The organism is Tumidithrix helvetica PCC 7403, from assembly GCF_965232925.1.
Classification (GTDB): Bacteria; Cyanobacteriota; Cyanobacteriia; order Pseudanabaenales; family Pseudanabaenaceae; genus Tumidithrix; species Tumidithrix helvetica.
The window spans coordinates 1-57,671 of sequence record NZ_CBDDRA010000020.1; the positions used below are offsets into that span (position 1 = coordinate 1).

The following is a 57,671-nucleotide window of genomic DNA, read 5'->3' on the forward strand; positions in this document are numbered from 1 at the left end:
TACAGGCTTCTAGTCTTTCTTTGTCTTCTGGACTCATTGTTTTATAGGGCTTAACTTTGATCTATTATCCCACTCTGCTTTGCTAAGTATTTCTACTTATTACCTAATTGAGATGCTCCCATCTTTCTCTTTGTCTTCTTTCTAAAATTCTACATTCACACTTTGAACTGATACCATTTTCAAAAAAAGATGCGTTGCATCTTTTTTTGAAAAAACCGCGCTCAGCGCGGAATCTAAAACCTGATCTGTCGCAAATATTTAGGAAATTGGTATGAGATGTTCAAGTAAGCATCTGGATCGTTGCTTTAATTATTAACGTTTATTAAGATTTTAATGAAAGCTATTCTCAATAAAGAAGTTGCTAGTAGGATTATTGAAGAAATTATTGCAACTAATTCCTATTAGTGAATCTAAATAGCTGCAAAATTAATAACCTACTTGCTTATCTCTACCCTCTATGCAAATCTCTAAAAATACTAATGTAAAGTCCGATTGGTGGGCTGGAAATGCTCGTTTTGCTGACCTGTCTGGTCTTTTTATCGTAGCTCACGTTGCCCAGGCAGCATTGATCGCTTTTTGGGCTGGTGCATTTACTTTATATGAAATCTCATGGTATAGGGCTGATTTACCCATGGGTAGTCAAGGCTTGATTTTACTGCCCCATCTTGCTTCTCTAGGTATTGGAGTTGGCGAAGGCGGCACTATTATTGATAGTTATTCCTATTTTGTTATTGGCTTACTCCATCTAATTTCTTCTGCGGTTTTGGCAGCTGGAGCCTTGTTTCATCTGACTAAAACCCCATCAAGTCTCAAAGATCTAAAGGGCTTTGCCAGAAATTTTCATTTTGAATGGAATGACTCGCATAAACTAGGAATTATTTTGGGACATCATTTGCTGTTTTTGGGCATGGGAGCATTATTACTTGTACTGAAGGCGATGTATTGGGGTGGTCTCTATGACTCGAATATTCACGCTGTCAGAGTTGTGACTGCACCAACTCTCGATCCTTTAACGATTTACGGCTATCAAACACATTTTGCGAATGTAAATAGCTTAGAAGATTTGGTTGGCGGTCATATATATGTTGGCTTTATGCTTTTGGCTGGTGGGGTTTGGCATATTGTGATGCCACCTTTAGAATGGGCTAAAAAAGTCTTGATCTTTTCTAGTGAGGCAATTCTCTCTTATTCCTTAGGAGGAATCGCATTAGCTGGTTTTGTTGCTTCTTATTTCTGTGCGGTAAATACTCTTGCATATCCAGTGGAGTTTTATGGTGAAGTACTACAGGTAAAACTTGGCATCATGCCTTTCTATGCAGACACTGTGACGTTACCCTTTGGTGTGCATTCTCCACGTTGCTGGCTAGCAAATGCTCATTTCATCTTAGCGTTCTTCTTTTTGCAAGGACATTTGTATCATGCCCTGAAAGCGATCGGGTTTGATTTCAGTCGTGTTAGTAGAGCTTTGAATATGTACGTGGCGGAAGTGGAATAAATGTCTAGATTCCCGAATTTTTGGGCAAAAATTCGGGAATCTTATATGGCAATTATCGGTTGTACTAAGATATCCATTTTGAATGAATTTCCTATGGGACAGGGCTTTTAAAAGCCAACTGCTAGCAGCGAATTGCAAATGACCATAGCAATTCTAAATGATAGATGAGAGATTCTTTTTTCTGCATAGAATCCTAGAATCGTAGGGGCAAGTCATGAATTGCTCCTACATATAAATCAAATAGGATTGCTATATATGTCCGTATCTTTAGAATCTTAGAGAATAAAATTATGGTGATGTTTCTTGGTAGTTTATTAACGATCGCTTCACTAACCTGTTTGGTTAATTTTTGGGTTCTATTGGCTCTGACACAAGCATAAATTCCATTGACTGTGAAGAAATACAGAGGTTCATGGAATGAATTCTATATTGCATACCAACTTTCATGAGAAATCCTTCTCATCAATTACAAATACAATCTTCAATTAGGAATAAATAGAACGATGGCTAAAATTGGTTTGTTTTTTGGAACTCAGACTGGAAATACTGAAGCTGCAGCGCAAGAAATTCAGAAAATATTTGGGTCTGGACTTGTGGATTTACACGATGTAGCAAAAGCTGACACTGGAGATTTTGAGGGCTATGATTGCTTGATTATTGGTTGTCCAACTTGGAACATTGGGGAGTTGCAATCAGATTGGGAAGGATTGTTTGACGAACTCGATGATATGGATTTCTCAGGCAAAAAAGTTGCTTATTTTGGGTGTGGCGATCAAATTGGCTATGCTGATAACTTCATAGATGCGATCGGCATCCTCGAAGCAAAAATTACAGAGCGAGGTGGAAAGACAGTTGGCTACTGGTCAATGGAAGGCTATGATTTTGATGCATCAAAGGCAGTACGCAATGGTAAATTTGTCGGTTTAGCGATTGATGACACCAATCAATCTGAACTAACCGAACAGCGTCTCAAAAAGTGGGTTACGCTATTGAGGTCTGAGTTTGGTGTATAACTTGAATGCTATAAACTTGAGAGCTTTTGTTCCTGCAAAAGATTTCAATCTCTCCAAATCATTTTATTTAGACCTTGGCTTTCAAATATTTTACGAAGATGCAGAATTAGCCGTTTTTAATGTCGGCAATACAGGGATCGGCTTTTACTTGCAAAAATTTTATGTAAAAGAACTTGCCGAAACCCTGATGATGCATTTGCTGGTTGAAGATCTGGATGGTTGGTGGGCTGAAGTGCAAGAGCGTAAAATTGCCGAAAAGTATCAGGTGAGAGTTATTCCACCGCAACAGCAAGCATGGAAAATGCGTGATTTTGTCATCATCGATCCTTCAGGCGTGTTATGGAGAATTGCCGAAAATACGACATAACAACAAATTCTTTTTTCTAAAGCATTTGAACTATCACAACCATCGATTTGTATTTGAACTTTATAGTTATGAAAAGTATTCTTATGAAGAATGAGCGGTTGGTTTACATTCTTGGAAGTTTTTTGCTGGTCAGTACTTTGGCTATGCTTGCGCCGACAAAACTATCCGCGCAGACTCTCCTTACTCAAGAGTATAAGGAACCAGAGAAACTCGAATTTAAGAATAAAGTCTCTGGAGCGGCGCTAGTTCGCGCTTTGCGTCAAGGTGGTCATATCATCTACTTCCGTCATGTCAGTACTGAGATTGACTATGCCGATCAAATTGTGGCAAAGATGGGCTATTGCCACAGTCAGAGGATGCTTAGCGAAAAGGGCTGGCAACAGGCGAGAAAAATTGGACTTAGCTTTCAATCTTTGCAAATTCCCGTTGATAAGGTGTACTCTAGCGAGTATTGTCGAGCTTGGCAGACAGCAGACTTAGCTTTCGGAAGGTATCAGAAGGATTCTAGGCTGAACTTCTTACCAAAGGCAGAGTATGATGAGATGGATACTTTACAGATGAAAAAAGCTGTGTTTCCTTTGCTCGCTACAATTCCTGCTCAGGGAAAGAACAATGTCATTGTGGGACATGATGATATTTTTGAAGCTGCAACAGGAATTTATCCAGAACCTCAGGGAGTTGCATTTGTCCTAACCCCTAATGGTCGTGATGGGTTTGAAATCATTGCTAAGGTGTTGCCTGATGAATGGAACCAATTATTACCCTAAGATATTGCTGCGAGATCGCTTCCTGCCCACGTTAGTTTTATTAACGATCGGACTGCTATTAACAATGGCAGTTTCTCTATGTCAGGGAGCCGTGCCGATGGGTTGGAACGAACTTTGGCAGGCGCTCTGGCATCAAGGTACATCGATTAATCAAACGATTATTTGGGAGTTGCGTCTGCCGCGAATCATTGCGGCGATGGTAGTCGGTGCCGCGCTAGGGATGTCAGGAGCTTTGCTGCAAGGGATGTTACGAAATGGACTTGCCGATCCCTTTGTGTTAGGCATTTCCGCAGGTGCAGGACTCGTGGCGATCGCCATGATTACTCTTGGAGTAGTACAGACTTTAGTTCCCTTAGGTGCTTGGATTGGCGCGATCGCTACCGCAATACTCGTTTACACCCTCGGCTACTTGGGCGGTGGACTATCGGTTGAGCGCTTAATTTTGGCGGGTGTGGCGATTAGCTCTATGTTTGGCGCTATCCAAACTACTTTGCTATTACTTGCTGATGATGGCAGGATTCAGTCGGCGTTAAATTGGCTGATTGGTAGTCTGAATGGTCGCGGCTGGGCTGAGGTGAATAATGTTGGACCTTACGTTGGTATGGCGCTAATTGCAGGTTGTCTATTAGCGCGTCCGCTAAATTTGCTCAATCTTGGTGATGACATGGCTTCGGGTTTGGGAACTTCGCTTGTGCGCTCGCGTTTAGCGATCGGCGCAGTGGCGAGTTTACTTGCCGCTAGTGCTGTCAGTATGGCGGGACTAATTGGCTTTGTCGGCTTGGTTGTGCCTCACGGTGTGCGCTTGTTAGTCGGTTTTGACTACCGATGGATTTTGCCATGTTCTGCGATCGGTGGTGCATGGGTGCTGACTCTTGCGGATTTGCTATCCCGACTTGGTACAGTGGAATTACCTGTGGGCGCAGTGACTGCATTGCTAGGTTCCCCACTATTTATCTGGTTACTCTATCGTCGGGGTCAGAGAGGTTAGAAATGGATAGTTACGACCTTACTGATGCATTGCTAGAAGCCCAAAATCTAGTCGGTGGCTATGGCAAACAGACGATTTTGCAGAATGTGTCCCTATCTCTACACAAAGGAGAATGGTTGAGTTTAGTAGGTGCAAATGGTTCGGGCAAATCAACTTTGTTGAAATTATGCAGTCGGATTCTTGCGCCTCAAACAGGCACAGTGCTACTAGATGGCAGAGCCATTCATCAACAGCCAGCGAAAGATGTGGCAAGGCAGTTAGCGATTTTGCCACAACAGCAGACAATTCCATCGGGCTTGACAGTTCGACAACTGGTTAGCCTCGGACGTACACCTCATCAACCTTGGTGGCAATGGGATCTGAGTTTAGAGGATCGCGCAATGGTGGAGACTGCGATCGCGCAAACCCAGTTAACTGAATTTAGCGATCGCCCTGTGGAACAACTTTCAGGTGGTGAGCGGCAAAGGGCTTTTTTAGCTTTAACCTTAGCGCAAGATCCCCAAGTTCTCTTACTGGATGAACCAACGACATTTTTAGATTTACATCATCAATTAGAACTATTGGAACTGCTCAAGACTCTCAACCAAGAGCGCCAATTGTCGATTATTACGGTGCTGCATGATATTAATCTAGCGGTGCGCTATAGCGATCGCCTAGCGATGTTAAAGCAGGGTGCGATCGAGGCGATCGGCACATCCGCCGATGTGATCACCCCTGACAATCTCCGTCAAGTTTTTGATGTAGAAGCAGTGACCGTCATTACCCCTGTGGGTTTACAGATCTGTTTGCTTTCGCCATCCCATACCTTAGTTAAGAGTCGCGATCCTACGAAGTAAGCCTTCAAAACTATCACAAAAGGGCAAGCGCCAACTTGCCCTCGAAATATCGACATCAAATCGACATCAACAATCATATGAAATTTCATCCCATTCTGCTCAAGAATGCAGCATTCTTAATGCTTAGCATTCCCATATCGCTGTTATTTGTAGAATTAGCGATCGCTGAAAATATTTCCAACAGTTCAGCAATTCCCACAGAAGATAGGAGGGCTAAGCCTCTTGCCCCACAAATCGCCCAAGCATCACCTGTTAAAGTTACCAAAGTTCAAATCAATCCTAGCGCCTCTAGATTAGAGATTGTTCTGGAAACCGCAGAGGGGCAATCGCTTCAGATTGACAGCAATAAATTTAGGATAGAAGGAAATAATCTGGCTGCGGATATTCCCAATGCGGTATTGGCGATCCCTGATATTCAGGAATTTAGCGCCGCCAATCCTACTGCTGAAATCAGCAAAATTAACATTACTCAACTTGATTCGAATACCCTGCGGGTCAATGTGTTCGGCAATGGCAAGCCTCCCATCCAAGAAGTTGCGTTGAAAATTCAAGGACAGCTTTTTAGTCTCAATCGCGATCGTGAAGATGAAGAAGAAATTACAATTACTGGCACTAGAACTCCTAGACCAACAAGGCTAACCCCTGGTTCCATCGCAGTAATTGATGCCGATAAAATCGATCAAAATCTATCACAGGATTTACGCGATCTCTTCCGTTATGAACCAAACGTTTCAGTTGGTAATAATCGCCGCTATGGATTGCAGGATATCAATATTCGTGGCTTAGGTGGCAACCGCGTTCTAATTCTCAATGACGGGATTCGACTTCCCACTCAGTTCTCCTTTGGGACATCCTCCCTTGGGCGTGATTACGTCGATATTGAAAGCTTGCAACGGGTAGAAGTAGTGCGTGGCCCTGCTTCCGCGCTCTATGGTAGTGATGCTCTCGGTGGTGTGGTTAGTTTTCGTACCATTGACCCAGAGGATTTACTTAAAAAGCGCCCCGATCGATCTGTCGTTACCAGCCTATCTACCAATTACGAAACAGGCGATCGTAGTTTTACAAATACCGCCGCGATCGCTTTTCGGGAAGGTAATTTTGAAGGTTTACTTGGCTATACGCGCCGTGATGGAGCCGAGGCAAAGGTTCCCACTGGTAATGAGTTTGTCGATAGCCGCAGTAATTCTCGTAACAACTGGCTCGGTAAATTGGTCTATCGCATTGATGCAACTAGCAAAATTGGTTTCGCAGCGGAAATCTTCCGCAATCGCGATAACTTTAAAGTTGCGCCAATTACTGCAGCTGGATTGCAGTCACCAACAGGATTTCGGGGGCAGGATGAGACTCTGGACAATAATGTCTCCCGCGATCGCTTTAGTATCTCCTATGATTTCAACGATCCTAATAGCACCAGTTTCTTGATTGCCGCCAAAGCCCAGTTGTACTATCAAAACGCCAATGTTGAAGAAATTCGGACTCAGGATTTTGTAAGAACTGGGGCAGGCGCCGATCGTCGTCGCCTCCGTAATCTTACCAACACCTTTGTCGATCGCATTTTGGGTGGCGAAGTCGAGTTCCAAAGCCGTTTTAAAATTGATGAAATTCTCAATACCCTAACCTATGGAATTGATATTTCTACTACGCACAACGAGCGCATTCGTAACGGTACTGAAAATCGCTTTAATGCCTCAGGCATAAATATTCTTACCACGAATGTAGTTGGCGCAGATAGTTTTCCTGTCAAGGACTTTCCCGATTCTGATACTTTTCGTTTAGGTATCTATGCCCAAAATGCAATAGATTTTAGCGACGCCTTCACATTGATTGCAGGGCTAAGATTCGATTCCTATCAACTCAAGACCAAAATCGATGAACTCTATTTGCGAAATTCATCTAGTGCGACAGCAGCAGACTTTAATGACTCGGCAATCTCACCCAGCCTCGGTTTTGTTTGGCAAACTTCACCCGAGTGGACATTGACAGGACGTTACGCCAAAGGATTTCGCACGCCATTATATAGTGAAATCAATTCTGGCTTCACCAATCTCACCAGTCCCACCTTCCGTTACCAAACCCTATCAAACCCCAATCTCAAACCTGAAACTAGCGACACCTTTGAGATTGGAGTTAGAGCCAATTATCTCCAATTCGACTTCAATCTCACAGGTTTTTACAACAGTTATAGTAACTTCATTGAGTCTTTTGCAAATGCAGGAGTTGCCACAGTTAACGGTATTCCCAATGTAAATCTATTCCAATCTCAGAATGTGGCAAGGGCAATCACCTATGGACTTGAGTTGGGCGGAGAATATCGCTTTAGTCCCACCAATGATGGCTTCAGCCTGATTGCAGCTTTAGGTCTAACAGTTGGTGAGAATCAAATTACCAATCAACCTTTAGAAACAGTCGATCCAATTAAGTTAGTGACGGGCTTGCGCTATCGCGCTCCAGAAAATATTTGGGGAGCCGATCTGATTGCCACTTTTGCAGGGCAACCCCGACTTGCGAGCAATCGACCCGTCAATGCCTATACACCGCAGGGATATACAGTTGTTGACTTGACTGGATTCTACAAAATCACGCCGCAGCTAACTCTAAATATGGGAATTTTCAATCTATTCAACAACCAATATTTCCTTTATTCCGATGTACGTCCTCTCGTTACTGCGCCTGCACCGACAGATCTGGCGCGATTTGCTCAACCAGGAATCAGTCTCAGAGCTGGATTGACCTTTGTTTTTTAACGATTCTCCAATCCTTAAAATGGCGTTGCCATTTTAAGGATTGGAATAAACGACGCAAGCGCCACTTTTTATATCAATTAGGAGAATCTCAAAATGGCAGTACAATTTCGACATATCATGCTGATGGTAAAAGACGTTCCTGCTACTACACAGTTCTACAGCTCAGGCTTAGGTTTAGAAATTACTAAATTGAGTCCCAACATGGCCGAACTTGATGCTAATGGAACAAAGATTATTATGCATGGCGTAGAAGAAGATCCTAAGACTGGAGGATCGCCGATTCTTAGTTTTCATGTGGATGATGTAGTTGAGACAATCGCTAAATTAGAAGCTCTTGGTGGCAAACTAGAAGGACGCATTCGCGAGCCTTCCTTTGGCAAAGTTGCCGCAGTTCGCAGTCCCGAAGGACATTTACTAAGCTTATTACAACCTGCAACAGATAAATAACATCAATCCCCAAAAGTGTGATTACACTTTTGGGGATTGAAAACCAAACCCCGAGATGACTTGTATAACCGATATCAAAGAATATTAGCCATTGATATCGTTCTCGCATGAGATGACAACAACATTAAGAACAATTCCATGACAAATATGACCTTTGAAGCTGCGATCGCCTACACCGAAACTTTACGAGTACGAAAAGATTTAGAAGCCTCACAACTAAAATCAGAAGTTGAAGCACTTATTAAAACTTCAAATGGAGCGAGGGGATTTTTTGTAAGTTTTTTGACCAGCACATGGGAATTGGCCGATAATCCCAGCCCTGCAATTATTCAAGCTTTGCAATCTGAACCCAAGGCGATCGCAGAATTGCTTGTGAAAAACCTTGCCATGTCAACAGCAATGGCAATTACCCATCGTCGTAATGGCGACACAGAACAGGCTCATGATTCCGAGCGCGTGGCTAAACGCACGACCCTTTTAATTGAGAAAGTAGATTTGCCAGAAATTCGCACAATTGCTGCCCAAATGCTGAATTCAGCAACCTCAAACAAAGGAGAGTATGCAGCATTTCTCGAAAAATGGGGCTATGACGCCGAACAAAAACAAGCGATCGCAAATGCCCTAAGTTAATAACCGCTATATTAAAGAAGATGATTTATCGAGTATTTCAATTGATGAGATCGCTAAGAAACTGGGTGATTATCCTCATAGTTGCCATATTTACCATTTCCTGTAATTCTGCCATTCCTTCGCAATCTTCTGTCCCACCTGCTAGCAAAAGTTCGCAAACCACAGCGCCTGAAGTTAAACCTGCTGGTGCTTCTAAGGTTGTTGCCTTGACTTCACTTTCCGCAGATATTATCTATCGCTTGGATAAAACCAAATTAGTCGGCATCCCCGGAAGTCGCTTGTTAAGAGAGAATGCCGAAATCTCCAAAATCACCCAAGTCAGCGAAGGGCAAACACCACCTAATCTAGAGAAAATCATCGCCCTCAAACCTGACTTGGTAATTGGTGCAACGGGATTCCACGCTCGAGTTCTAGAAAAGCTGAAAGGGCTAGGCATCAAAACAATGACTTCTAGTATTACTAGTTGGAAATCATTAGAGGAATTGACTAAAGCGCTCGCTACCGAAATTCAAGCCGATCCCACTGCCTTGATTCAGTCCTATCAAACTCTACTCACCCCAAAAGCTGGCAAATCAGAATCAACGCTCGTACTGGTCAGTTCTCAACCAATCCTTGCTCCTAATAAAAACAGTTGGGCGGGAGATTTGCTGACACAATTCCAAATTGACAATGTGGCGGCTGAACTACAGGGGCAAAGCCCCCAACGTGGCTATATTACACTTTCGGCAGAGAAGGTTTTAGAAGCTAACCCAAAGGTGTTGATTCTTGTGGATGTTGGTGATGGCACGATCGGCAAACTCAAAGAAGTTCCCTTCTGGAATAAACTCGGGGCTGTGACTAGCGATCGCGTCTACACGTTTGACTATTACGGATTGGTAAACCCAGGTAGCATTGATGCCATTTCTAAGGCTTGTAACAAGTTACAGGCGATCTTTAGTGCCAAGGCTTAAAATATCTCCATAACAATTCCATTGTCGTCCAACAGGTCATATATATGTTGGTGCCTTTTTATGCAGACACCGTGACGTTACCCTTTGGTGTGCATTCTCCACTTCATAACATGTGACAGGCGACGAAACGGCTTGAGTCATTTGCTTTTAACTCCTTTTCTTACCCATATATTATCAAACTCAACATTGCAACCAATTTCATTGGCAAAGGGTAAAAATTCTAATTATGAGTATTTCCTTAGTTTCACCCTATGTTTGATAAGTCTAGTGTATAAGACTATAAACATAGATCGGGTGAGTGTAGTTCTGAGAGTTAACGGATGAGTAACGAGTTTGAAAGCGCGAGCGATCGCTTCCCCCCCCAAAATATTGAGGCTGAAGAAGCAATTTTAGGGGGGATTTTAATGGATCCAGAAGCAATCTCGCGTGTGATGGACTTGCTGCGACCAGAGATGTTTTACGTCGCAGCCCATCAAGAGATCTATCGTGCCTGTTTAATGCTGCACAACCAGTCCAATCCCACGGACATGATGAGCGTTACGACTTGGCTGAGCGATCGCGATACCCTCGAAAAAGTGGGCGGACAGAGCAAGATCGTACAGCTATGCGATCGCACGGTTAGTGCCGTCAACGTTGATTACTATGCCCAGTTGGTTGTAGACAAGTTCACCCGCCGCAGACTCGGTGAAGCAGGACGCGCCACAGTGGACATTAGTTTTAACTCAGAGATGGAGTTGGCTCAGGCGCTCGATCTGGCGGAACAAAAGATTTTTGCTGTCACCCAAGCCCGCACGCAGCAGGGCTTAATTCCCGCAGGCGATATTCTCACCAAGACCTTTTACGAGCTAGAGAATCGATTTAATGCGCTTGGCTCGGCAAGCACTAGTTTACCTGGTTTAGCTACGGGCTTTTATGACTTTGATGCCATGACGAACGGGTTGCAGCGATCGGATTTGATCATCATTGCAGGCAGACCTTCCATGGGGAAAACTGCTTTTGGTGTAGAAGTCGCCAGAAAATTGGCAGAAAATCACAAATTACCGATCGCGATTTTCAGCCTAGAAATGTCAAAGGAGCAACTCGTTTATCGTCTGCTTTCTAGTCAATCAAAATCGAAAGCTACAGATATTGGAATTGATAGCAATCGTCTGCGATCGGGGCAAATCAGTGAGAATGAATGGGCAACTGTGGCAATGGCAATCAGTACCCTATCCGATCTGCCTATTTTCATTGATGATACCCCCAATCCTTCGGTAACCGAGTTGCGTTCCAAAGCTAGGCGTTTGCAAGCAGAAAAGGGAGGCGTTTTAGGCTTGATTCTGATTGATTATCTGCAATTAATGGAAGGTTCTGGTTCGGACAATCGCGTGCAAGAATTATCGAGAATTACGCGATCGCTCAAAGCCTTAGCCCGCGAACTACAAGTACCTGTGATTGCCCTCTCTCAATTGAGTCGCGGCGTAGAAGCCAGAACCAATAAGCGTCCCATGCTATCTGACTTGAGAGAATCAGGCTGTTTGAGTGGTGGCTCCCTAGTGACGATGGCAGATACAGGAGCAGAAATTCCCATACGAGATCTGGAGGGAAAATCTGGGTTTTCAATCTGGGCATTGAATACCGAAACGATGAATATGGAACAGGCGATCGTGAGTAATGCCTTTTGTACGGGTACAAAACCTGTGTGGGCTTTAACCACAAACTTGGGTCGATCGATCGTGGCAACGGCAAACCACAAGTTCCTGACGATCCAAGGTTGGAAACGTTTAGATGATTTGAAAGTTGGCGATCGCCTCGCCTTGCCTTGTCATATTTCTAGCCCAGAACTACCCGAAGCAACTGCAGAATTCGCTAACCGCGATATCTATTGGGACAAGATTAAAGGAATTGATTTTGTTGGACAAGAAGTAGTTTACGATTTAACCGTTCCAAGTTTAGAAAACTTCTCGGTGCAAGGATTTTATGCCCATAATTCCATCGAGCAAGACGCAGATTTAGTAATTAATTTATATCGCGATGAATACTATAATCCTGATACCCCAGATCGCGGCATTGCCGAAATTATTATTGCCAAACATCGAAATGGTCCCGTGGGTACGGTTAAATTACTGTTTGAACCCCGCTTAACCAAATTTGAAAATATGGCTTCGAGGTAGAATTCACTGACCTATGATTTGCACGAGAGTATAAAAAATTATGAGACGGCGAGAGTTTCTCATTAGTGGTTCTGTCATGCTTGGCGTGGGGGGATGTGGTTTATTTGCCGATCCTAACCGTTTGCGCATCTTGGGACTAGCAGGTGCAATTCCTAGTAAGGTTGTGGGACAGTTTGAAGGTACCTTTAGTAAAACGACTGAGTTAAAAACGGCTAAAACACCCCAAGAGCTTTGGCAAGAACTCCTCGCAAAACCAGATGCCGATAAAAAATTCGATCTGACCAGTATTGGTGATGCTTGGCTAGACAGTGCGATCGCGCAATCTCTGATTCAGCCAATCTCTCCTAACCTCTTGGCACAGATACCTCAATGGACAAAGTTGGATACGCGTTGGCAGCAACTGGTCACTCGCAAAACTGGGGAGAAATCGCAGGTTTGGGGTATTCCCTACCGTTGGGGTACAACCGCGATCGCCTATCGTCAGGACAAGATTAAATTTGAAATTACCAAATGGGCAGACCTATGGCGACCCGAACTCAAACAAAAAGTCACACTGCCCGATCACCCCAGAGAAGTTATTGGAATTGCCCTAAAGAAACTCGGTTTATCTTATCAGCAAGAAGATCTTAGAGCGATTAAAGAATTGAACGATGAACTCAAGCAACTGCAACAGCAAGTTTTTATCTACACCTCTGACACCTACCTACAGCCCTTACTGATTGATGATACTTGGGTCGCCGTGGGATGGTCGCAGGATATGCGTAAAGCGCCTCAACAAGACCCCAATATTAAAGCGATCGTACCAACCGAAGGAACAGCACTCTGGAGTGATATTTGGGTATTACCAAAGCAAGCGAATCCTGCAAATCTTCCCTCTGCCTGTCATTGGATGGACTATAGCCTCACCCCAGCGATCGCGGCTCAAATTACAGCACTCACAGATGCCACCACAACTTCCTCTGCTTTAGAGCAAGTACCAGCCAGTATAAAAGCAGATATTCTTAAGTTTCCTGCACCGCAAACGATCGCTCAAAGCGAAGTGTTCCTGCCTCTCTCAGAGACAACTGCGAAACAGTACAAAGAAATTTGGACGAAACTACGAACCAATAGCCTGTAGAGAATGAGAATTACTGTTTTGTCGGTACTTGCTTTACAGAAGCTCGATCGGAGAGTTGATCGGTGGCTTCGAGAATTGGGTTGAAAACTCTAAGTTTTCGGCGTTGTTGCAGCTTAAAATCTTGAACGGTTTGACTAAATGTAGCGACAGGATTGGGACTATCTTTTGGTGATTGCCAATTTAGCAGGTTAGTGATGCCATCAATCGCAGGAATGCTGACCTTATCCCCTCCAAGTTGGAAGAAATTCATACTCCCACTTAAAACTGAAGAATTATTTTGTTGCATCTCCCCCAATGTTTTTTGAGATAGAGGCGTATCATTGCCCGTTGGTTGACCAATTGTGGCAATCTGGGCGATCGCATCTAAAGCGAAATAAGAACCACAGACAGACATTGCGCCACTACCCGCGATCGCAACCAACCATAGTTTTTTGGAAAACATTTCTTGACCTCTCCTGATAATATTTGGGCTTTGGGTTAGCAACACAGAGTCCCAAAGAGAAGTTGCTTGCTTTTGTGCAGGCGAAACAATCAGTGCTCTACAAACTCAACACAAGAGAGGTAAAGCTAATGGAATATTGATAGAGCCCCAAAAACCAGAAATTTAGCAACTAAGAATCATCTGTAAATTGATTAAAGGACTTTGACTGCCCATGCTCAATCGAAGTTCCTGTAAAAATTTTTTATGAATCTATTTTGCTAACGAGCGCAGTGATTTACTGCCATGAAACTTAAGCTACCACGAACAAAATTCCCAAACTCACTTTTGGCTCATAAAGTTAATATTTCGCAAACTTTATCCTCCTTAAGGCGGAGCTTTAAATATTTAGGAAAGCTTTTAAGCAGGACATCAAAATCTAATGCCTGCTAGGATTGAATTGATATTTATCAAGAACTTAAGAACTAAGCTTTAGGTTTTCATGTCAATTCCTACTACTGACACCACGCTAGAAACCCTTAGCCAAGCGCCAACATCTGAGGATGAGGTGCTTGATGAGGCGACGGATGAGGTAATTGATGAGGCGATCGATGACGTAGAAATGTCGCTATTCGATCACCTTGAAGAACTGCGAACCCGAATTTTCTACGCGATCGCGGCGGTAATCGTTGGGGTTATTGGTTGCTTTGCGATCGTCAACAAAATTGTCTACCTGCTTGAGATTCCCGCCCATGGGGTCAAGTTTTTGCAATTGTCACCCGGAGAATACTTTTTTGTATCGATTAAGGTGGCTGGCTACAGTGGCATCTTGGTCGCGAGTCCCATGATTTTGTACCAAATCGTGCGATTTGTTCTACCAGGGCTCACGAAAAAAGAAAAGCGGCTCGTTGCCCCGATCGTGTTTGGTTCCAGCATTCTGTTTGTGGCTGGCATTGTGTTTGCCTATGTAGCGTTGATTCCCGCTGCCCTCAATTTCTTTATTAGTTACGGTGGGGATGTGGTCGAGCAACTCTGGTCGATCGATCGCTATTTTGAATTTGTGCTGCTGCTGCTATTTAGTACGGGCTTGGCATTTCAGATCCCGATCGTACAGGCATTGCTAGCAATCACAGGAATTGTTTCCTCTAAAAAAATGTTGGCAGGATGGCGGTTCGTCGTGCTAGGCGCAGTAATCCTCGGAGCAGTGTTAACGCCATCCACCGATCCCATGACCCAAAGTTTGCTGGCTGGGGCTGTGGGGATGCTCTACTTTGGTGGCATCGGCATCGTAAAGTTATTAGGTCGCTAAAGGTGGACAGACATGAAAGATTGCCAACCTAACCTCCAACCCTCCAAACTGCAAATCTACGATACAACCCTACGAGATGGGGCACAGCGAGAAGGGTTATCCCTATCGATTGAGGATAAAGTCAGAATTGCCCGCAAACTCGATCGCTTAGGGGTAGCCTTTATTGAAGGCGGTTGGCCTGGGGCAAATCCCAAAGATGGCGAGTTTTTTCGGCGGATTCAAGCAAAACCCTTGATGAATGCCGAACTGGTTGCCTTTTGCTCGACACGCAGACCGGGAGCTAAAGCCAACGAGGATGCGATGCTCGTGCCGATTATTGCCTCAGGTACGCGCTGGGTGACCGTATTCGGTAAGTCTTGGGATCTGCATGTTACTGAGGGCTTGCGCACCACCCTAGATGAAAATTTGGCAATGATTACCGATACGATCGCCTATCTTCGCAGCCGCGATCGCCATATCATCTACGATGCCGAACATTGGTTTGACGGCTATAAGCAAAATCCCGAATATGCACTTCGTACCTTAGAATCAGCGATCGAGGCTGGGGCTGAGTGGCTGGTTTTTTGCGACACCAACGGCGGCACATTGCCCAGCGAAATCGAAACCATTGTGAAACAGGTTGGGAACTGGTTATCAGAAAGGGGCGATCGAGATTCTAAAGGGATAATGCCAAAGCTGGGGATTCATACCCACAATGACTCAGGGCTAGCGGTGGCAAATGCTTTGACTGCGGTGCAACAGGGTGTAACCATGATCCAAGGGACGATCAATGGCTATGGCGAACGCTGCGGCAATGCCAATCTCTGCACGTTAATCCCCAATTTACAGCTAAAAATGGGCGTGCCATGCATCACGGACGAACAGCTAACCCAACTATCTGAGGTGTCTCGCCAAGTTAGTGAAATTGTTAACCTCGCCCCCGACGAACATGCGCCCTTTGTAGGTTTGTCAGCATTTGCCCATAAGGGTGGCATTCACGTTAGTGCAGTTCAGCGCAATCCGCTCACCTACGAACATATTGCCCCCGAGCAAGTCGGTAACAGCCGTCGAATTGTGATTTCCGAGCAAGCAGGGCTAAGTAACATCCTGTCTAAAGCCAAAGCCTGTGGTATACCCTTACAAAAAGACGATCCGACCTGTCGCCAAATCCTCCAAAAAATTAAAGACCTAGAACAACTGGGTTACCAATTTGAGGCAGCAGAGGCAAGTTTCGAGCTATTAATGCGAGATGCGATCGCCCAACGACCTCATTTCTTTAGCGTGCTTAGTTTTCAAATTCATAGCGATGCCGCCCGCCATAGCGATCGCCACGGTGAGGTCGATTCCCTCGCCACGGTAAAGGTTATGGTAAAGGGGCAAGAAAAATTAACAGCTTCGGAAGGCAATGGGCCCGTATCAGCGCTTGACGCAGCTTTACGCAAATCTTTGGTGAAGTTTTACCCAGCGATCGCCCAGTTTTATCTGACCGACTACAAGGTACGGATTCTCAATAGCAATGCGGGAACGGATGCCAAAACCCGCGTGCTGATTGAGTCTAGCAATGGCGATCGGCGATGGACGACCGTAGGCGTCTCCACCAATATCATTGCCGCATCCTGCAAGGCCTTGGTGGAAGGGCTAGAGTATGGGTTGATGCTTTATGAATCGCAAAACTCACCGAATCACCTAAGCGATCGAGGTTTGTCAGATTTTATCGAACAAAATTACGATCGAAGTAATCCAAATAACCAAATTGGTGCTATAAATCTCGCAAATTAACTATAAAAGCTGTAAACTTTTGCCTGCTTACTCAAGATGGCGTAGTTGCGAGGGGATTTCTCAAACATATGGATAACTTTAATATCCAAAATAGTAACTACGAGCAGACCCTAAACGGGATTACAAAAGACCTCGCAGATCTGCGGGCAAATCTGATCGGACGGCTCAGCCGCGAAATCTTGATCCTGCAAGCCCAAAAAAATGCTCTGACAGACGATATTCAACGTCTGCAAGCGCAGAGGAACGAGCTTGAGGTGCAGATCGTGTCACAGCAAGGACTAAATCAACAGGAAATTCAGCGCCAACAATGGATCGAGCAACTTGCCCGTGCGATCGCAGTTCACCTCAAAGCCGATACCTATACGTCTAACTCTGCACCTTTAAATCAATATTCGCAAAACGTCGATCGTTTAATTACCAATTTAGATAGTTCGCTCAGAGCAACGTTTCAAGCACTCCAGAGCGATGTTGACAGCTACCAAAAAGAGCTAGATCGACAAATGGGTCGGATGTATAGCCAAAGGCAGCAAGGAGAGTTAATGCTGGCAGCTTTGGTAGAGAGACTCAACGAGCAGCTACATAGCTCTCCCAGCCCCAATAGCTACACCAACGGCAATGGTGTGTCTGTTTCTGAAACTAGTTCCAGAAACGACATTCCTGAAATGAGATCGGATGTCAAAACAACGGTAAGAACCAATGGCAACGGTTCCTATGGATCGGCTAGTTCTGCCAAGCTTCCCCCAATCTATGGCAATCAAAACCTAGCCACAACTGTTGCACAGCCCAAAAAAATCCTAAGTGATGATTGGTGGCAGGGATTCATGTTGGTGTTGGCAGCCTCGGTGATTCTTTCTCTGCAAAATGTATTCGTCAAAATTGTCTTTTCACCCTTTGACATTTTGGGTGGTTTTCATTTTGGTGGCTTAATCAAGCCCAGCATCAACAGTTCTTTTATGTTGCTGTTTTTGAGAATGCTGTTTGCGACGCCTTTAATGTGGTTGGTAGCAACGCAAATCTTTAAAGTCAATGTCAAACGAGACATTCAGCAAACCTTAGCCCCCAATCGGCGACCTTTATTTTGGCGCGTTGTGATGAGTGCGGTGTTGCAATTCACATCATTTGCTTTCATCTATCTAGCGATCGGCTTGATGAAACCTGGTATTGCTGTCACGCTATTTTTCATTTTCCCAACCGTCACTGTTTTATTGGCTTGGTTTTTGTTTGGCGATCGCCCCACAAGGGCAAGATGGGTTGTGATTGGAATTGTGTACTTTGGTGCGATTTTAACCGCTAAAGATGTGATTGCTGGGATGCAGCCCAACTTAAATCCGATTGGGATTGTCTATGCAGTACTATCTGGCATTACATTTGCTGGCTATATCGTTGCCTCCCAAGCTTGTTTTAAACAGCTCAACCCTGTCTCGTTTACGACAATTAACTTCAGTGTGGTTTTATTACTCTGTTTATGCACTTTGCCCTTTATCTCATCTTCAATTGCTTTAAACCAGTCCCTTTTAGGCATGTGTTTCTTGATCTCTCTGACAACCTTGAGTGGTTACTTACTAACAAGCTTTGGCACAAAGCTCATGGGGGCATCCCAAGCTTCGATAGTTAGCGCCAGTGGACCTGCATTTACAACGTTTCTGGCATTTGCAATCTTGTCAGATAAGATCGAGCCCTTACAGGTAGTTGGGGTATTGATTGTTACCTTTGGAGTTGCATTGCTAAGTTTGCAAAACCTCTATAAACGACCTGCTCGGTGAGTGCATTGACTGAGAAAATTGGATTAAAAAATAGGCTGCGATTTTGCCTGTCAAGCCGTTAGAATATTATCCACAGGTAATCATCACCTCATTCTGTCTATCTTTAAGTTATTCGCTTGGGATATTAGCTAGGTAAGCAAGTGGTAAGAGATTTTCGAGATCGTTTTCAAGAAACAACCTCAACATCGCAGCAATTTATGCGATCGCTCAGTCATAGTCTGAAGCGTAAGCAAGATTTCCCCGTTTGGGCATTAGTGGCTGTAATGTTGCTGCTCATGCTGTTTTGGAATTGGCAACTGGTGACGGCAACCATGGCTGGTATCGTGGTGATGAGCCTGATCTATATCTTGCAAGACTGGGAATGGCAGGGGCTCCTACCCCGCCTTCAGAAGCTTTGGCTGAGTCCCTATCGTCGTTTGTCCCTTGCTGTAGCAACAGGGGCTTCCACCGTATTTTTTACTTACACGTTATTGGGAATTTGGAGTAGTATTCCCGACCACTGGTTAGCCTCAGCCGAGATCCTACAGTTAACCGCCACTTTTGCGGTATTACTCTTACTGGCGCAGCAGATCATCGATCGCTGGGTACAGAAACAACAAACCAGCATCGACCAGCTCATTTCTCGTATCACTTCAGCTGACGACCTAGAGCGCCTCATCGCCGTACGCCAACTCGCTCAATGCGTCCAACAAAAACGTTTTCCGCTCAGTCAAGAACGCGCGATCGCTGACTATTGCCATCTACTTCTCAGCCGCGAGTCAGTCCCTGCAATTCGAGATGCCGCCTTGGAAACCATAGAAAGCCTTCACTATCTCAACCTACCTTCTTCCTCAGTCCGCAACCTATCTAGCTAGTATTTACAAACAAGAAATATTAGGGATTTACGCTAGCAAAAACAGATCTTACGCGCCCGAATATCTTCTCCATAAATGCAACAGCTCATGCTTATCTCGAACTTTTTCGCGTATATCAACAGCATCCTTCCGACTGATGAAATACGATCTGTTGAATATTCGAGGTTAGTGCTTAATGCTGAATCTTTGTCCCTGTATCGACTAACACAAAGATAAATACCCAAGTTTGGTCTGATCTTTTAAGGGGGCAGTTTATCGTGCTGATAAATTTTGTTGCGGCGATCGCTTAAGCTTGCACCATCACCTTCTAACATCTCAATTCCTACTCATTCTTCACTAGTAATGAAACCAGCCATCACAAAGAAAAAACGGCATTTACCAAAACTGCTGGCACTGAGCATTGGCTCCATGATTTTTGCAGTATTTGCTCCAACGGTAGTTCATGCAGCAGATCCAGCGACGATTGACTCTTTGACCAAGACCACCACAGATATGAAGGTGTCCATTGACACCACATGGGTGTTGATATCTGGTTTTTTAGTATTTTTTATGCAGTGTGGCTTTGCCATGCTAGAAGCGGGCTTAGTGCGTCAAACGGGTGTTGTAAATACCCTGATCGAAAACTTTATTGACGCAGCAACAACAATTCTAGGTTGGTGGGCAACTGGATTTGCGATCGCTTTCGGTACCAGTGCCAATGGATTTTATGGCACAGATAACTTCTTTCTCAGCCAAGCGATCTCAACAGCTTCCGATGGTACATTAACTTACGCCATGGGTGCAGGTGGTTCCAGCGCCCAGATCAGCACTTTCACGCTGTTTTTCTTCCAATTTGCCTTTGCTGCCACAGCAAGTACGATTACCACAGGCTCGATGGCAGAGCGAACAGACTTTATTGGTGACTTGATCTACAGTACTGTGATGGGCGCATTTAGCTACCCCCTTATCGTGCACTGGGTCTGGAATAGCGGTGGTTGGCTAGATAAGCTCAGCTACCACGACTTTGCGGGTAGTTCGGTTGTCCATGCTGTGGGGGGCTTTACCGCACTTGTCGGTGCAATTATGCTCGGGCCACGTCCAAATCGCGTGTGGGGACAGATGCCGCCCGCTCACAATTTGGGCTATGCAACGATTGGCACGATGATTCTTTGGTTTGGTTGGTACGGCTTTAATCCAGGCTCTGCTTTAACTATGAGCAACCCTGGTTTGGTCAGCCTCGTAACCATTAACACATCCTTGGCAGCAGCGGCAGGAGCCATGACGGCTCTGATTTATGTCTACATCCGCTTCAAACAGTGGCACTTGTTTTGTGCGCTGAATGGTTCTCTTGCAGGCTTAGTTGCCATTACAGGTGGCTGTGCGTTTTTAATGCCTTGGGCAGCAGTACTGATTGGCGCGATCGCAGGCGTCATCGTAATTGTGGCAGTGGATGTGGTCGAATGGTTTGAAATTGACGATCCAGTCGGTGCTTTCGCCGTTCATGGTTGCTGCGGATCGTTTGGAATCATTGCGATCGGCTTTCTTGGCGATCCGAGATTGACCTTAAATCAAAAAGCTGGACTTTTTCTGGGGGGAGGATTTGATATTCTAGCCGTACAGTTGGGCGGTTTAGCCGCGATCGTGGCATTTACTTCTGCTTTTGCTTTTCTCATGTTCGGTGCGCTCAAAACAATGGGTCTCTTGCGCGTGCATCCCGAAGCCGATCGCGTGGGTATTGATGTTTACGAACACGGTGCCTCTGTATGGCCAGATGTCTATCCCATCGATGGTTTTCAAGATGATTTGGATGATGAATATGAAGATGAAGCAGACGAACCAACCAATTTGCGATCGCTTAAAAGTTGAGATTTAGAAAGCGATCGGCGATCGGAACAAAAGGGGCTTTTCGTATCAAGTCACGTATTTTATTTCAACTTTTAAAATCATTTAATATTTTCAAAATACTGCTGAATTTTGCCCGAATCAAAGTTCAGTTTCAATAAATACTTCACCATATATTTTGGGGCAGAAAATCATTGCGTACTAATGAATTTTGCCCGAATTAAAGTTTAATCTCAGCCCATATTGATATCTGCAAAATTGTGAAATGTATAAGCCAAAATGCTTTATTTATTGCGCCTAGAGAAAGATGTAACATCTGATACAAAGTCATCCCCCTTGGTCTGGTGAGATCTAGTAAGTTTAATTGAACATTTGACTAAACCTGACTAATTTCTTCAAGGCAGTTTCTTCCTTGACTTTAGAAGCTTAAAAATTTTTCTGCTCGATATTTTGCTGCTATGTCGTATGCAATTTTTTCGATTAGAAACTGTTGCTTTACCGCATATATGTCTGGCTGAACGTATTCCTCGGTGTATTAGCAGGATATTCATTAAGTGTCTAGAGATACAGAATTGGTTTTCCGATAGATAGATAGTCAAATGCAATTCTTATGTAGATCAATTCCTAGGGTTTGTGAGGTAAAAACTAAAGTGCTAAGAAAGCTTCTAATTTCCGGGGTAATCACATTGTGTATGCTGATTCTCCCATTTGTAGGGAGTGCATGGGCTGCAGATCCTGCTCCCGCTCCACCATGGGCTGCTAATTCAGGTGATACAGCTTTTATGCTCGTAGCATCTGCGTTAGTTTTGTTTATGACTCCTGGTTTAGCCTTCTTTTATGGAGGTTTGGTGCGATCGCGCAACGTTCTCAACACCATGATGATGAGCTTCTTGCTCTTAGCAATGGTGGGTGTGACCTGGACATTGTTTGGCTATAGCCTTTCCTTTGATGTCACGCTTGGTCCCAGCGGCTTTGGCGAAGGACTGGAAAAATTCATTGGTGGTCTTGATTGGTTAGCCTTGAATAAAGTTGCGGCAGATGCAGCAGATCCAATTGGCTATGCCGCTACAATTCCGCACCAAGTGTTTATGGTTTACCAAATGATGTTTGCCGTGATTACACCGGCACTGATATCAGGTGCAATCGTAGAGCGCATGTCTTTCAAAGCCTACTTTTGGTTTATGTTACTTTGGTCTTCTCTAATTTACCCTCCCTTGGCTCACTGGGTTTGGGGTAAAGGCTGGCTCGGTGCGATGGGTGCTTTAGACTTCGCAGGTGGTACCGTCGTTCACATCAGCTCTGGCGTTTCGGCAGTTATTGCTGTATTGATGATTGGACCGCGTAAAAACTATACGACCACCCCTCATATACCTCACAACGTTCCTTTTGTTTTACTAGGAATTGGAATGCTGTGGTTTGGTTGGTTTGGTTTCAACGCAGGTAGTGCTCTTTCTGCTGGTTCCCTAGCAACTGTTGCTTTTGTAGCAACAATGGTTTCAACATCGGCTGGTGGTTTAACATGGATGCTTGTTGAGTGGGTATTTAGAGGCAAACCCACAGCCGTTGGTATTGCCAGTGGCTTCCTCGCCGGGCTTGTTGGCGTTACACCCGCAGCTGGATTTGTCACACCCATTGGCGGAATTCTAATCGGCTCGATTACAGCTGTTTTCTGCTTTATTGCTGTCAACTTGCGTGCTAAGTTTCAATTTGATGACTCTTTGGATACTTTCTCAGTACATGGAGTAGGAGGAACTATTGGAGCAATGCTTACTGGTGTATTTGCAACCAAAGCTGTCAACCAAATTATGGATCCAGCGACAAAACAGCCTATTAATCTTGGCTTGCTTGATGGTAACGGTGGGCAAATATTAATTCAATTTTATGGTGTTGCTGCAACCTATATCTTTGCTGCAGTTGGTACAGCCATTATCCTTTTTGTTTTAAAGCTCGTATTTGGCGATCTGCGTGTCAAGCCAGATACCGAAACGCAAGGGTTGGATATTGCCTTACATGGTGAAGAAGGTTATGGTCAAGACTTTGGCACTGGTGGCTATGCTTTATCAGAAGGTGAAGCTCAATAGTCTTTTGCCCTTCATTATATTCAGATGACAAAAAGTGTTCCTAGTCTAGTCCTAGGAGCACTTTTTTATATTGGTTCAGACGTTCGAGCTGATGCTACATTGCAGTGCTGATAGACTAGAAATTAAGCTACGCAAATTATCTGTTGCCTGTCTATGAATAACCCAAACGAGCTTGAAGATAATCTAGAGTCCTTAAAAAATCACAATCAACAATTAGCCGAGCAACTACTTTTATCGCAGCTAGAGTGCAGTCAAATTAAGCGAAAACTTGAGGAGCTTGAAGCTCAAGAGCTAGAGAAAATTTCTTTAATCGTGCAACTGTTAGAGGTTGGACTTGCACTTTCAAGTATCAAAGATTTGAGAGAGCTATTGAGTTTGATTTTGTCAAAAAGCCGAGAAATCACCTGTAGCGATGCTGGCAGTATTTATTTGATCGATCGCACTGGCTCAGTTGATAGTATTTGCTTTGAGGTTTCTCAAAATTATTCGCAACCCGAGCGATCGCTGAAAAATTTTGCGATGCCCATGAGCCCCGATAGTTTGGTTGGATATGTAGCAATTACGGGCGAAGTTTTAAACATACCAGATGTCAAAAATATCCCATCTCATGTTTCTTATCGTCACTACCAAGCCATGGATCGCGATATTGAGTACATTACTCGCTCAGTCCTGGTTGTGCCCATGCAAGGTTCAGCAGGAACGGTGGTTGGAGTCATGCAATTAATCAATCGTAAAGTTAAGCCTGACGATCTCATAACCGATAAAAATGTGAGCAAAGTCACGCAATCCTACTCAGATTGGGAAGTTTGTGTCTTGCGATCGCTGGCTAGCCAAGCAGCACTGTGTATTGAGCGCAACCAACTTATGAGCGGGCACTTACCTATTTCGCCATAGGCAGAAGGTAGGCGATTAGCAAATAAAGTTCTGAATTGAGTTTCGATAGGTTTAATTCTAGTTTTCCGATAGAATGAGATTTGCTATATCAATCTCTATTTTTCATTTCATTGGGAGATTCTCATTCATGCTCACGCTCAAAATCGTGGTTTATATCACCGTCATATTTTTTGTTAGCCTTTTTGTATTTGGTTTTCTGAATAGCGATCCCTCTCGTAACCCCGGTAGCAAAGATCTAGAGTAAAAACTCAACATAAAAATCTAAAATCATTGGGAGTGTCTATCAAAAGCTCAACAACCAAAGCATCTCCCTCTACTCAAAAAGAGGAGAAACGCTCTGAAGGTGGGGATTGGCGGTTATTACTGCAACTACTGCCATATGCAAAGCGCAGCACAAAAGACTTAGTCATCTCATTTGTCCTCCTTGTCCCTTTGTCAGTTGCTGGAGCCATCCAGCCGATCTTGGTTCAACAGGGTATAGATGGACCCATTAAACAAGGAGACTTAATTGGACTTAGGTCTGTCTGTTTATGGGTACTGCTAACGATTGTGGTGCGTTTGGCTTTGCAGGCTTGGCAAGGTTACTTAGTCCAAGCAGTAGGGCAAAAGATTACGTCTGATATCCGAACAGATCTCTTTCGTCATGTCACGTTACTCTCCACCAGCTTTTTTGACCGCACCCCTGTTGGGAAATTAATTACTCGCCTTACTAGCGATGTTGAGGCATTGGGAGATGTTTTTGCTACAGGTGCAGTAGGCATTTTTAGCGATCTTGCCTCGATCGCAGTAATCGCGCTATTTATGTTTTGGTTACGTTGGGATCTAGCGTTACTCCTTGTAGCAATGGTAATTCCCATTACAGGATTAATTGTTTTCTTTCAGCACGAATATCGCAAAGCCAACTACAAAGCGCGCGATCGCCTCGCTGAACTAAATTCAATCCTGCAAGAAAATATTATTGGCGTTGGCATTGTGCAGTTGTTTCGTCGAGAGACGTTTAACTCAAAGCAACACAAAGAGGTCAACAAACGCTACATTGACGAAGTTAATACGACAATTTTTCACGACTCAGCGGTGTCAGCCACCCTAGAGTGGATTGCCTTGGTTGCGATCGCAGGGGTTTTGTGGTTAGGCGGCGGACAGATTATCCAAAAAAGCCTCACCTTTGGCGAACTGTCTGCATTTGTGCTGTTTTCACAGAGGCTTTTCGATCCTCTGCGGCAGCTTGCCGAAAAATTTACAGTGATTCAATCGGGCTTTACCGCGATCGAGCGCATTAACAGTATCATGCGTGAAGCGATCGATATTCGCGATCCTGAGTTTCCTAAATCTTTGCCCTTAGATGGTAAAGGAGAGATTTGTTTTGAAGATGTTTGGTTTGGCTATAAGCCCGATGAGTACGTCCTAAAAAATTTGAATTTTACAATTCGGGCTGGCGAGAAAGTAGCATTGGTAGGCCCAACTGGGGCAGGTAAAAGCTCGATTATTCGCTTGTTATCGCGACTCTATGAGCCGACCAAAGGTCGAATTATGATTGACGGTGTGGATATTAAAGAAATCACGCAATCAGAGTTGCGCCATCGCATTGGTGTGATTTTACAGGACGCATTTTTATTCTCAGGGGATGTGAAAGCAAACATTTCTTTAGGTGAGGACTATAGCCTGGAGGAAGTAACGGCTGCTGCCCAGTCTATGAATGTCGATGGATTCATCCAAGCCCTACCCAATGGCTACAATACCCAAGTTCGGCAAAGAGGGACAAATCTTTCTGGTGGGCAGAAGCAGCTTTTAGCTTTTGCTCGTGCGGCGGTTCGCGATCCAAGAATCTTATTTCTGGATGAAGCTACGGCAAGTTTAGATGTAGGAACGGAATATTTAATTCAACAGGCACTCGATCGCTTGCTCGTCGGGCGCACCACCATTATCATCGCTCATCGACTTTCCACAATTCGCACAGCCGATCGCATTTTGGTATTAAAGCAAGGCGAAGTCGTCGAGTCAGGCAGTCATACTGAACTGATCCAAAAGCAAGGTCTCTATGCCAGTCTGTACGAACTAGAGATGATGGCGACTCATTAAGTATTGTTATGACACTTTAATTCATAGCGAAGTTTTTGCAGGACAGAAACAATAACTTTTTAATAACTTTTTGGATGCCATTTAATAACTTTAGGGAATTGTCATAACTGCCATTGTTTCTGTAAAGTAATTACATCATAGAAGTGAAGATTTGCAAAAATCAATGATAAGTTTAGATTTTTGAGATTTTTAGAGTTTTCTCTTAGGTAAAAAAGACTGAATGCTACAAAGTGGCTGGCTAGGGCTTCAGTAAAGATGCGTCAAGTTTAATCAGCAATGAAATCAGCAAATCGAGTAGTAAAAATAAACTATGACAAAATCTACCCTATCTTTTTTAACTAGTGTTTCAGTGCTTGCTGGTATCAGCGCGATCGTAAGTACAGCACCTGCCTTTGCTGTTGGTATCACTGGTGCGAGTATTGGCGGCTCTGCCCCATCTGATTACTTAGTCTTTGATGCCAATGCTACAAACACGTTTCTAGTGCCAAACACTCCTGCAAACGTGCAAAAAGTTCTAGATGGAGATGCAGGCAGTCCAACTGGTAATGTAGAACTGGCTGCGAGCAGCGAACAACCTGGATTCGATTTTACAAAAAATACTTCTTTGTCAGGCACAATTGGTGGGCAAGTTATCCAGTTAAGCAGCCTAACCCTGTCTGACTGGGAAGCAGTTGTTACTCCTGGTGGGTTTACATTTGGACAAAAGTGGTTCCTCCAAGCATTATTGGCTAACAGTATCACTCCAAGTACCTTAGGTCTAACTCCCCTTGCATATACAGCATTCATCGGATTAGCCTATCAAGGTTTTGTTGCCACAGGTGGGTTCCAACGATTTAGCGACCCCAACATCTCCTACGTCAATCAAGATTCAGGGCTAGTCAAAATTGGCTTGGCGGGATATTTCAATGCCAAAGATGTGATTGTGACCCCAGACAATATTAACTACATCATTCAGCAATTAATTTCTCAGGGATTTACCAAACCAGCCGCAACATTATTCGTGAACTCATTAATTGCCAAGTTGCCACCAACGATCCAAGCCAGCGAGGTTGTTAAGGTCACCTATGCAGGTCGGACAGATTTTCTATATAGCTTTCAAGCAACTAAGTCTGGGCTAATCTCTAATGATGGTACGAGGTCTCATACGGGTAACTATGAGGTTACGCTCAGAGCCAAACCAATCCCAGTTCCTGGCTCAGCCACAGGGGCGATCGCCGCAGGGGTCTTGGGAGCAGGTTACTTGATGAGACATAAGCTAAAAAAACACAGACAGTTTAGTTTGTCCAATTCAGTCCAAGCTTGATCGCTATAGCAATCCTGACTGAGTTGTAATTTATTTGTAGCGCAGGCATCTTGCCTGCAAGAGCTTTCAGCTCTTACTACGATCCCAGACAATTAAGGATCGTTTTAGCCGATTGGCAAAACAAATCAAAAAGAGGGGAAGAAAAACTTCCCCTCTTTTTGATTTGTTACTTATCGCCATCCTCTAAGAACTGTAATATCAAGAGCCGACTGTTACAAGTTGGATGACCCCAACTAATCACTCGACTTCAGGACTGCTCGCAGATTGATTACTGGTCGGGCTGGGAAAAAGACTAGGCTCTGTGCCTTGCAGTAACCTTTCAATATTAGAGCGATGTCGCCAAACCACAAAAAGCCCACCGATCGCAGTCAGAACTAAGTAAGCCAGATCGGCGCGAACGGCAAACATCAGAATTGGGGCAGCGATCGCCGCCATCATTGAACTGAGCGACACCGTGCGCCAAATTGCCATCGTTGCCAACCATAGCCCTAAAGCCCCTGAGGCAACTACCCAATTAATAGCAAATAAAATACCTAAGCCAGTTGCTACCGACTTTCCACCACTAAAACCAATCCAAATTGAGCGGCTATGCCCTAACAGAGCGAGTAACGCGGCACTGACCACCAACCATTGCACCCAATCAACTGGAACTGAGTAGTTAAGTGAAAATGAGGGTCGCAGCCAAACTTGGAACTGACTAGCAGATTGCATCAGCCAAACCGCAGCCAAACCCTTGAGGAAATCGACGGTAAATACTGTAATCCCAGCAGGCTTACCCACAGTTCGCCAGACATTTGTAGCTCCAGTAGAACCAGAACCATGCTGACGAATGTCAATTCCTGCAAGCCGCCCTGCAATATAACCCGTTGGAATCGATCCCAAAAGATAAGCAACGATCAGTAAACAGTACTCAACCCACATAAGATATTGTTGCGATTAGTTTGGTGCGATCGCTAAAATTTACTCAAACGATTAATCAATGGAAATTGACTGAGGTCCACTACTCTTGCCATTTTGATAGCTGTTGGTTGCTGAGCCCCCTTGCGTCGAAACACCCTGATTTTTTAGCCAAGATTTTAGCGGATCTTCATTTACATCAAGTCTGAGAAAGCCAGAAAACAACCCACCTAGAAATGCTGCGGGCTGGCTCACAAGTTCTTGGAATATCGGTTTTAGCTCATCCATCGTTCGTTGCCCACTAAATTTTTAGTTAAGTTTTTTGTTGAATTTCCTAATCAGAGGTTACAGGTTTAGTGTTTACTAAATAGACCCTGATTAGGGCATTATATACAAGGCAATTGTACAATCTTTTCAAGGGATCTAAGGGATCTATAGCAATCAGGCATGATTCATAAGCAATTTTTTCTCCGCCTAGAATCGTAGAGGCAATTTATGAATTGCCCCTACATACAAATCAAATAGGATTGCTATATTCAGTTTGTTGCATGATGGAGTAAGCATTTCTTTTGCCTTGCCCCTATATCACCTCACAATGTTTTTTGTCTTAAGTTAATGACTACACTTAACGGTTCCACTTTACGTCGCCTCAAGCAACTCAAACAAACTACGGCAGTTTGGGAGGGGGATCGTCGTTCGTTGCCAAAGTTTCGAGAATATCAAGCTGACTCAAACCTAATTCATATTGGGAATCATATTGAAGAAGATCACCCCCAGTGCATCCTTTGGGTAGATGGCTCTATGGGTATGGTAAGAGCCATGGACATTGTTGATGGAAGCGTCGGTCAAGAAGCCTTTGTACGAGCGTTACTCCAAGCTATTGAACGTCCCCAGAGCCCTGCCCAACCAGGACTACCCCAAAAAATTCTTGTTTGCGATCGCCAACTTCAGTTTTACTTGCGCGGTGTTTTGCAGGAATTAAACATCACGGTTGAGTATATTGAAAAATTGCCCCTTGTGGATGAAATCTTTGCAAATATCATCCAGCACGCCAATACCAGCCCCCCTACAGTCCCAACAGCACAAGCGACCGCTCTTTACAGTCAATCCGATCTGCTTTGGAAAAATGCCCCTTGGAATTATCTCTGGGATCATGAAGTCATTGAAATTGAGTTAAATCGCTGGGATCTTGATTCGCTATATGCGATCGTCATGGGACGACTAGGTTTAGAGCAGGGCGTAATATTTTATCGCTCTAAAGAATCTCTAGTTAGATTTCGACAACGACTTGCCCAAGAAGAGGAAGAAGATGATTTAGAAGAAACTTTTTTGCACCAAGACTGCCTCTTTAATCTATTTGAGTCATCTGAGTCTCTCTCTGAGGGTGAAATGCGCATGATTCGATCGCATGGTTGGCCCACAACCCATGATAAAGTTCATCCTATCTTTGGTACTTTACATCCCCTTGAAGGCGGCAGACCATTTTTGTATGAAGAAGAAGCGATCGCACTTACAGTAGCAACAGATGCGTTAAACCAATTTTTAGTCCAATATAGCAGCAAGCTAAAGGCTGGCAAGTTTATTGCCCTAAAGGGTACCTACAACATATCAACTGCTCCCAATCAAGAAGGTAAATCTGAAACAGTTAAAGTTCTTGTTAAATCGCTCCCCGATCTTGCCGAAGAGTTACATAGCTTTACACCCGATCTCGATGAGGATGAGGAGGACGAGCCATTAATTCATGAGGATTTATGGCCTGACAAGGCTGTATTTCAACTTTCTGAAATTCCTTGGTCTACTGTTATTGAATTGCGGCAAACTGCTCCCTATCGCTATTTAGCAGACACATCCTTTCCTCAAAAAGGAGATAGTTTTTCGGGGCTATTGATTCAAACCTCTCGACCTAAAGCCATAGATCTGATTAAGCAAATTGAAGCCTTTGGCGGTATTAAGGGAATCTGTTTTAACCCTGCCGAGTCCTTTTTTGGCGAATCCTGCGATCTTGGCTTGATCGTCATGGGTAATGGCGATTTACATCTGTTTGGCGAGTTCCAAAAGAACGTTCGCGAACTAGAACAAGTCCGAAAAAATTGGAATCAGCGCTGTAAAACTGCAAAAGGGAAGTGTGGTGTGATTATCGCAATGGGCGTTACAGGGGCATCGCGTGGAAATCCCGAACCACGTCATATTCTTGGATATTATGAAGTGCAGTTGATTCCAGCCAAGGATCTTGGTTTAGGCGTACTGCGATCGGAACCGATGTTCGACTTTGAATTTTGACCTCAAAACCTTGTATTTCTCAACTTTCAACACCTCCCCTTGGCAAGGGGAGGATGGGTGGGGTTCTTGAGATTCACGCTATTTAGAAGAGAGACTTAAGTGTGCGTTGCACGCTTGTAGGCTTCATCTAAGACTTCGCTAAGGGTGGGATGGGCATGAACGTTACGCACGAGGTTATGGATAGAGGCACGTTGCGCGATCGCGGCGGAAGCTTCATGAATCAAATCGGAAGCATGAATTCCCATAATATGCACGCCCAAAAGCTCGCCACTGTCTTGACGATAGATAATCTTGGCTAGTCCGTCGGTTTCTCCTTCGGCGATCGCTTTGGAGTTGCCCTTAAAGTAAGAGCGGGTTGTGGCGATCTTAAAGCCCTCGGCTTCAGCTTTAGCCTGTGCTTGAGGCTCAGTCAGTCCTACAAAGCTAATTTCTGGGTGGGTAAAGGCAGCCGCAGGAATACTGAGGTAATCGATCGTACTAGGTCTGCCGCAAATATTCTCAACAGCAACTACACCCTGTGCTGAGGCAGCATGAGCTAGCATCATTTTGCCTGTGGCATCCCCGATCGCCCACACATGGGGTACAGTCGTTGCCATAGTGTCATCCACTTCGATAAAGCCGCGTTGGTTGGCAGCCAAGCCCACAGTCTCTAAACCAATATCTTTGGTGAGGGGAATTCGTCCAGTGGCAACCAGACAGGCATCGACTTCTAGAATATCGACAATTTGTTTGGTCTTGGCATCGGTTAGCTCAATTGTGACGGGTGAGCCTGCGGTAATTTTGGTAGCAAATACACCCGTTCTCGTTTCGATATCGCGTGGCTTGAGTAGCACCCGTTCGGCAAGCTTAGCAATATCAGGATCGAAGCCCGGCATTAGATGATCCAATGCCTCAATCATGGTAACTTCACAGCCCAAGGCGGTGTAAATATCGGAAAATTCTAAACCAATATAACCACTGCCAATAATGGCAACCCACTGAGGCAACCAATCTAACCTCACGCCTTCATCACTGGTAAAAACGGTTTTGCCATCTAGTTGAATCCCTGGTGGTACAAAGGGAATGGAACCCGTAGACAAAATTACATCTCGTGCTGTGATTTTGCGACCATCCACATCTAAAGCCTGTTTCCCTGCTAACTTTCCCCTGCCATGAATGATATCGACTCCCAATTTTTTGAGGCTGTTGGTGAGATCGCCACGTAGCTTACTGACGAGATTGCCCGCATGGGTAGAAATTGCCTCTCGGTCAAAATTGACCTCACCGACACTAATGCCCAAGGCTTTGAGATGATCTTTAGCCCGTAGCTCCCGCACGCGTCCTGACGCAGCCAACAATGCCTTAGAAGGAATACAACCGCGATTTACACAAGTACCACCCATGTCAGCAGATTCAACAATGGCGGTTTTTAGCCCACAGGCAACGGCATGAAGGGCAGCCCCATGACCACCTACACCTGCACCAATAATTACCAAGTCGTAGTCAAACTGTTCCGCCACCGTTAAATTCTCCTGTGCAAATGTGCTTGAGTGATTTTATTTTGGACTTCTATTTTGACATGATTTGCCCACGCGATCGCCTGAGCGAGGAATGCAGCCTCGCGAACGGGCTATAGGCTATCTATATAAATCTTAATATATTTGCATAGCCCTACGTTTAGATTCAAAGTAGGCAGAGGATTATAAAGATTGGCACAATTGGCATAGTAAGTTTTTGCTCTAAGTTTTTGCTCTAAGTTTTTGTTCTAAGTTTTTACGCATTGATGAAACCCACAAAGACGAAACACAGGAGAATTCTAATCATTGTCGCGATCGCGATCGCAATCCTCCTACTCCTCTCTAGCATCATTCCGATTAAACTTGCGATCGCCTATGCACAAGCCCCTCAACCCCAAGCCATTTTAGTTTTAGGGGGTGGCAGGCGACTTTCACATGCCCCGTGCTAAAGCGATCGCTGCCTTTGTCTTTGGTAGCAGAGGTATCGCCGTCACACCCATTACAGTTCCTACGACCAACCCGCCCGAATCCTGGTTGCGAACCGTGCGCGACTGTGGTCGTTCTGTTTTATGGATTACCACAGGTCATTCAGGTGCAAGTCTCAGACCCGATGAAGATAGCGAAGAAGAATAAGAAATCGAGATATCGGCTTGGTCTTCTTCGCTTTTTTTGACTAGCTATCGTAGTTTTGGACAACGATATAGAAAAACAAAAGGATTGATAAAGCTGCTAAGATGCTTCCTGCAATTACCTGAGATCGTCTTGGAGTCGGATTTTCATCAGCCCAAACCTCCTGCCCCCAGAGTGCGCCAGGAATACCCGCCAATAGCGCACCATACATTGGCATCCGAATGGCATTATTTGCACATTCTTTCCCAACGCAAAAAATGTAAGATAGCGAACCCAATGCTCCTGTAAGGAGCAACGTTGCCAGTACAGCAGCAAGCACGCCCCATCGGCTTCCGCGACTAGGATTAAAAACCTTACTGACCACTAGTCCTGTAACAACGATCGCGATCAGGACGAGCATCAAGTTCACAAATATTGTAATTAGTAAAAAACTTACCATGCTAAACAATGGCGATCGCTTACATGAACGAGCTATAGAAATGGAAACACGTAAAATTTACTAATTCACAACCTAAACTTTACAACAAGAAGGTCGCTCTATGATTTTAGTTTAGTTTACGATCGATTTGCGTAGAGGATTTAGAGTACAAAGCTAACATTGACGTAAGAACTGACATCAATCCGTAACAAACAATGGAACCCTACTGGCTGGTACGCTGCTAAGAAAAACAGCACAGGTGAAAATCCGATCGAAATGTCAAGATTTAACTCAAATGCTTAGGGCATCTGGTTTCATGTTTGAAGAGCGTATATTCTGGTTTGCAATAGCACAATCCTAATTTGTAGCGATCCTTAATTGTTTGTAAACGTCGTAGAGGCTTCCAAACCATGCAGGCAAGATGCCTGCGCTACAAATGAATTACAACTTACTTAGGATTGCTATACTCCTGCAAATCAAGAGTCATAGCCCGTCTCTGTAAGTGCTCGATCGGAAATCTAGCTATCTTTCTGTTTAAGTCAAAAATTAGGCGTATATTTATGTCTGCCAATTATTCCGAAACCGAAACTTCTTTAGCATCGATACAAGAGCGATTGCAGGTTTTACAGCCCTATCTGATGCCAAAAGCAGAGCGGGGAATTATTGGAAAGAGTCGCTATGCTACGCGGCTGCGTCAAGAGATCAAAAAAGCAAGTGAAGATCGAGAACCCGCGTTGATCCTTGGGGAGCCAGGACTAGATAAAGATAATATTGCGGCGTTGATTCACTTTAATTCTGCCCATCGACGAGAACCGATCGCTAAAGTCAATTGCAGTCTCGTGCAGGCAAGTGGAGCCGATTTATTTGGTCGAGCTGGCGGCAATCCAGGACTCTTGACATGGTTGGGAAAGGGAACGCTGGTTTTAAATAACGTACAGGAACTCCCTGTAGAAGTGCTTCCCCAGATCGTACAACTTCTATCAAAGCGAACCTTTAAGCCTGTTGGAAGTACTGAAACCGATGCGGCTCTAACCTGTGAAACCCGCATCGTTATGGTGAGTGAGAAATATCAACCCGCTTGTGAATCCTGTGTCAAACATTCGATCAAAGTGCCTGCTTTACGAGTGCGAAAAGCGGATATCAAGCCCCATGTGGAATATTACATCAGCTTATTTTGTCGCGATCGCGGCATTCCCAAACCCAAGATCGCAGCGGAAGCTTTACGCAGTTTGCAAAGCTATGACTTTCCAGGAAATTTGAAAGAACTACAGTTATTGGTGGAACGGGCGATCGTCCAATCCCTGGGAGCTCCTTCTCTCACCGAATCTGTATTTTGGTCAACCCAACCCAAGGGGAAAAAATTTCGCTTTAATCTTCTCAATGCCTACCCAGACCTGCGCCGTTTTTTACGCAGCGACTGGTTCCCCGAGCGCATTAACTACGGCTTTACCCTCACGTTTTTTGCAGTTGTAGTAGCAATGCTATTTCTAGCACCGCAAACTCGCGATCGCAATGCGGCACTTAACTTGTTTTGGGCATGGTGGTGGCCTTTGATCTTAATCGGCTTTCCCTTTGTGGGGCGACTGTGGTGCGCAATCTGTCCGTTTATGATTTACGGCGAGGTCGTGCAAAAACTATCTCTGTGGCTCTTCCCACGCCAACTTAAGCATTGGAATCGCGATGCTGCCGAACGTTGGGGAGGCTGGTTTTTATTCGGTCTCTTCGTTCTGATCTATTTATGGGAAGAACTTTGGGATTTACAAAATACTGCCTATCTTTCTGCCTATTTACTGCTTTTGATTACGGCGGGGGCGATTATTTGTTCGTTAATTTTTGAACGCAGGTACTGGTGTCGCTATCTCTGTCCTATTGGTGGCATGAATGGACTTTTTGCAAAGCTATCCATGACAGAGTTACGGGCTCAGCAAGGAACTTGTTCGGCAGAATGTACGACCTATCAATGCTATAAAGGCGGTCCTCAAAAAGGTGAAGGGCTAGAGACGAATGGATGTCCGCTGTATTCCCATCCTGCTCAACTTCAAGATAACCGTGACTGCGTGTTTTGTATGACCTGTCTCAAAGCTTGTCCTCACAGGTCTGTGGAGTTCAATCTACGCCCTCCTGGTATTGAACTATGGACAACCCACATACCGCGCACCTATGAGGTCGCACTTCTATTGTTATTGCTGGGAGGTGCGTTTCTGCATCGATTACCAGAGATTCAAATAGCATTAGGTTGGCAGATTTCTCAAGCAGAATTTCTTCCTCACTTAGGACTATCTCTATTGATTTTGTCGGTTTCTGCGGCAATCCCCTTGGCTGCCTATGGCATGATGCGATCGCTGCATTCCATAACACTTGTCTGGCAAAAGAATTGCGAAGATCGTAAATTGCCCTATGGTCTTACTACCTGCAAACCCAAACCCTTTATCCAACTCGCCTATGGATATTTGCCTTTAGTTTTGGGTGGGAATCTAGCGCATTATTTACGTCTGTTTCTACAAGAGGCAGGTCGAATTTTACCCGTTACTTGGGCGACATTCGGAATGGATGGTTCAAACTTACCAATTTTTATCGCGCATCCTGCTGTCACTGAGTTTTTACAAGGAACGACATTAATTTTTTCAGTGATTTTGACATGGGCTCTGACGCAAAAGATTGCGCGGCAACCCTGGAGATCGCTCCTGCCCCAACATTTGAGTACGGTCGTATTAGCGATCGGGTTATGGGCAATTATCATCGCTAATTATAGCAATCCTATTTGATTTGTGTGTAGGGGCAATTCATGAATTGCCCCTACGATTTTATGCAGAAGAAAGAATCTCTCATGGATCATTTAGGATCGCTATAGATGTATTTAGTACTTAGTACACCCCTTAGCAAATCAGCTATTTTTTGTTATTAATAAAAAATTAATAATTACTCTATCAAGGGATCTAATGCACAACTAAATCTCATCCTTTAGAAGTAAGATCTTGAGACCATAATTAAGTTATGTTAATGTAAATCATGATTAGGATCAAGTTTAAATTTATTTCTACATAGCCTTATCTTTCTCATTTTTTTTCTAATTCTTATTTTTTTAGTCGATTTTTACTCGAATCAAACACTAATTTAATATCGACTATTTCAATGCCTTTTAGCCTTAAGCTAGATTTTTTCTAAACAGGAACGCATAAAATCCTGTAGTCTCTCTCGCTTTCAATTAGCTCTTATATATTATCCAAAGAGCATCATCGGATACACCAATTTTGGGGTAGATATAGGTATAAATTTAGTAATTCCAAAGTTGCTGGAACAAACTTCTCTAAATATAGTTATGGATCTCAATATTCAATCTTTTACTCCTTATAGCAACTTTGATAGCAGGCATAGCTCTTGGCTTAGAACTAGGGTTATCAAGCTCTCCCACAAACAGCCAGATGTATTGGTTATAGACATGCAAAATGTCTACTTTATTGATAGCTGTGGCTTAGGCACGTTATGTACGGCAAGAAGACTAGCAAGAGAAAGCGGTTTTAGGCTGTTTATTTGTTCTTTAAACGAAGAAGTAAAGTTTTTGCTAGACATAACTTCAATGTCTCAGTATTTTGAAATTTTTTCCAATCGGCATGAAGCATTAAAAGCAACTAAGACAGATGAAGTACTCTGTGCCTAAAGTTGCGGTATTTCCACCCATACTCCTACATTTCAAGTAGGGCTTTTAGCTTTATTGTCATTACTTTCGAACTTTGTTTTTAAAGACAGTGCGCCTCAGAATAAACACAAGCAAAGCGATCGCGATCGCAGCTAACACAATTTTAGAAATTGGATCGATGTAGGTATCAACCAGTTTGTAGTTCGCACCCAAGACATAGCCTGCATAGGCGAGTAAACTAACCCAAGCGATCGTACCAATTGTGGAATAAAAAAGAAAGGGTAAGAGGGGCATTTTGCTAATACCCGCAGGAATTGAGATCAGGGTACGCACGCCGGGCACGAGGCGACAAAACAAGACGGCTTTAATGCCATGGCGATCGAACCAGCGCGTGGCTTTTGAAATATCATCCCCAGAAATACCAAACCATTTGCCATGGCGATTTGCTAAAAAATATAGGCGCTGTTCGCCTAAGATTAGTCCTGCATAGTACCAAGGAATTGCCCCTAAAATTGTACCGAGCGTTCCTGCCGCGATCGCTAAAAAAACGTCCATCTTGCCTTGTGATGCCGTAAAACCTGCAAGGGGCATGATTAGCTCAGAGGGAATGGGTGGAAATAGGTTCTCTAAAAACATCAGTAACCCAATGCCTAGATACCCTAGGCTATTCATTGTATTGACGATCCATTCCTGCATAAAGACTTCCAGTTTGAACTGTATAGATAAAGAGATACGAAGATGTTCAGCGACTTACGCTTGACATACAATAAATTTTGGGGGTTTTCAGCATTCCCATCTTAAGACATTCGTGAAAGATTCAGATCGCCAATTTTGAAAAGTGCTTCATCCCCATACCTCCATGCTTGAAGACATTGGTAGTCTGATTTTATTTCTTGTTTTGGCGATCGGTATTCCTAAACTTTGTTTTGCGATGATGAAGATATTGTTATTATTGCCCAGCCTAGAGCATGGTAAGGAAAAATCTAGAGTCATCGCTTCTAAAAAAAGAGTTGAGAAGATGTTCTACCTTGATATGCAGCATATGGATCGTCGTTCGAGAGAAGATTTTCCTAAAGAGAACCAGAAAAATAAATCGTAGAGATCCCGCGTCTTGTATCTTAGAAATTGTTTGAGATATATATAGATACAGTTTTTTTAGTGAATTTTCACCCAAAGTTAATCATGTTTGCCCCCTAACCTCCAAATTTGGTAGACTAGGGGGTAGAGTTCTGACTTCTCAAATAGGTTCTTAAAGTTGAGCAAAGCTAAACAACTTCAGATCGCTACTAAAGTCCAGTCGATCGCCATGTGCCATGAAAGCCCATGGGTACGACGCTTGGTAAAGCCAAACGACAAACAGGCTGTTCGTTGAGGCGATCGCGATCGAATACCCATACTTCACTACAATCCCGTTTCCCATCAAACACAACCGTCAAGATCCACCCTGTTTCAGGATTTGAGGGGTTAGGAGCAAAAATCGGTTCCATCGGATAGCAATTTGCGCCAAAATCTGCTTCTTGGAGTATTCCAGTCTGATAGTCAAACGAAGCGATCGCACCAAATAACTCTCGGCTGAGATCGGCATCTCGACGATGGATCGAGCAATAGGAATAACGACTGGCTCGCCCAACTTGATGAGGGTTAACCACTGGAAATTCGCAACCTCGATCTAGAACTTCTTGCATTTGCAAGAGCTTTCCCGATTTAGGATCGAGACGAATTTGACAAAGCGTTCCTTTTGCTGCAGTTTGCGCTTCACCTGTAGCGATTTCTTTTAAAAACTGATTGGTTCGAAAGTCTTTGTATTTAACCAAATCTATAACAGCATCTCCATCCATATTCACATAACCATTGCCAAAGTGCCACTGATACCAAGGTTCCACTTCGTTACGGCTGACCAAGTTTAACGTATCGCGATCGACCACAAGCACTTGCGTTCCCTTTTGGGGTTGCCAAGCTAGTGAGTCACTATAACTCTTGAGATTTAGCAATACGGGGAATGGATTTAAGCGCACGGGAGGAATAAAGAAAATCAGATATTTACCTGCCATGACAAAATCATGCAAGATCGGAAGCCCTTCAAGCGGAATTGAATTTTGAAGTTGAATCTGACCCGCGCGATCGCTTTTATATAAACGCAAAGCCGCATTCTTACCAAAGGTCACACCAAAATTAAAAATCTCGCCTGTTACTGGGTCGCGCTTGGGGTGAGCCGAATAGGGAAACTGATTCGCGAGGCTGTTTAAATTATCCAACCCAATCGTGGTCAGTGTTTCAAAATCGAGGGCGTGGGGTTGTCCGCCTTCCCATAAAGCTAGCAGTTTGTCAGCTACGGCAATTACTGAAGTGTTTGCGACATTCTTTGCCCCTTTACCAAATCGTTCCCAAATTGCACCAAGGGGAGTCATACCATAACCGCTAAACAGGAACCTGTTTGCTTTTGACTCAGCTTGATAGCCTGCGGTTTGGACGTAGCGATAAACACCAGTCGCGCCGCGATCGCTAAAATGGACGCCCAAAATTGCACCGTCGCCATCAAACCAATGCCCAACCCTTTGCCCGTTGCGTTCTAATCGAGCGGGACCATTGCGATAGAGAGAACCTCTCAGCTCGTGGGGAATCTCACCTGAGAGAAGGCTCAAGGGGGTGAGTGGAAATTCTTTGGCTGGCTGCGCGATCGCTTTTCCCCAAGTTGGTTCGGTCTTGGTTCTCGTGGTTTCAGGAATGAGTGTTGACATGATTTCTCCCAAATTTGATATGCAACTAATTGCTTATACATTTAGTATATTCAACAAAGTGCATATGTCAAGTGTCTGCAAAAAATCACAATGATGAGCGATTATCGAACCTCCTGACTCCAACTTGAGACAGAGTTGGCAAATCGATCTAGAGATAAAAGATGAATGCGAGGATCGTTTTGGGCTCGATCGCGATCGCTTGCTGTGTTGTATCCCCAATCTGCCAAATACAAATTCACTGGCGCTAGATTTGGTCGATTTTTTACAGAGATTAGCGTTTTTAAGCGATCTTCGACGAAATGGATTTGGCTGAAATCGACTTGATACTTTTCGGCTAACTCCTCAAGGGTTTGATACTTGGGGCATTTTACTTCCTTGCCAAAAATGCGATCGCGCGGAAAATCTATCCCTGCATCGGCAAGTAACTGGGCTGTAAACCGAGCCTCTTTGGTCGTGATGATAAAACATAGGGCTGATTTATTCACCCACTGTTGCAAGCGTGGGACAACTCCCGCATAGAAGCGATGTAAAGCCAGCCAACTATCAAGATCTTGTTCGATCCAGCGATCGCGAATAGCATCTAAGTTCGCACTCAGTTGGGCAGGAGTTGTTGGGGAGTCAGCAACGCTTTTCTCAGCGATCGCTTGCCAATTCGTTAAGATTTCCGATGGAGAAAATCCTTCCAAAATGGCTTTGACTAGTACGGGCATTTCCCAGCCCGTTTCCACGACAGGACGCAATTGATAAAATATTGGCGCAATCTCTGAAGGCGCTGTTGTTTCAGAATTCAACCAGACTTTACAGTAAGTCCGCCAAGCGACTTGCCAGTATTCCAACATGCCATCGCATAACACTCCATCAAAGTCCAAAGCTAAAAGCATGGGTCAATTTCCTCAGTACGAGACAGAAAGTTGAAAAATAACGAGGAAAGGGGTTTCATAGAAATAACAACATAGGCTCTCAAGCTTTTGTCCTGTACTTAGGAATAATTCGGACGAGAGAAGGTAATCCCGATCTGTTGCAAAGTCATGCCATTTTCAAAAAAGCTGCGACGCAGCTTTTTTGAAAGACCGCGCGTAGCGTGGAACCTAAATCCCAATCTGTTGTAAAGTCCATCGAAATTGGGATCGATTGGATTTGGCATCGAAAAAAAATCAAGATGGATGAACTACAACCCACCCAATCCTAAACGATCTCAAATGGGTTGTGTGATTTAAATGGAACATAGTAGAAAACGATTAAAGATGTTTATCTAGCGCATTGATCAGCGTCATTTTGGGTACAGCACCCACAACCGTATCTACCTTCTGACCTTGCTTAAAAATCATCAAGGTAGGAATACTGCGAATACCATATTCCTTAGCGATCGCTGAGTTTTGATCTGTATCAAGTTTGACCACTTTCACCTGACCTTCATATTGAGTAGCAAGTTCGTCAACAATGGGAGCAACCATCTTGCAAGGCCCACACCATTGCGCCCAAAAATCTACCAATACTGGAAGTTCGTTATCCAAAACTTCTTGTTTGAATGTAGAATCTGTAACCTGTATGACGGATGACATTGTTAGTCTCCTGATTTAAGGATATTGTTTTAACTGCTTAATTATTCGATTTTATCGAACTATTAAACTATAGAAGATTTTATGCAATAATGTCAAGTATGAGATTGGTATATCATCCAGACAGAAAAGATATTTCCTTGGCAGGGGTTCTCTATGCCCTAGGCGATCCGATACGGCTAGAAATTGTCAAACGACTCGCCGAAAAAGGAGAGCAACCTTGTGCTGCTTTAGATTGCCAAATCGCTAAGTCAACCATGTCTCATCACTTTCGCGTCCTGCGCGAGTCAGGCGTGCTTTATTACCGCAAAGAAGGAACGCAACATATCAACTCTTTACGGCGATCGGAATTAGATGAGCTTTTTCCCGATCTGCTTGATACGATATTAAGGTCGGCAAATCAGTCACCTGTTTGTCCAGAAAGTACACATGAGAAGCCTTGATTACCTTAAGTCAGACAAAAGTTTTAACGATAAATTTATCGTAGCACTAGGTTTCAGCTTCACTTAAACCCAAAAAGCATTCGAGAAAATCCCTCATTTTGTTTGGTCTATGGCAGAATCATCCTCCTCATTTTCTCAAAACCCTGAAGCGCAAAATCTAGGATCGGGAAACTCAGAATATATTTCTCAAACAGAGCTAGATGAGTGGCACAATAAAATTGAAATTGCCAATCAACATAATGTTTTTTCTCACTGTCATAGCTGTGGTTATGAGTGGGTCGCCTCTAGTAAGGCAGCATGTCGTTGTGGTAGCGCTAAAGTCGAATATATTCTGTGCTGGCAGTTCCCTGACGACTAATTTTTGAGCCGAAGCCCTGATAATTTTATGTGACTTTTAAGCTGGAGAATATACCCTGCGAAGGATTATGGCATTAAGCAAAGTCGTTATGATTACGAGTGAGCTTGTGTTATTGTTAAATAGTGTTAACCTGCGTAAGCATCTAATTTTGTAATTTTTTAAGGACTGGAACCATGACTGAATCTTTGCGTGTAGGACAGGCCGCGCCTGACTTTGAGTCTACAGCTGTTGTCGATCTAGAATTCAAAAAAATCAAGCTATCTGATTACAAGGGTAAGTATGTCGTTCTCTTTTTCTACCCTCTAGATTTTACATTTGTATGCCCCACGGAAATTATTGCCTTTAGCGATCGCTACAGCGACTTTGAAAAGCTAAATACAGAGGTACTTGGTGTTTCAGTCGATAGCGAATTTTCACACCTAGCATGGATTCAAACCGATCGCTCTTTGGGCGGATTGGGCGATCTTAATTACCCTCTCGTAGCCGACTTAACAAAATCAATTGCCTCATCCTATAACGTGCTCGTTCCAGAAGCAGGCATCGCACTACGCGGTCTTTTCATTATTGACAAAGAAGGTATCGTTCAGCACGCCACAATTAACAACCTCTCCTTTGGTCGCAGCGTTGACGAAACCTTACGTACTTTAAAGGCAATTCAGTACACGCAATCTCATCCCGATGAAGTTTGCCCCGCAGGTTGGGAAGAAGGAAAGGCAACCATGAAGCCAGATCCTAAGGGTTCCAAAGAGTACTTTGCCGCACTCGGTTAAATCGCGTGAGTTTGGGTTAAGGGTTTTAGCACAAAGCAAACCGAACTGTTTGAACTTTAATCCCCTTGCTCGATCGGATACTCTTCTACTCTTTGGGAAATCGCTTCGCTTTTAGAAAAAAGGAAATTAATCCCCCTTCTTTTTTTGGGGGACTGTTTCCCTTCTGGTTAACCCTCGATCGGTATTCAAGGAAAAATCCGCGAATCCAACAAGTATTAAACCCCTTGGCAAAGCTCTTACAAGGCATGTTTGCATCGACAAATCTCCTAAAATTCAGAGCAGAGATATCCTCTGAAATGGAACAATGGCTGCAAGCATACTGCAATCCTTAATAATTTTGCGAATAGGTTCTATTTTTTGTATATTTCAGGGAACTGCTTTTGCAACTGTTCTAGTTTAGGCAGATCGTGAGCAACCACATAGGGATAGTTGGGGTTATGCACAATGAAGTCTTGATGATAGTCTTCGGCAGCATAAAAACTCTGCAAAGGCACTACCTGAGTCACAATCGGTTTCGAGAAAGTCTTTTCCTTGTTGAGGCGATCGATATAGGCTTCTGCGATTTGTTTTTGCTCGGCATTCGCAAAAAATATGGCAGAACGATATTGCGTGCCGCGATCGGGTCCTTGTCGATTTAACTGCGTGGGGTCGTGTGCTACAAAAAAGTAGACCTTGAGAAGTTGTTCGTAGGAAATTTGGGATGGATCGTAGGTGATTTTCACAGACTCAGCATGTCCTGTCTGTCCAGAGCTAACAGTCTCATAATGTGCGGTATCGGCAGTTCCACCCGAGTAGCCAGAAACGACATTCGTAACGCCTTTGAGATGCTCGAATACGGCTTCCACTCCCCAAAAACACCCCCCCGCAAATACTACCGTAACCTTTCCTTTTTCATCGGGCGTAGAGAGTGTAGTGGAACTGTTCGCTAGATTTGCTTTAGCTGATGTATCGATCGCATTTCCCTTAGAAAGAGAGCTGAGGGAAAAAGAAGCAAAAGAGATGGCTGCAACAACGCCGCAGAAGAAATAGAAATTTCGCTTTAACATATTCATCGTTCCTTGATTCAAATCATCTAATCCATAGTACGAATTGCGATCGCGATCGGATGGATTCTTAAACCTTACTTTTTCCGTTAAGCATGAATTTGAGCAAGAAGCTAACCATGACAAAAGCTGCTTAAATTCGAGCGCGTCAGAGAACTTGAATCCCAATCATCAATCTCTGATTGGGCGATCGCGCTAAAGGTTTGCAGAGCTAGATTTACTTTGATTTCAAAATCATACATTTGATTTTGAAATCAATCATTTTCCCTTGAAATCACACATTTAATCAGAGGAAATGTGTGATTTTATTAAGCGTTTGATTTTATTACAAATATTTATGTTAGGATACTTTACCTTTGGTTACCATTGCTATGTGCTACTAAATTATCTATCAGGAGTGTTTTGCTATCTCTAAGCGATCTCTAAAAGCATCAGCATCAGGAATCAAAGAAGCCAAGGAACGGTTTAATAGAAAAGGCTGGACTCAAGAATATCTTGCGATTGAAGTAGGACTCAAAACACGGCAACCGATTTACCGTTTTTTTACAGGGAAGCCAATTGAGCGGTTTACATTTTTTGAGATTTGCGAGAGGCTCGATCTGGATTGGCGAGAGATTGTTCCCAAGTCACTCGTAGACACGGTCGATCCTACGACCAAAGGGCTTAACAAGGCTTCTCATACCTCTAATCTTGCTACGATTTCTTCAATATCCAGTTCTTCTGTAGAAGTTGAGAAACCGCATTATGGACTGAATGAGAGTATCCACCAATATTGTGCCGAACGGGCTGCTGAAATCTTAGAACAAAACCTTAAAGAACTGCGACTGATTACCTGTAATTTAGACGGTGGCTGTTCTCTTGCCGCTATTCATAATGGTCAAATTATTGATACCGCTACGGGATTCACTCCTCTAGAAGGTTTGATGATTGATTATAGTTCTGGCTCAATTGACCCCAATGTTTTAAATGAGATGATGCGAGAGGACAGAGACAATTCCTCAGATGGAGAAGTAGATAAAAAACCGAGTCTAGTTAGCACTTCTGGTGCATCGATAGAGTTGCAATCAGTAGGCTCAGCAATTGATACAGATAATTCTAGAGCAAAACAGGCGTTGGATATTTACCTTCATCGTTTGCGGTCATGCCTCGGTTCCATGCTTATGAGTTTAGGAGGCATGGATGCGATCGTGTTTACCTCTGAATTAAGTGAAAATTCGGAGATTATCCGCGAACTTGTTTGTCAGTCCTTATCATTTCTAGGATTAAAGCTTGACTTAAAACAAAATCAAAACGATCCTGTAGATTCAGATATTGCCACCACTACTTCCAAAGTAAGAGTATTAGTGGTTAATATCCAAAAAACTTAAGCGATCGCACTAAAGAATATCTGCATGACCACCTAAAAACACAACGAAATCCCCGCTACACAGGGGCTTTGAAAAACTGCGGCGTGTTTTTTTAAAAAATCGTCTTTAGATGGGCGATCGCGTATCTTGCTGATCTTTGAGTGTCTGAATTTCATTCTCAGGCGTCCACTGAATTGCTCCATCTTTGCCCGTCCAGTAGAGTCGAATTTTGACGCCATAAATTTGATTGACGGTCTCATCGACAACGCTATTTGCGGAAGCGATCGCCACCGTTGGTCTAATCGCTTGCAAAATTTCTGGCATTAACTTACCGCCACTCCAAAGCAAAATTGTCGATTTGAGATTTGGTAAAATCTTCCTTCGTTCTGCGGCGAGTTGCTGCATTTTAGGATCGGGATCGATGTCTTGGGGCTTACGGGTATCTGGTTTGCTGTAATCAACCAAAAGTTGTTGTGCCTTTAGATCGGTATCGCCAAACAAAAGCCAACTCGTATCTTGGGCAACAAGGCGCAAAATCGGAGGGGATGAGTTCACCGCTTCTAATTTTAGGTTGGGAGCAAATTCTACACTCTCTCCCTGCTGCAATCTTTTGATATTGGTATTCGAACTAGCTAGGGCTTCAATCAGGTCTTTGTAGGGTTTGGAGTATACATCTACGCCCGCATCGCGGAACTGCTTGATGGGTATCGAGTTGTCTAAAAGCGTTTTCCACCCTTCGCTAAATTCAGTCTGCGGATCGGTGGCGATCGCCCAATCAATTTGATTGATGCCTGACTTTTGCAGCATCGGTAGCAAAGTAAATGTGGCAACTTGACGATTGCCACTATTGATCAAAATTGTCTGTCCTTGGTTTTGAATTAGCATCACAGGCACTTCACCCACAGACAAAATTGTGACCTGAAACTGCATAGAGCGAGCAATGCCATTCGGAATAAAGATCAAGATCAATGTTAGAACTACGCCCAGAAGCCAGCGTTTGCTCAACCAAGGAACCAGCCAAATCATCACAATCAAGCCATAGCCAACCAGCAATTGCCATAGAGAAATCGTGCCCACATTCGTCGCTGCCCCTGGTAATGTATTCGTCCATTTGGCGATCGCGATCGTGAAGTGTAGAGGAGGAATCATGAACCAACTAATTGCCGCCCCAAAGGGAATAAAGAGCGCACCCAAAATCCCGCTAATCATGCCGCCAATTGTGGCGAAAGAAACGAGAGGAGTGGTCAATAGGTTGGCTAAAACGCTATAGGGACTAATTTTGCCAAAGTTATAAAGTTGCAAGGGCAATGTCCAAATATAGGCAGCGATCGGCACTGCCACCGCAGCTGCAACCAGAGGAGGTAACCACTCTAGGCGTTTGGTAATCGGCTCCACGGTTGCAACCAAACCCAAAGTGGCTAGAAAACTAAACTGAAATCCTAAATCCCAGATCCAGAGCGGTTGATACAAGAGCAAAATTACTGCCGCGATCGCCAGCCCCACAATCGGACGACTGCGCCGTTGGGTGAGAATGCCGACTAAACTACCAAACCCCATCACCACTGCCCGCAGCACCGAGGGACTAGCACCAGTAATCAGCGCATAGGCTAGTAAACAAATACAACCTTGAATGAATTGCTGCTTTGGCGAGCGATCGCGACTTAACAGCAACACAGCCCCTAGCAGGAGCGACACTTGAAAACCCGATGCTGCCAGAACTGCCGCCAACCCAGCTTGAATGAATGTATCTTTGAGGTCGGTAGGCAAATCGACCGCACGATTGCCTAAAACTAGAGAGCTAAGTAGCGCCCCCTGTGGCATTCCTGCGCCTGTGACATGGGCGCGTACCATGCGACTCTTGATCCACCACTCGCCCCAAGCAGAAGCCCGATCTTTTATGACCAACATGCGCCCACTCAGTCCTGCAAAGACTCCTTGGCGTTTGAGATAGTTTTTAAAGTCAAAATCGGTAGGATTATTTGCCCCACTTGGCAAGTACAGTCTGCCCGTTATTTCTACCGATTGCCCCACTCTCAGCCCCGTTGCTTGAATCAATGCCACCGTGACATACAGGTTGCCAGAAGCCTGTTCAAACTTAGGTTCTACTTTTGGTTTGGGTTTTATCTCATTTTGCGTGTTGCCAAAGACCTGCTGCGGTTCAGAGGTATCAACCTGCTGATTTATGCCTTGCACTTCTAAAATCAAACGGGCGCGATCGCTACGGGTCAGGCTAGGAGGTTCTAGCAGTTTTCCCTGTACAGCCACATTAGAGGCAGGTGCAAATTTTGAAATGTCATCTGATTGAGGTTGGGGCGTGCGAAATTGGACGTAAAAGCTAGCAAAACCCGCGATCGCAGCAGCAACCAGCCAAACCCAACGCTTCGGGGCTTTGCGCCAAATTAGTGGCATCACGATCGCAATCGCAAACCCCACGCCTAATACCATAGCCCCACCTAACCACCCAGACAAAACACTGGTATAGGCTCCACCGATAAAGGCCAAACAGAAAATTAGGCAGATCAGTACATTCATTCAAACACGCATTCAAACAGGGAAATTTCAGGCAATAGATACTTAGCTTTTTACGGTTGACTAAAACAGCCCATCGGGGGGCATATCATCACTGCCTATGGTGCGATCGGAAAATTCAGAAGGGGGGCGATCGCTGCTCCACGCCCACCAAACAGCATCGCATTCACAGGCATAAAATTCTTGCCATTTGCGACGGTGATTTTCTGTGTAAACAGGCGATCGGCGATTGATCCATACAGATTTGGCTTGGCTTGGTAACCGACCGCAACGGGGACAGCAGAAATTTTGGGCGTGCGTTGCCTTTTGCGTCCAGTCAGGTGAAATTGGCTCAAAAGCATCCATAAATCATTACTCTAAAGTTTTGGGGATGGCAAGGGTTTTGAAGATGGGCTAACTATGACATTGGGTGAGGTAGTAGGCTTTCCTGTGGAAGTAGTAGGCTTTGGCGAAGGTGTAGCGCTGGGAGATGCCGTAGAGACATTCGTCGGTTTGCTAGTGGGTGTACTAGTAGGCGTACTTGTAGCAGTACCTGTGGGACTGAGACGAGGGGAAGGGGTAGAAGTTGGCACAACTTGTTGTGGCTTTTTCCCCATAATACTGGGGTTGCCATCATCAAACACTCCCGCCACTGAGGCAATCATCATCGTTGCCAGTGTACCGACAAACAGGGCTTTCCACCCCAACTCTGAGATGTCTTGGCGGCGCGAGGGAATCAATGCGATCGTGCCACCCACGAAAATGCCTACAGAGGCAAGGTGGGCAAACCCTGAGAGGGCATAGCTAACAATTAAAACAGTACGCGGAGTTAGCTCGCCTGCGAGGCTGGCTCTTCCCAGTTCTTGATAGGGGGGAATGGCTGTCTCTAGCAACCTGCGTCCAATAATTACCGAAGCTTTCCAAGACTCATCGGGAATGCCCTGCAAGAGTTTACCAAGATCGACCGCTACGCCCGTCAAAAGTGTAAGGGGATAAAACAAAAAACCCAGAATATTTGCCAGCGTGACCACCTTAAATATCTCTCCAATATTCAAGAAGCTAATCGTCCCCAAAAAGGCAAAAAACTGATTGAGTAAGTAGACTAAACCCACGATCAAAATCAACACAGCGGCGATCGAGACAGACATCTTGACCCCATCTAAAGCTCCTAAAATGGCAGCATCGAGGGGACTAACCCGTTGCATCACTTCACTGCCAACGGTTTCTAATTGGGGTTCATCTTGGGAATGCTCATTGGGATACTCATTGGCACTTTCGTCTGTTTCACTTGCTTCAACCGCATTGCGATCGCTCGATCCTCTAGGTCTAGAAGGCTCCTTTGGCAGTCCACCCATGGTTACGGGCACTTCTGTCTCTGGTACTAAAATTTTGGACAGTACAAAACAAGCGGGGATCGCCATGATCGAGGCAGAGACAAGGTGTCCCAAAATATTAGGGAATGTTGCTTTGAGCGCATTTACATAAATCGCCAATACCGATGAAGCTGCCGTGCCAAAGCAGCAAGCTAAGATCGCGCAGAGTTCGCTGCGAGTCATCTTGGGCAGATAGGGCTTCACCACGATCGCTGCCTCAATGCCCACAAAGATATTAGCAGAACCGCTTAAAGCTTCTGCCCCACTCAGGCGCATGGTGCGTTCAAAAATCCAACCAAAGAAATTGACGATTACCTTAATTACGCCAATATTCTCTAAAAGCGCCATCAAGCCTGAGAAGAAAATTACTGCTGGAAAGGTATTTAAAGCAAAAATCGTGGTAATCCTGACAGCGCAGAGTCCCTCGGCTACCTGTCCCAGACCTACAGGGGGAACAGCGCAGGCATTTGCGCTTCTAGGTAGCGGTGCGATCATATAAGAGTTTCTGCCAAAGATAAACCTCGCCCCCTCCTCAGCAGCATCAAATACGACATTTAACAGGTTGCTGAATGCCTCTAGGGCAGCTTTTGTAGGCTCAAACTGAAATACCATAAAACCTAAGATTAGCTGTAAGCCAATCCCCCAAGCGATCACGCGCCAAGGAACGATACGGCGATCTTCAGAAAAGAGCCAAGCGATCGCGCAGAGACCGAAAATGCCAAAAAAAGAAATTACGTTAAGGTAGCTCATCTAAACTTAATTTTGTCTAAATTAGGGGGGATCGGGTAGTTTTAGAATTACCGAGGTGAAATCTATAAATCTAGGTGTTAGGATATTAATCTCCTTGTTTTTGAATTCGTCAACAACTTTTAACGATTTTCTCGTTATTAATCGCAATAGACCTAATTCATTTCATGGCAAGCTCCACAACAACAAACTTAAGAGGTAATCTGTGGCAAATATTAAATCTGCAATTAAGCGCATTCAAATCAGCGAGCGTAACCGCTTGCATAATAAAGCATACAAGTCTGCCGTCAAGACATTAATGAAGAAGTATTTTGACGCGGTAGAAACCTATCAAGCTAGTCCTAGTCCTGAAGCCTTAGAAGATGTCAATCTTAAAATGTCCTTAGCCTATAGCAAGATTGACAAGGCAGTAAAGCGTGGCGTATTACATGGCAATACTGGAGCCAGACGTAAATCTCGGATTGCAAACGCGATTAAAGCAATCGCAACCTAAGCGATCGCTTGTTGCGAATCTCCCCGTATCCTTTCTGTTTAACCAATCCTTAACGACTCAGCTATCCCATAGTGAAAAAATTCTGATAGAGTTTAATTGGATGCCAGTCGTATATTTCAATATCTGCCAACTTAGTCATAGTCATATATGGAGTCAGGTATGACAGAGCAAACGGGGAAAGAAGAATTTTTAAATCCTAGGGCGCGGTTTCAAGGAGAATTTTCCTTGGAAAATCTAGCTTTTGATGCCAATCTTCAAGAGTTTGCCAATCGCATCACCATTATTTGCGCCCTAGAAAATGGTGGCAAAATTTCTCCGCAGGATGCGTACAAGCAAATTAAACAGCTCTGGGCGGATCTCAAAAAGTCCAAAAAGAGTCTGCTTGATTCGGGATCTTAAGGGCGACACCCCAAATAATTACCTAGCGATCGCTGCTTAGCTGGAGATCGCCGTTTCGTCATCTTAACTTTTGTGATTTATCACCTCAGGTATAAATTCGTACAAACTTGTTTACAATCTTTAACATTGTCCTATAATTAGAAACATCTGCTTTTGCTTGTAGTTCTAACTTTTCGGCGGAATTTCTAAACAAGCCTCCCATTGAATTTGTAACCAATGGTTCTGAAAAACCTTAGAGATAGGGCTGGTGAAGCGAAGCAGTATCCCTGGTTATCATCTTTTAGAATTGATTTCTGCTCATATGAGCCTAGGTGGACGGGGAATAGCAGAAACAACAGCACATCATTTAGTTTGGAGCATTCATGCCCTCATCTTTTCAATCTCTCGGTATTTCAGAAGCAAGAGTTCAAAAGCTTATCTCTATTGGTTTTACTGAACCTACAGCGATTCAAGTACAAGCAATTCCTCACCTGATGGCTGGCACAGATGTGCTAGGTCAGGCACAGACAGGAACGGGTAAAACGGCAGCATTTGCTTTACCTATTCTCGAGCGGATCGATCTGAACCAAAATACCTTACAAGCGATTATTCTCACCCCTACGCGGGAATTGGCAATTCAGGTCAGTCAGGCAATTCGTGGCTTTAACCTCAAGCCTGGCGCAAAAATTCTCACTGTCTATGGCGGACAAGCGATCGATCGCCAAATCTCTCATCTACAACGCGGCGTGCATGTGGTGGTTGGTACTCCTGGACGCGTGATCGATTTGATGGATCGTGGCGATCTGAGACTAGATCACCTATCTTGGTTTGTGCTTGATGAAGCCGACGAAATGTTGAACATGGGCTTTATCCAAGACGTTGAGAAAATCTTGGCAACAACACCACCTGGTCGCCAAACTGCTTTCTTTTCGGCAACCATGCCTCCACAGGTTCGTAGACTGGTCAAGAACTACCTACGCACGCCTGTAGTGGTAAAAGTTGAGTCAGAGGTAACTGCACCAACCCGAATCGATCAGCAAATTTATCAGGTTCCTCAACATCTCACCAAAGAGGAAGCGCTGTTACCCATTTTGGAGCTAGAGTCACCGACTTCAGCCATCATCTTTGTACGTACCAAAGAGTCTGCCAGCAAGCTCACCGATATTTTGCAGGCAGCAGGTCATAGCGTTGATGAATATCACGGCAATCTGTCTCAATCACAACGCGAATCTTTACTGCGTCGCTTCCGCAACCAACAGGTCAAATGGGTGGTTGCCACGGATATTGCCGCACGCGGACTGGACATTGACGGTTTGACCCATGTGTTTAACCTAGAGCTGCCTGATGACTTAGAACGTTACGTTCACCGCATCGGTCGCACTGGCAGAGCAGGCAAGACGGGGATCGCAATTACGCTGGTCACCGCTAAAGAACGCTACAAGATTCGCCAACTAGAACGTCATGTCGGTCAGCCCCTAGAGGTGCAGGTTCTGCCTACGATCGCCCAAATTCAAGAGCGTCGAATTGCTCGATTTACCGAACAAATTCATCAAGCTTTGAGTGGCGAACGGTTGGCATCTTTTCTACCCTTGGTGTCTCAGTTGTCGCAGGAGTATGATGCTCAAGCGATCGCTGCTGCCGCCTTACAACTTGCGTATAGCCATATTCAATCTGAGAAATCAGAGCAGGCCGCACTGAATGTCTTGTCGAAACAACCAGACAAATCGGTGAAGAATACAACCAAGCCTGTCAAGCGATTTCAAGGTAATGGTGGTGGTGGTCGCCGCAGTGACTTTGATTCTCGTCCAACGATTAGATCGGATAGATCGGACAAGTATGCAAGTTCTTCTTCGGGCTCCAGCAATCGTTAAGTAGTTCTCTAGTTAGGAAAAACCTAATAGAGTTTCTACCCGAAAGCTAAACCAACGATCCCCCCGCCTTTCCTACGCATAGGAAGTTATAGGTTGGGGGATATTGTTTGTCTTAAAAATTTATCAAAAAATTTATCAGCGTTTGTCATGGCTCCAGAATACTGGCAGCCAAGGGGAGTAATTGTTATGCGCTTTCTTCAGACTTTTCGGCAAATTCCTAAACCTGTACGACAAAGTTTGACTGCCTCTTTTGTGGCGGGTTTGATGTTTTGGTCGAGCTTGGCTTCTCTATTGCCGACATTGCCTTTGTATGTTGATAGTCTAGGTGGAACCAACGCTCAAATCGGCTGGGTGATGGGTGCTTTTGCGATCGGATTGCTCGCCTGCCGTGCCTATCTAGGCAGATTAGCCGATCGCAGAGGCAGGCGGTTGGTCATGCAAATCGGACTTGGCGTTGCGACGATCGTGCCCCTGTTTTATGCGATTTCGCCATCGATTCCGATGTTGATCGTACTCAGAGCCATTCATGGCATTAGTATCGCGGCTTTTGCTACGGGATTTAGCGCCTTGATTGCCGATCTTGCCCCTGTCGAGCAACGCGGTGAAGTGATTGGCTACATGAGCTTGGTCAATCCGTTAGGGCTGGCTTTTGGTCCCGCCTTTGGGGGATGGATGCAGGAAATTTGGGGATATCAGATTTTATTCGTGATGTCATCGGCGCTAGCGTTGGCGGGTCTGTTGATGATGATGGAAGTCACTGAGCCTCGACTCTTTTCCCCTAGCGATCTATCCCCTAGCGATCGCATCGAGAAGAATTCCGAGAAAATGCCCCGTCAGTTTTGGCGGACGCTATGGAATCCAAGAGTACGCGTTCCTGCCACGGTGCTATTTATGATTGGGTTGGTGTTTGGCACGCTCAGTGCTTTTTTACCACTTTTGATCAAGCAACAACACATTCAGTTTAATGCGGGTCTGTTTTACATGACAGCGGCAATTACAGGCTTTTCGATCCGTTTACCCATGGCTCGGATTAGCGATCGCTATGGACGTGGGGTGTTTATCTCGATCGGTTTGTGTTTCTATGCCCTGTCTATGGCAACGGTCTACGCAGCCCAAACAAGCTATGGCTTTTTAATTGCAGGAGGACTGGAGGGCATTGGCTCAGGCATCGTGATCCCCGCTATTGCTACATTACTTGCCGATCGCTCCGTTGCCTCAGAGCGAGGCTTAGTATTTGGACTTGCTTGGGCTGGCTTCGATCTAGGCATTGCGATCGCGGGCCCAATTATGGGCAATGCCGTCGAGTTTCTAGGGTTGGCGAATGCTTTTGTGGTCAATACAGCTTTATCTCTACTAGCATTGGCGATTTTTAGCACCCAGTCGAACCACAATATCGCTGATTCTTGGCGGTTCGCCACGGGACAAACTGCGGATAAATATGCAATTAAGGGCATATAGGATGCGACACAGCTTTTGAAATTGGTAGACAGCCGTAGGAGGGAGATGTAAATCCCCCCTTTCTTTTTGGAATTCCTCAATCTGGGGATTGCTAGAAGTACATCTCTCATGGTTTGATTAACGTACATTAATCAAAAAAATTACTGTCATGTTCGTAGCTACCCTAGTTCGTGACATTTACATTCCAAACTTTTCTAGTTCGCTCAGGTTGCCCCTCTATCTATGCCCCGTCTCGGCGGGCTTTCCTTCACCTGCGGAGGACTACATTGAGGGCAGGCTCGATTTAAATCGCTATTTGGTCAAGCACCCTGCTGCGACATTTTTTGTGCGCGTCACAGGTGACTCCATGATTGACGCAGGCATTCACCCTGGGGATTTGCTGATTGTCGATCGCGCGATCGCGCCCACCAACGGCAAGATTGTGATTGCGGTACTCAATGGCGAACTCACCGTAAAACGCGTGCGGCAGTCAAAGCAAAAGCTCTTTCTCATGCCTGAAAACCCCCAATATCCCTCCTTAGAGATTCGCTCAGAGATGGATTTTCAAATTTGGGGCGTCGTCACGAATGTGATTCATCCCTTGTAGAAACTTCTCCCTCCCAGCCTCCCTCTCCTCTCATACCAATTTCTCTTGAAATTGCGACAGATCGGGTTTTGTGTTCCGCGCGGAGCGCGGTCTTTTCAAAAAGATGCGTTGCATCACTTTTTGAAAATGGTATCAGGAGATGGAGGGGCAAGAAAATATAAGGCATTCAAGCCCCTTGCCTCCTAGGAGAGGGATCGGGGAGAGGTTCCTAAGCGCATTCTCCGAAGGCTTCGCCCCGACGCTGATTTATTCGATCTAAATTTTTCTATTACCCTGTTGTACCCATGACCAAACAATTTGCCCTTGTGGACTGCAATAACTTCTATGTTTCCTGCGAGCGCGTGTTTCAGCCTAGCTTAGAAAACAAGCCTGTGGTAGTACTTTCTAACAATGATGGATGTGTGGTTGCCCGATCGGAAGAGGCAAAGGCATTAGGAATTGGGATGGGTGTGCCTGCCTTTAAAGTGCAGGGGATTCTTCAGGCACATCGCGTTAAGGTGTATTCCTCGAACTATGCTCTCTATGGCGATCTTTCGCGGCGGGTAATGGAAACCTTGGCACAGTTTGCCCCCTTGGAAGTTTATTCGATTGATGAAGCTTTCTTGGATCTATCAGGGTTTAGCCATTGGAGTAGTTGCGAACTCACCGCCTATGGCGAGCAAATTGTCGATGTCGTACACCAGTGGGTCGGCATTCCTGTTTCCATTGGCATTGCCCCCACCAAAACCTTGGCCAAAATTGCCAATCAGCTTGCCAAACGCATCTCGAAAGCTTCATTTACCCAAGGCTCTGCACAGGCTTTTGGACAGGCTTTTGCGCCCAATTCAGCACGAAGCGTGATCGAGTTGATGACAGACACCGCCCAAGAATTCGCCCTAGCAAATTTGGCAGTGGCAGATGTGTGGGGCATCGGGTGCAACTACAGCGATCGCCTCGCTACCGTGGGAATTCACACCGCTCTGCAGTTGCGGGATGCCGACGAGGAGATGGTTAAACAAACCATGGGTGTAGTGGGACAGAGGATTAGACTAGAGTTGCAGGGCATATCTTGTTTTGCCTTGGAAACCGAGCCAGCCCCCAAACAGGAAACCGCTGTATTTCGCTCGTTTGGTCAACCTGTCGAGAACCTAGAGGAGCTTAAAGAAGCCGCTGCTACCTACACGGCGATCGCCGCCGAAAAACTACGCCGCGATGGTTTAGCCGCAAGTTTGCTCACAGTTTCCCTGATTACCAATCCTTTTGGTTTGAATGCTGAAGGGGCTCGATCCCCACAATATCGCAATGCTACCCACATCAAGCTGCCAGTCGCCAGCAACGATACTGCCGAACTCATGCACTATGCCCTTGATGGCGTAGAAACAATCTTTAAATCGGGATTTCGTTTTAAAAAGTTGGGGATTACCCTCTCAGAGTTGGTGTCAACTGATCGAATTCAGACAAATTTATTCGATCGTAAAGATCGGGAGCGATCGCAGAGGCTAATGCAAGCGATCGATCTCGTAAATCAAAAAATGGGTAAAGGTACGTTAAAATTTGCGGCGACGGGGATGCAGCAACGCTGGCAACTCCAATGCAAGCAACCATCCTACGGCTATACGACCAACTGGAACGAGTTACCCGTAGTTAAGGCATAAAGGTAAAGCGTCAGGTTAAAGTCGCGATCGGGTTCAATAGCTGCTAGCTCTGCTGAAGCAGATTCAGTTAAAATGTAGCTTGCTAAAATGCCCTATCAATCTCTAAGGATGTTATGGCGGATCGCTATGTGCGTGTGAAAAATGCCCAAGGGCAAGTTTGCTATGGGTTACTAGAATTAAATCAGTCAGTGCACATCCTTACGGATGCGCCATGGTCTGGCGGCAAGCCAAATGGCGAACTGCTAGCCCCAGAAACCTATCAACTCTTAGCTCCCTGCGAGCCAAGTAAGATCGTGGCAGTTGGTAAAAACTATACGGCTCATGCTGCCGAAATGGGAGGTGCAGTTCCGCAAGAACCCTTGCTTTTTCTCAAGCCCCCTAGCACTGTGCTTGCGCCTGAAGGTACGATTTTACTGCCGCCCCAATCTCAGCAAGTTGACTACGAAGGCGAGTTGGCGTTAGTGATTGGAAGTAAGTGTTTTAACTGCCTGCCCCAACAGGCGCTTAATATGATTTGGGGTTATACGATCGCCAATGATGTCACCGCTCGCGATCTACAGCGCCAAGATTCGCAATGGACGAGAGGCAAAGGGTTTGATACATTTTGTCCCCTTGGCCCTTGGATCGTACGAGAAATCAGTCCAACTGCCCTGTTGCAAACTTTTGTCTATGGTTCTAAAAAGCCGCTGCAATCGAACACGATCGATCAAATGGTATTTTCGCCAGAGATTTTAGTTGCCTACATTAGTCAAGTGATGACGCTTTTCCCAGGAGATATTATTCTCACAGGGACACCTGAAGGGGTAGGTCCCATGCAGGCGGACAGTCGCATTTATATAGAAATCGAAGGCATTGGCAAACTGCATAACTATGTGGCTTTGCGCGAACCTCTTCCTGTAGAGGTAGTTGAAGAGTGAATGCCAAGTTTTACTTAAATGCTGGTTGGAAAAGCTGATTGGATAAGCAAATTGAAACTATGAGATATTTGTCGGTGACTCGATTTTTGCCTAAATTTCTAAGATTAGTATTCTCAAGAACTGTGCTGGTTAGCATGATGCTAGTCAGCATTCTTTTTGCCTGTACCAGTAGCAATCTTTCGCCCAATCAAGGTAACCTACCCGATCGCATTACAATCGGCACGACTAGTAAAATTCGCACGTTGGATCCTGCCGACAACAGTGAATTTTTCCCAAGTAATATTCTTTACAACACTACGGAGCG

At 44.6% G+C, this 57,671-nt stretch carries 54 protein-coding genes (1 of these 54 running past the window's edge); 40 read left to right on the forward strand and 14 right to left on the reverse strand.

Translation table 11 applies throughout. The features are described 5' to 3' along the window. Positions 1–457: 457 nt before the first annotated feature. From ACP2WE_RS17660 to ACP2WE_RS17715, 12 genes are all read left to right on the forward strand, one after another. Entirely contained in the window at positions 458–1,495 is a 1,038-nt protein-coding gene (locus ACP2WE_RS17660; RefSeq protein WP_425216868.1) for a chlorophyll a/b binding light-harvesting protein, read from the forward strand. 503 nt (positions 1,496–1,998) lie between these two features. Beyond that, entirely contained in the window at positions 1,999–2,508 is a 510-nt protein-coding gene (gene fldA, locus ACP2WE_RS17665) for a flavodoxin FldA (protein ID WP_425216869.1), read from the forward strand. Then, complete coding sequence (locus tag ACP2WE_RS17670; protein ID WP_425216870.1) at positions 2,501–2,875, forward strand: VOC family protein; 375 nt, start codon at positions 2,501–2,503, stop codon at positions 2,873–2,875. The genes fldA and ACP2WE_RS17670 overlap by 8 nt, the downstream gene beginning before the upstream one ends. 68 nt (positions 2,876–2,943) lie before the next feature. Next, the gene (locus tag ACP2WE_RS17675) at positions 2,944–3,642 is read left to right on the forward strand and encodes a histidine phosphatase family protein (protein WP_425216871.1); all 699 of its coding nucleotides are present in this window, start codon (positions 2,944–2,946) and stop codon (positions 3,640–3,642) included. After that, positions 3,617–4,630, forward strand: coding sequence for a FecCD family ABC transporter permease (locus ACP2WE_RS17680; RefSeq protein WP_425216872.1), 1,014 nt, complete (start codon positions 3,617–3,619; stop codon positions 4,628–4,630). The genes ACP2WE_RS17675 and ACP2WE_RS17680 overlap by 26 nt, the downstream gene beginning before the upstream one ends. A gap of 2 nt (positions 4,631–4,632) precedes the next feature. Continuing rightward, the gene (locus tag ACP2WE_RS17685; RefSeq protein WP_425216873.1) at positions 4,633–5,466 is read left to right on the forward strand and encodes an ABC transporter ATP-binding protein; all 834 of its coding nucleotides are present in this window, start codon (positions 4,633–4,635) and stop codon (positions 5,464–5,466) included. Between the two features lie 77 nt (positions 5,467–5,543). After that, positions 5,544–8,210, forward strand: a complete 2,667-nt coding sequence (locus tag ACP2WE_RS17690; RefSeq protein ID WP_425216874.1) for a TonB-dependent hemoglobin/transferrin/lactoferrin family receptor — start codon at positions 5,544–5,546, stop codon at positions 8,208–8,210. A 93-nt stretch (positions 8,211–8,303) separates the two neighbouring features. Then, complete coding sequence (locus ACP2WE_RS17695; RefSeq protein ID WP_425216875.1) at positions 8,304–8,657, forward strand: VOC family protein; 354 nt, start codon at positions 8,304–8,306, stop codon at positions 8,655–8,657. A 138-nt stretch (positions 8,658–8,795) separates the two neighbouring features. Further along, on the forward strand, positions 8,796–9,287 hold the full coding sequence (locus ACP2WE_RS17700; RefSeq protein WP_425216876.1) for a sll1618 family protein: 492 nt from the start codon (positions 8,796–8,798) through the stop codon (positions 9,285–9,287). 20 nt (positions 9,288–9,307) lie between these two features. Further along, a complete protein-coding gene (locus ACP2WE_RS17705; protein WP_425216877.1) occupies positions 9,308–10,237 on the forward strand; it encodes an ABC transporter substrate-binding protein in 930 nt (309 codons plus the stop codon). 320 nt (positions 10,238–10,557) lie between these two features. Continuing rightward, a complete protein-coding gene (gene dnaB, locus ACP2WE_RS17710; protein ID WP_425216878.1) occupies positions 10,558–12,390 on the forward strand; it encodes a replicative DNA helicase in 1,833 nt (610 codons plus the stop codon). A 40-nt stretch (positions 12,391–12,430) separates the two neighbouring features. Further along, positions 12,431–13,507 carry an ABC transporter substrate-binding protein gene (locus tag ACP2WE_RS17715; RefSeq protein ID WP_425216879.1) on the forward strand — a complete coding sequence of 359 codons (1,077 nt, stop codon included), beginning with the start codon at positions 12,431–12,433 and terminating at the stop codon, positions 13,505–13,507. A 10-nt stretch (positions 13,508–13,517) separates the two neighbouring features. Here ACP2WE_RS17715 and ACP2WE_RS17720 read toward each other — a convergent pair whose 3' ends face one another. Continuing rightward, positions 13,518–13,949: a hypothetical protein gene (locus tag ACP2WE_RS17720; RefSeq protein WP_425216880.1), complete on the reverse strand. Its 432-nt coding sequence runs from the start codon at positions 13,947–13,949 to the stop codon at positions 13,518–13,520. A gap of 478 nt (positions 13,950–14,427) precedes the next feature. Between ACP2WE_RS17720 and tatC the strand changes: the two genes are divergently transcribed. The 10 genes from tatC to ACP2WE_RS17770 all read left to right on the forward strand — a co-directional run bounded on the left by tatC (position 14,428) and on the right by ACP2WE_RS17770 (position 27,787). Further along, a complete protein-coding gene (gene tatC, locus ACP2WE_RS17725; RefSeq protein WP_425216881.1) occupies positions 14,428–15,234 on the forward strand; it encodes a twin-arginine translocase subunit TatC in 807 nt (268 codons plus the stop codon). A 12-nt stretch (positions 15,235–15,246) separates the two neighbouring features. Next, on the forward strand, positions 15,247–16,992 hold the full coding sequence (gene cimA / locus ACP2WE_RS17730) for a citramalate synthase (RefSeq protein WP_425216882.1): 1,746 nt from the start codon (positions 15,247–15,249) through the stop codon (positions 16,990–16,992). Positions 16,993–17,060: 68 nt separating this feature from the next. Then, positions 17,061–18,755 carry an EamA family transporter gene (locus ACP2WE_RS17735; RefSeq protein ID WP_425216883.1) on the forward strand — a complete coding sequence of 565 codons (1,695 nt, stop codon included), beginning with the start codon at positions 17,061–17,063 and terminating at the stop codon, positions 18,753–18,755. A 140-nt stretch (positions 18,756–18,895) separates the two neighbouring features. Continuing rightward, on the forward strand, positions 18,896–19,609 hold the full coding sequence (locus ACP2WE_RS17740) for a hypothetical protein (protein ID WP_425216884.1): 714 nt from the start codon (positions 18,896–18,898) through the stop codon (positions 19,607–19,609). Positions 19,610–19,951: 342 nt separating this feature from the next. Beyond that, positions 19,952–21,454: an ammonium transporter gene (locus tag ACP2WE_RS17745; RefSeq protein ID WP_425216885.1), complete on the forward strand. Its 1,503-nt coding sequence runs from the start codon at positions 19,952–19,954 to the stop codon at positions 21,452–21,454. Between the two features lie 668 nt (positions 21,455–22,122). Beyond that, complete coding sequence (locus tag ACP2WE_RS17750) at positions 22,123–23,511, forward strand: ammonium transporter (RefSeq protein WP_425216886.1); 1,389 nt, start codon at positions 22,123–22,125, stop codon at positions 23,509–23,511. 153 nt (positions 23,512–23,664) lie between these two features. Next, positions 23,665–24,405 (forward strand): GAF domain-containing protein, encoded by a 741-nt coding sequence (locus ACP2WE_RS17755; protein ID WP_425216887.1) that lies wholly within the window; start codon positions 23,665–23,667, stop codon positions 24,403–24,405. 127 nt (positions 24,406–24,532) lie between these two features. Continuing rightward, on the forward strand, positions 24,533–24,649 hold the full coding sequence (locus ACP2WE_RS17760; RefSeq protein WP_330482060.1) for a photosystem II reaction center protein I: 117 nt from the start codon (positions 24,533–24,535) through the stop codon (positions 24,647–24,649). A 38-nt stretch (positions 24,650–24,687) separates the two neighbouring features. Further along, positions 24,688–26,484, forward strand: a complete 1,797-nt coding sequence (locus tag ACP2WE_RS17765) for an ABC transporter ATP-binding protein (RefSeq protein ID WP_425216966.1) — start codon at positions 24,688–24,690, stop codon at positions 26,482–26,484. Positions 26,485–26,794: 310 nt separating this feature from the next. Then, a complete protein-coding gene (locus ACP2WE_RS17770; protein WP_425216888.1) occupies positions 26,795–27,787 on the forward strand; it encodes an NF038130 family PEP-CTERM protein in 993 nt (330 codons plus the stop codon). 237 nt (positions 27,788–28,024) lie between these two features. On the opposite strand, the gene plsY is transcribed toward ACP2WE_RS17770, so the two are convergent. Together plsY and ACP2WE_RS17780 are read right to left on the reverse strand one after the other, a co-directional pair. Next, the gene (gene plsY / locus ACP2WE_RS17775; protein ID WP_425216889.1) at positions 28,025–28,708 is read right to left on the reverse strand and encodes a glycerol-3-phosphate 1-O-acyltransferase PlsY; all 684 of its coding nucleotides are present in this window, start codon (positions 28,706–28,708) and stop codon (positions 28,025–28,027) included. A 51-nt stretch (positions 28,709–28,759) separates the two neighbouring features. Beyond that, positions 28,760–28,972 carry a ssl0294 family protein gene (locus tag ACP2WE_RS17780; RefSeq protein ID WP_425216890.1) on the reverse strand — a complete coding sequence of 71 codons (213 nt, stop codon included), beginning with the start codon at positions 28,970–28,972 and terminating at the stop codon, positions 28,760–28,762. A 327-nt stretch (positions 28,973–29,299) separates the two neighbouring features. On the opposite strand from ACP2WE_RS17780, the gene ACP2WE_RS17785 reads away from it, so the two are divergent. Next, positions 29,300–30,964: a DUF6930 domain-containing protein gene (locus ACP2WE_RS17785; RefSeq protein WP_425216891.1), complete on the forward strand. Its 1,665-nt coding sequence runs from the start codon at positions 29,300–29,302 to the stop codon at positions 30,962–30,964. 95 nt (positions 30,965–31,059) lie between these two features. On the opposite strand, the gene lpdA is transcribed toward ACP2WE_RS17785, so the two are convergent. Further along, positions 31,060–32,463 carry a dihydrolipoyl dehydrogenase gene (gene lpdA / locus ACP2WE_RS17790; RefSeq protein ID WP_425216892.1) on the reverse strand — a complete coding sequence of 468 codons (1,404 nt, stop codon included), beginning with the start codon at positions 32,461–32,463 and terminating at the stop codon, positions 31,060–31,062. A 263-nt stretch (positions 32,464–32,726) separates the two neighbouring features. On the opposite strand from lpdA, the gene ACP2WE_RS17795 reads away from it, so the two are divergent. Together ACP2WE_RS17795 and ACP2WE_RS17800 are read left to right on the forward strand one after the other, a co-directional pair. Further along, complete coding sequence (locus tag ACP2WE_RS17795; protein ID WP_425216893.1) at positions 32,727–32,909, forward strand: hypothetical protein; 183 nt, start codon at positions 32,727–32,729, stop codon at positions 32,907–32,909. After that, the gene (locus ACP2WE_RS17800) at positions 32,896–33,093 is read left to right on the forward strand and encodes a hypothetical protein (protein ID WP_425216894.1); all 198 of its coding nucleotides are present in this window, start codon (positions 32,896–32,898) and stop codon (positions 33,091–33,093) included. The genes ACP2WE_RS17795 and ACP2WE_RS17800 overlap by 14 nt, the downstream gene beginning before the upstream one ends. A gap of 40 nt (positions 33,094–33,133) precedes the next feature. Here ACP2WE_RS17800 and ACP2WE_RS17805 read toward each other — a convergent pair whose 3' ends face one another. Next, entirely contained in the window at positions 33,134–33,529 is a 396-nt protein-coding gene (locus tag ACP2WE_RS17805; protein ID WP_425216895.1) for a hypothetical protein, read from the reverse strand. Positions 33,530–34,068: 539 nt separating this feature from the next. Here ACP2WE_RS17805 and ACP2WE_RS17810 point away from each other — a divergent pair. Then, complete coding sequence (locus ACP2WE_RS17810) at positions 34,069–36,273, forward strand: sigma 54-interacting transcriptional regulator (protein ID WP_425216896.1); 2,205 nt, start codon at positions 34,069–34,071, stop codon at positions 36,271–36,273. Between the two features lie 554 nt (positions 36,274–36,827). Next, the gene (locus tag ACP2WE_RS17815) at positions 36,828–37,166 is read left to right on the forward strand and encodes an STAS domain-containing protein (protein WP_425216897.1); all 339 of its coding nucleotides are present in this window, start codon (positions 36,828–36,830) and stop codon (positions 37,164–37,166) included. Positions 37,167–37,226: 60 nt separating this feature from the next. Here ACP2WE_RS17815 and ACP2WE_RS17820 read toward each other — a convergent pair whose 3' ends face one another. Next, positions 37,227–37,841 (reverse strand): DedA family protein, encoded by a 615-nt coding sequence (locus tag ACP2WE_RS17820; protein WP_425216898.1) that lies wholly within the window; start codon positions 37,839–37,841, stop codon positions 37,227–37,229. A gap of 163 nt (positions 37,842–38,004) precedes the next feature. Here ACP2WE_RS17820 and ACP2WE_RS17825 point away from each other — a divergent pair, with 163 nt between their 5' ends. Beyond that, on the forward strand, positions 38,005–38,244 hold the full coding sequence (locus ACP2WE_RS17825) for a hypothetical protein (RefSeq protein ID WP_425216899.1): 240 nt from the start codon (positions 38,005–38,007) through the stop codon (positions 38,242–38,244). A 187-nt stretch (positions 38,245–38,431) separates the two neighbouring features. Here ACP2WE_RS17825 and ACP2WE_RS17830 read toward each other — a convergent pair whose 3' ends face one another. The 3 genes from ACP2WE_RS17830 to trxA form a co-directional block, all read right to left on the reverse strand. Beyond that, positions 38,432–39,883: a carotenoid oxygenase family protein gene (locus tag ACP2WE_RS17830; protein ID WP_425216900.1), complete on the reverse strand. Its 1,452-nt coding sequence runs from the start codon at positions 39,881–39,883 to the stop codon at positions 38,432–38,434. A 101-nt stretch (positions 39,884–39,984) separates the two neighbouring features. Beyond that, complete coding sequence (locus tag ACP2WE_RS17835) at positions 39,985–40,764, reverse strand: HAD family hydrolase (RefSeq protein WP_425216901.1); 780 nt, start codon at positions 40,762–40,764, stop codon at positions 39,985–39,987. 357 nt (positions 40,765–41,121) lie between these two features. After that, positions 41,122–41,445 carry a thioredoxin gene (trxA, locus tag ACP2WE_RS17840; protein ID WP_425216902.1) on the reverse strand — a complete coding sequence of 108 codons (324 nt, stop codon included), beginning with the start codon at positions 41,443–41,445 and terminating at the stop codon, positions 41,122–41,124. 98 nt (positions 41,446–41,543) lie between these two features. Between trxA and ACP2WE_RS17845 the strand changes: the two genes are divergently transcribed. The 3 genes from ACP2WE_RS17845 (at position 41,544) to ACP2WE_RS17855 (ending at position 43,013) form a co-directional block, all read left to right on the forward strand. Next, positions 41,544–41,885, forward strand: coding sequence for an ArsR/SmtB family transcription factor (locus tag ACP2WE_RS17845; RefSeq protein ID WP_425216903.1), 342 nt, complete (start codon positions 41,544–41,546; stop codon positions 41,883–41,885). A 109-nt stretch (positions 41,886–41,994) separates the two neighbouring features. Next, entirely contained in the window at positions 41,995–42,243 is a 249-nt protein-coding gene (locus ACP2WE_RS17850; RefSeq protein WP_425216904.1) for a hypothetical protein, read from the forward strand. 173 nt (positions 42,244–42,416) lie between these two features. Next, complete coding sequence (locus ACP2WE_RS17855) at positions 42,417–43,013, forward strand: peroxiredoxin (RefSeq protein ID WP_425216905.1); 597 nt, start codon at positions 42,417–42,419, stop codon at positions 43,011–43,013. 350 nt (positions 43,014–43,363) lie between these two features. On the opposite strand, the gene msrA is transcribed toward ACP2WE_RS17855, so the two are convergent. After that, positions 43,364–44,059, reverse strand: coding sequence for a peptide-methionine (S)-S-oxide reductase MsrA (msrA, locus tag ACP2WE_RS17860; RefSeq protein WP_425216906.1), 696 nt, complete (start codon positions 44,057–44,059; stop codon positions 43,364–43,366). Positions 44,060–44,169: 110 nt separating this feature from the next. Then, complete coding sequence (locus tag ACP2WE_RS17865) at positions 44,170–44,298, reverse strand: hypothetical protein (protein WP_425216907.1); 129 nt, start codon at positions 44,296–44,298, stop codon at positions 44,170–44,172. Positions 44,299–44,805: 507 nt separating this feature from the next. Between ACP2WE_RS17865 and ACP2WE_RS17870 the strand changes: the two genes are divergently transcribed. Then, positions 44,806–45,423 carry a hypothetical protein gene (locus tag ACP2WE_RS17870; protein WP_425216967.1) on the forward strand — a complete coding sequence of 206 codons (618 nt, stop codon included), beginning with the start codon at positions 44,806–44,808 and terminating at the stop codon, positions 45,421–45,423. A 105-nt stretch (positions 45,424–45,528) separates the two neighbouring features. On the opposite strand, the gene ACP2WE_RS17875 is transcribed toward ACP2WE_RS17870, so the two are convergent. The 3 genes from ACP2WE_RS17875 to ACP2WE_RS17885 are packed head-to-tail and all read right to left on the reverse strand — an operon-like array spanning position 45,529 to position 50,033. Continuing rightward, positions 45,529–47,934 carry a ComEC/Rec2 family competence protein gene (locus ACP2WE_RS17875; protein ID WP_425216908.1) on the reverse strand — a complete coding sequence of 802 codons (2,406 nt, stop codon included), beginning with the start codon at positions 47,932–47,934 and terminating at the stop codon, positions 45,529–45,531. Between the two features lie 60 nt (positions 47,935–47,994). Next, on the reverse strand, positions 47,995–48,276 hold the full coding sequence (locus ACP2WE_RS17880; protein ID WP_425216909.1) for a hypothetical protein: 282 nt from the start codon (positions 48,274–48,276) through the stop codon (positions 47,995–47,997). Between the two features lie 11 nt (positions 48,277–48,287). Beyond that, positions 48,288–50,033: a NupC/NupG family nucleoside CNT transporter gene (locus tag ACP2WE_RS17885; RefSeq protein ID WP_425216910.1), complete on the reverse strand. Its 1,746-nt coding sequence runs from the start codon at positions 50,031–50,033 to the stop codon at positions 48,288–48,290. A 202-nt stretch (positions 50,034–50,235) separates the two neighbouring features. Between ACP2WE_RS17885 and rpsT the strand changes: the two genes are divergently transcribed. The 8 genes from rpsT to ACP2WE_RS17925 form a co-directional block, all read left to right on the forward strand. Next, positions 50,236–50,523 carry a 30S ribosomal protein S20 gene (gene rpsT, locus ACP2WE_RS17890; protein WP_425216911.1) on the forward strand — a complete coding sequence of 96 codons (288 nt, stop codon included), beginning with the start codon at positions 50,236–50,238 and terminating at the stop codon, positions 50,521–50,523. 159 nt (positions 50,524–50,682) lie between these two features. Beyond that, complete coding sequence (locus ACP2WE_RS17895) at positions 50,683–50,922, forward strand: DUF7219 family protein (protein WP_425216912.1); 240 nt, start codon at positions 50,683–50,685, stop codon at positions 50,920–50,922. A gap of 362 nt (positions 50,923–51,284) precedes the next feature. Then, complete coding sequence (locus ACP2WE_RS17900; protein WP_425216913.1) at positions 51,285–52,772, forward strand: DEAD/DEAH box helicase; 1,488 nt, start codon at positions 51,285–51,287, stop codon at positions 52,770–52,772. A 186-nt stretch (positions 52,773–52,958) separates the two neighbouring features. After that, positions 52,959–54,230 (forward strand): MFS transporter, encoded by a 1,272-nt coding sequence (locus ACP2WE_RS17905; RefSeq protein WP_425216914.1) that lies wholly within the window; start codon positions 52,959–52,961, stop codon positions 54,228–54,230. Between the two features lie 148 nt (positions 54,231–54,378). Then, complete coding sequence (locus tag ACP2WE_RS17910; RefSeq protein WP_425216915.1) at positions 54,379–54,816, forward strand: LexA family protein; 438 nt, start codon at positions 54,379–54,381, stop codon at positions 54,814–54,816. Between the two features lie 284 nt (positions 54,817–55,100). Then, positions 55,101–56,450, forward strand: coding sequence for a Y-family DNA polymerase (locus ACP2WE_RS17915; RefSeq protein ID WP_425216916.1), 1,350 nt, complete (start codon positions 55,101–55,103; stop codon positions 56,448–56,450). Positions 56,451–56,563: 113 nt separating this feature from the next. Beyond that, positions 56,564–57,367 carry a fumarylacetoacetate hydrolase family protein gene (locus ACP2WE_RS17920; protein ID WP_425216917.1) on the forward strand — a complete coding sequence of 268 codons (804 nt, stop codon included), beginning with the start codon at positions 56,564–56,566 and terminating at the stop codon, positions 57,365–57,367. Positions 57,368–57,501: 134 nt separating this feature from the next. Then, positions 57,502–57,671, forward strand: the 5' portion of a protein-coding gene (locus tag ACP2WE_RS17925) for an ABC transporter substrate-binding protein (protein ID WP_425216918.1). It continues 1,405 nt past the right edge of the window; 170 of the gene's 1,575 nt are visible here — the first part of the coding sequence; its start codon is at positions 57,502–57,504; the stop codon falls past the right edge of the window.

What these genes read in the sequence shown, in the direction of transcription:
- ACP2WE_RS17660 (WP_425216868.1), top strand. Translation starts at nt 458, where the DNA reads ATGCAAATCTCTAAAAATACTAATGTAAAGTCCGATTGGTGGGCTGGA.
- fldA (WP_425216869.1), top strand. Translation starts at nt 1,999, where the DNA reads ATGGCTAAAATTGGTTTGTTTTTTGGAACTCAGACTGGAAATACTGAA.
- ACP2WE_RS17675 (WP_425216871.1), top strand. Translation starts at nt 2,944, where the DNA reads ATGAAAAGTATTCTTATGAAGAATGAGCGGTTGGTTTACATTCTTGGA.
- ACP2WE_RS17680 (WP_425216872.1), top strand. Translation starts at nt 3,617, where the DNA reads ATGAATGGAACCAATTATTACCCTAAGATATTGCTGCGAGATCGCTTC.
- ACP2WE_RS17685 (WP_425216873.1), top strand. Translation starts at nt 4,633, where the DNA reads ATGGATAGTTACGACCTTACTGATGCATTGCTAGAAGCCCAAAATCTA.
- ACP2WE_RS17690 (WP_425216874.1), top strand. Translation starts at nt 5,544, where the DNA reads ATGAAATTTCATCCCATTCTGCTCAAGAATGCAGCATTCTTAATGCTT.
- ACP2WE_RS17695 (WP_425216875.1), top strand. Translation starts at nt 8,304, where the DNA reads ATGGCAGTACAATTTCGACATATCATGCTGATGGTAAAAGACGTTCCT.
- ACP2WE_RS17700 (WP_425216876.1), top strand. Translation starts at nt 8,796, where the DNA reads ATGACAAATATGACCTTTGAAGCTGCGATCGCCTACACCGAAACTTTA.
- ACP2WE_RS17705 (WP_425216877.1), top strand. Translation starts at nt 9,308, where the DNA reads ATGATTTATCGAGTATTTCAATTGATGAGATCGCTAAGAAACTGGGTG.
- dnaB (WP_425216878.1), top strand. Translation starts at nt 10,558, where the DNA reads ATGAGTAACGAGTTTGAAAGCGCGAGCGATCGCTTCCCCCCCCAAAAT.
- ACP2WE_RS17715 (WP_425216879.1), top strand. Translation starts at nt 12,431, where the DNA reads ATGAGACGGCGAGAGTTTCTCATTAGTGGTTCTGTCATGCTTGGCGTG.
- ACP2WE_RS17720 (WP_425216880.1), bottom strand. Translation starts at nt 13,949, where the DNA reads ATGTTTTCCAAAAAACTATGGTTGGTTGCGATCGCGGGTAGTGGCGCA.
- tatC (WP_425216881.1), top strand. Translation starts at nt 14,428, where the DNA reads ATGTCAATTCCTACTACTGACACCACGCTAGAAACCCTTAGCCAAGCG.
- cimA (WP_425216882.1), top strand. Translation starts at nt 15,247, where the DNA reads ATGAAAGATTGCCAACCTAACCTCCAACCCTCCAAACTGCAAATCTAC.
- ACP2WE_RS17735 (WP_425216883.1), top strand. Translation starts at nt 17,061, where the DNA reads ATGGATAACTTTAATATCCAAAATAGTAACTACGAGCAGACCCTAAAC.
- ACP2WE_RS17745 (WP_425216885.1), top strand. Translation starts at nt 19,952, where the DNA reads ATGAAACCAGCCATCACAAAGAAAAAACGGCATTTACCAAAACTGCTG.
- ACP2WE_RS17750 (WP_425216886.1), top strand. Translation starts at nt 22,123, where the DNA reads ATGCTGATTCTCCCATTTGTAGGGAGTGCATGGGCTGCAGATCCTGCT.
- ACP2WE_RS17755 (WP_425216887.1), top strand. Translation starts at nt 23,665, where the DNA reads ATGAATAACCCAAACGAGCTTGAAGATAATCTAGAGTCCTTAAAAAAT.
- ACP2WE_RS17760 (WP_330482060.1), top strand. Translation starts at nt 24,533, where the DNA reads ATGCTCACGCTCAAAATCGTGGTTTATATCACCGTCATATTTTTTGTT.
- ACP2WE_RS17770 (WP_425216888.1), top strand. Translation starts at nt 26,795, where the DNA reads ATGACAAAATCTACCCTATCTTTTTTAACTAGTGTTTCAGTGCTTGCT.
- plsY (WP_425216889.1), bottom strand. Translation starts at nt 28,708, where the DNA reads ATGTGGGTTGAGTACTGTTTACTGATCGTTGCTTATCTTTTGGGATCG.
- ACP2WE_RS17780 (WP_425216890.1), bottom strand. Translation starts at nt 28,972, where the DNA reads ATGGATGAGCTAAAACCGATATTCCAAGAACTTGTGAGCCAGCCCGCA.
- ACP2WE_RS17785 (WP_425216891.1), top strand. Translation starts at nt 29,300, where the DNA reads ATGACTACACTTAACGGTTCCACTTTACGTCGCCTCAAGCAACTCAAA.
- ACP2WE_RS17795 (WP_425216893.1), top strand. Translation starts at nt 32,727, where the DNA reads ATGAAACCCACAAAGACGAAACACAGGAGAATTCTAATCATTGTCGCG.
- ACP2WE_RS17800 (WP_425216894.1), top strand. Translation starts at nt 32,896, where the DNA reads ATGCCCCGTGCTAAAGCGATCGCTGCCTTTGTCTTTGGTAGCAGAGGT.
- ACP2WE_RS17805 (WP_425216895.1), bottom strand. Translation starts at nt 33,529, where the DNA reads ATGGTAAGTTTTTTACTAATTACAATATTTGTGAACTTGATGCTCGTC.
- ACP2WE_RS17810 (WP_425216896.1), top strand. Translation starts at nt 34,069, where the DNA reads ATGTCTGCCAATTATTCCGAAACCGAAACTTCTTTAGCATCGATACAA.
- ACP2WE_RS17815 (WP_425216897.1), top strand. Translation starts at nt 36,828, where the DNA reads ATGGATCTCAATATTCAATCTTTTACTCCTTATAGCAACTTTGATAGC.
- ACP2WE_RS17820 (WP_425216898.1), bottom strand. Translation starts at nt 37,841, where the DNA reads ATGCAGGAATGGATCGTCAATACAATGAATAGCCTAGGGTATCTAGGC.
- ACP2WE_RS17825 (WP_425216899.1), top strand. Translation starts at nt 38,005, where the DNA reads ATGCTTGAAGACATTGGTAGTCTGATTTTATTTCTTGTTTTGGCGATC.
- ACP2WE_RS17830 (WP_425216900.1), bottom strand. Translation starts at nt 39,883, where the DNA reads ATGTCAACACTCATTCCTGAAACCACGAGAACCAAGACCGAACCAACT.
- ACP2WE_RS17835 (WP_425216901.1), bottom strand. Translation starts at nt 40,764, where the DNA reads ATGCTTTTAGCTTTGGACTTTGATGGAGTGTTATGCGATGGCATGTTG.
- trxA (WP_425216902.1), bottom strand. Translation starts at nt 41,445, where the DNA reads ATGTCATCCGTCATACAGGTTACAGATTCTACATTCAAACAAGAAGTT.
- ACP2WE_RS17845 (WP_425216903.1), top strand. Translation starts at nt 41,544, where the DNA reads ATGAGATTGGTATATCATCCAGACAGAAAAGATATTTCCTTGGCAGGG.
- ACP2WE_RS17850 (WP_425216904.1), top strand. Translation starts at nt 41,995, where the DNA reads ATGGCAGAATCATCCTCCTCATTTTCTCAAAACCCTGAAGCGCAAAAT.
- ACP2WE_RS17855 (WP_425216905.1), top strand. Translation starts at nt 42,417, where the DNA reads ATGACTGAATCTTTGCGTGTAGGACAGGCCGCGCCTGACTTTGAGTCT.
- msrA (WP_425216906.1), bottom strand. Translation starts at nt 44,059, where the DNA reads ATGTTAAAGCGAAATTTCTATTTCTTCTGCGGCGTTGTTGCAGCCATC.
- ACP2WE_RS17865 (WP_425216907.1), bottom strand. Translation starts at nt 44,298, where the DNA reads ATGTATGATTTTGAAATCAAAGTAAATCTAGCTCTGCAAACCTTTAGC.
- ACP2WE_RS17875 (WP_425216908.1), bottom strand. Translation starts at nt 47,934, where the DNA reads ATGAATGTACTGATCTGCCTAATTTTCTGTTTGGCCTTTATCGGTGGA.
- ACP2WE_RS17880 (WP_425216909.1), bottom strand. Translation starts at nt 48,276, where the DNA reads ATGGATGCTTTTGAGCCAATTTCACCTGACTGGACGCAAAAGGCAACG.
- ACP2WE_RS17885 (WP_425216910.1), bottom strand. Translation starts at nt 50,033, where the DNA reads ATGAGCTACCTTAACGTAATTTCTTTTTTTGGCATTTTCGGTCTCTGC.
- ACP2WE_RS17895 (WP_425216912.1), top strand. Translation starts at nt 50,683, where the DNA reads ATGACAGAGCAAACGGGGAAAGAAGAATTTTTAAATCCTAGGGCGCGG.
- ACP2WE_RS17900 (WP_425216913.1), top strand. Translation starts at nt 51,285, where the DNA reads ATGCCCTCATCTTTTCAATCTCTCGGTATTTCAGAAGCAAGAGTTCAA.
- ACP2WE_RS17905 (WP_425216914.1), top strand. Translation starts at nt 52,959, where the DNA reads ATGCGCTTTCTTCAGACTTTTCGGCAAATTCCTAAACCTGTACGACAA.
- ACP2WE_RS17910 (WP_425216915.1), top strand. Translation starts at nt 54,379, where the DNA reads ATGTTCGTAGCTACCCTAGTTCGTGACATTTACATTCCAAACTTTTCT.
- ACP2WE_RS17915 (WP_425216916.1), top strand. Translation starts at nt 55,101, where the DNA reads ATGACCAAACAATTTGCCCTTGTGGACTGCAATAACTTCTATGTTTCC.
- ACP2WE_RS17920 (WP_425216917.1), top strand. Translation starts at nt 56,564, where the DNA reads ATGGCGGATCGCTATGTGCGTGTGAAAAATGCCCAAGGGCAAGTTTGC.